The 57,671-nt window shown below is 62.8% G+C and carries 48 protein-coding genes, 1 tRNA gene and 1 pseudogene (2 of these 50 cut by a window edge); 22 read left to right on the top strand and 28 right to left on the bottom strand.

The annotated features are described in order from the left end of the window. The 3 genes from AC4FS3_RS14080 to AC4FS3_RS14070 form a co-directional block, all read right to left on the bottom strand. A protein-coding gene (locus AC4FS3_RS14080; protein ID WP_491021090.1) for an MFS transporter crosses the window boundary here: on the bottom strand, positions 1-503 show its beginning. Its footprint begins 889 nt before the window's first position; only the first 503 of its 1,392 coding nucleotides appear in the window; its start codon is at positions 501-503; its stop codon lies off the left edge, out of view. Between the two features lie 65 nt (positions 504-568). Next, positions 569-1,606, bottom strand: coding sequence for a tRNA preQ1(34) S-adenosylmethionine ribosyltransferase-isomerase QueA (queA, locus tag AC4FS3_RS14075; protein WP_491021089.1), 1,038 nt, complete (start codon positions 1,604-1,606; stop codon positions 569-571). A 12-nt stretch (positions 1,607-1,618) separates the two neighbouring features. Next, positions 1,619-5,377 (bottom strand): YhdP family protein, encoded by a 3,759-nt coding sequence (locus tag AC4FS3_RS14070; protein ID WP_491021088.1) that lies wholly within the window; start codon positions 5,375-5,377, stop codon positions 1,619-1,621. Between the two features lie 336 nt (positions 5,378-5,713). On the opposite strand from AC4FS3_RS14070, the gene bcp reads away from it, so the two are divergent. The 5 genes from bcp (at position 5,714) to AC4FS3_RS14045 (ending at position 10,459) form a co-directional block, all read left to right on the top strand. Further along, positions 5,714-6,190 carry a thioredoxin-dependent thiol peroxidase gene (bcp, locus tag AC4FS3_RS14065; RefSeq protein WP_491021087.1) on the top strand — a complete coding sequence of 159 codons (477 nt, stop codon included), beginning with the start codon at positions 5,714-5,716 and terminating at the stop codon, positions 6,188-6,190. A 7-nt stretch (positions 6,191-6,197) separates the two neighbouring features. After that, entirely contained in the window at positions 6,198-7,037 is an 840-nt protein-coding gene (locus tag AC4FS3_RS14060; protein WP_491021086.1) for a ferritin-like domain-containing protein, read from the top strand. A 430-nt stretch (positions 7,038-7,467) separates the two neighbouring features. Then, positions 7,468-8,808: a M23 family metallopeptidase gene (locus AC4FS3_RS14055; protein WP_283177852.1), complete on the top strand. Its 1,341-nt coding sequence runs from the start codon at positions 7,468-7,470 to the stop codon at positions 8,806-8,808. Further along, entirely contained in the window at positions 8,798-9,313 is a 516-nt protein-coding gene (locus tag AC4FS3_RS14050; RefSeq protein ID WP_491021085.1) for a bactofilin family protein, read from the top strand. The genes AC4FS3_RS14055 and AC4FS3_RS14050 overlap by 11 nt, the downstream gene beginning before the upstream one ends. 183 nt (positions 9,314-9,496) lie before the next feature. After that, positions 9,497-10,459 (top strand): OmpA family protein, encoded by a 963-nt coding sequence (locus tag AC4FS3_RS14045; RefSeq protein WP_491021084.1) that lies wholly within the window; start codon positions 9,497-9,499, stop codon positions 10,457-10,459. A gap of 51 nt (positions 10,460-10,510) precedes the next feature. Here AC4FS3_RS14045 and AC4FS3_RS14040 read toward each other — a convergent pair whose 3' ends face one another. The 7 genes from AC4FS3_RS14040 to AC4FS3_RS14010 form a co-directional block, all read right to left on the bottom strand. After that, on the bottom strand, positions 10,511-11,881 hold the full coding sequence (locus tag AC4FS3_RS14040) for a class II 3-deoxy-7-phosphoheptulonate synthase (RefSeq protein WP_491021083.1): 1,371 nt from the start codon (positions 11,879-11,881) through the stop codon (positions 10,511-10,513). 188 nt (positions 11,882-12,069) lie between these two features. Further along, the gene (locus tag AC4FS3_RS14035; protein WP_491021082.1) at positions 12,070-13,695 is read right to left on the bottom strand and encodes an alpha-D-glucose phosphate-specific phosphoglucomutase; all 1,626 of its coding nucleotides are present in this window, start codon (positions 13,693-13,695) and stop codon (positions 12,070-12,072) included. Between the two features lie 30 nt (positions 13,696-13,725). Beyond that, a complete protein-coding gene (glgX, locus tag AC4FS3_RS14030; RefSeq protein WP_491021081.1) occupies positions 13,726-15,789 on the bottom strand; it encodes a glycogen debranching protein GlgX in 2,064 nt (687 codons plus the stop codon). Continuing rightward, positions 15,786-17,237, bottom strand: a complete 1,452-nt coding sequence (glgA, locus tag AC4FS3_RS14025; RefSeq protein WP_491021080.1) for a glycogen synthase GlgA — start codon at positions 17,235-17,237, stop codon at positions 15,786-15,788. Before glgA ends, glgX begins: the two co-directional genes overlap by 4 nt. Before the next feature lie 73 nt (positions 17,238-17,310). Then, positions 17,311-18,579, bottom strand: a complete 1,269-nt coding sequence (gene glgC, locus AC4FS3_RS14020) for a glucose-1-phosphate adenylyltransferase (protein WP_491021079.1) — start codon at positions 18,577-18,579, stop codon at positions 17,311-17,313. Between the two features lie 40 nt (positions 18,580-18,619). Then, positions 18,620-20,803 carry a 1,4-alpha-glucan branching protein GlgB gene (gene glgB, locus AC4FS3_RS14015; protein ID WP_491021078.1) on the bottom strand — a complete coding sequence of 728 codons (2,184 nt, stop codon included), beginning with the start codon at positions 20,801-20,803 and terminating at the stop codon, positions 18,620-18,622. A gap of 24 nt (positions 20,804-20,827) precedes the next feature. Next, positions 20,828-23,233, bottom strand: a complete 2,406-nt coding sequence (locus tag AC4FS3_RS14010; RefSeq protein WP_491021077.1) for a glycogen/starch/alpha-glucan phosphorylase — start codon at positions 23,231-23,233, stop codon at positions 20,828-20,830. Between the two features lie 207 nt (positions 23,234-23,440). Between AC4FS3_RS14010 and AC4FS3_RS14005 the strand changes: the two genes are divergently transcribed. Continuing rightward, the gene (locus AC4FS3_RS14005; protein WP_491021076.1) at positions 23,441-23,875 is read left to right on the top strand and encodes an RrF2 family transcriptional regulator; all 435 of its coding nucleotides are present in this window, start codon (positions 23,441-23,443) and stop codon (positions 23,873-23,875) included. A 36-nt stretch (positions 23,876-23,911) separates the two neighbouring features. On the opposite strand, the gene AC4FS3_RS14000 is transcribed toward AC4FS3_RS14005, so the two are convergent. The 3 genes from AC4FS3_RS14000 to AC4FS3_RS13990 all read right to left on the bottom strand — a co-directional run bounded on the left by AC4FS3_RS14000 (position 23,912) and on the right by AC4FS3_RS13990 (position 25,037). Beyond that, positions 23,912-24,298 carry a TfoX/Sxy family protein gene (locus AC4FS3_RS14000; protein ID WP_491021075.1) on the bottom strand — a complete coding sequence of 129 codons (387 nt, stop codon included), beginning with the start codon at positions 24,296-24,298 and terminating at the stop codon, positions 23,912-23,914. A gap of 207 nt (positions 24,299-24,505) precedes the next feature. Continuing rightward, positions 24,506-24,631 carry a hypothetical protein gene (locus tag AC4FS3_RS13995; RefSeq protein WP_491021074.1) on the bottom strand — a complete coding sequence of 42 codons (126 nt, stop codon included), beginning with the start codon at positions 24,629-24,631 and terminating at the stop codon, positions 24,506-24,508. Between the two features lie 214 nt (positions 24,632-24,845). Continuing rightward, complete coding sequence (locus AC4FS3_RS13990) at positions 24,846-25,037, bottom strand: heavy-metal-associated domain-containing protein (RefSeq protein ID WP_491021073.1); 192 nt, start codon at positions 25,035-25,037, stop codon at positions 24,846-24,848. A gap of 169 nt (positions 25,038-25,206) precedes the next feature. Here AC4FS3_RS13990 and AC4FS3_RS13985 point away from each other — a divergent pair, with 169 nt between their 5' ends. Both AC4FS3_RS13985 and cueR read left to right on the top strand, forming a co-directional pair. Beyond that, positions 25,207-27,618 carry a heavy metal translocating P-type ATPase gene (locus AC4FS3_RS13985; RefSeq protein ID WP_491021072.1) on the top strand — a complete coding sequence of 804 codons (2,412 nt, stop codon included), beginning with the start codon at positions 25,207-25,209 and terminating at the stop codon, positions 27,616-27,618. Further along, positions 27,615-28,028 carry a Cu(I)-responsive transcriptional regulator gene (gene cueR, locus AC4FS3_RS13980; protein ID WP_491021071.1) on the top strand — a complete coding sequence of 138 codons (414 nt, stop codon included), beginning with the start codon at positions 27,615-27,617 and terminating at the stop codon, positions 28,026-28,028. Before AC4FS3_RS13985 ends, cueR begins: the two co-directional genes overlap by 4 nt. A 102-nt stretch (positions 28,029-28,130) precedes the next feature. Here the strand turns inward: cueR and ndk are convergent, their stop codons facing one another. The 3 genes from ndk to AC4FS3_RS13965 all read right to left on the bottom strand — a co-directional run bounded on the left by ndk (position 28,131) and on the right by AC4FS3_RS13965 (position 31,790). Beyond that, a complete protein-coding gene (gene ndk, locus AC4FS3_RS13975) occupies positions 28,131-28,553 on the bottom strand; it encodes a nucleoside-diphosphate kinase (protein WP_112309394.1) in 423 nt (140 codons plus the stop codon). A gap of 655 nt (positions 28,554-29,208) precedes the next feature. Further along, positions 29,209-29,670 (bottom strand): cytochrome c-type biogenesis protein, encoded by a 462-nt coding sequence (locus AC4FS3_RS13970; protein WP_491021070.1) that lies wholly within the window; start codon positions 29,668-29,670, stop codon positions 29,209-29,211. Next, a complete protein-coding gene (locus tag AC4FS3_RS13965; RefSeq protein WP_491021069.1) occupies positions 29,667-31,790 on the bottom strand; it encodes a heme lyase CcmF/NrfE family subunit in 2,124 nt (707 codons plus the stop codon). The genes AC4FS3_RS13970 and AC4FS3_RS13965 overlap by 4 nt, the downstream gene beginning before the upstream one ends. 149 nt (positions 31,791-31,939) lie before the next feature. Between AC4FS3_RS13965 and rocF the strand changes: the two genes are divergently transcribed. The 4 genes and pseudogenes from rocF (at position 31,940) to AC4FS3_RS13945 (ending at position 34,800) form a co-directional block, all read left to right on the top strand. Beyond that, on the top strand, positions 31,940-32,863 hold the full coding sequence (rocF, locus tag AC4FS3_RS13960) for an arginase (RefSeq protein ID WP_491021068.1): 924 nt from the start codon (positions 31,940-31,942) through the stop codon (positions 32,861-32,863). 468 nt (positions 32,864-33,331) lie between these two features. Continuing rightward, positions 33,332-33,903 (top strand): annotated as a pseudogene (locus tag AC4FS3_RS13955) (transposase family protein); the annotation flags it as partial. 226 nt (positions 33,904-34,129) lie between these two features. Continuing rightward, the gene (locus AC4FS3_RS13950) at positions 34,130-34,558 is read left to right on the top strand and encodes a DNA cytosine methyltransferase (RefSeq protein ID WP_491021067.1); all 429 of its coding nucleotides are present in this window, start codon (positions 34,130-34,132) and stop codon (positions 34,556-34,558) included. Then, positions 34,555-34,800, top strand: a complete 246-nt coding sequence (locus AC4FS3_RS13945) for a helix-turn-helix domain-containing protein (protein ID WP_491021066.1) — start codon at positions 34,555-34,557, stop codon at positions 34,798-34,800. The genes AC4FS3_RS13950 and AC4FS3_RS13945 overlap by 4 nt, the downstream gene beginning before the upstream one ends. On the opposite strand, the gene tcmP is transcribed toward AC4FS3_RS13945, so the two are convergent. The 4 genes from tcmP to AC4FS3_RS13925 form a co-directional block, all read right to left on the bottom strand. Then, on the bottom strand, positions 34,787-35,719 hold the full coding sequence (tcmP, locus tag AC4FS3_RS13940) for a three-Cys-motif partner protein TcmP (RefSeq protein WP_491021065.1): 933 nt from the start codon (positions 35,717-35,719) through the stop codon (positions 34,787-34,789). The genes AC4FS3_RS13945 and tcmP overlap by 14 nt on opposite strands. Further along, a complete protein-coding gene (locus tag AC4FS3_RS13935; protein ID WP_491021064.1) occupies positions 35,700-36,470 on the bottom strand; it encodes a DUF5131 family protein in 771 nt (256 codons plus the stop codon). Before AC4FS3_RS13935 ends, tcmP begins: the two co-directional genes overlap by 20 nt. Before the next feature lie 74 nt (positions 36,471-36,544). Beyond that, positions 36,545-37,513 carry a tyrosine-type recombinase/integrase gene (locus AC4FS3_RS13930; RefSeq protein ID WP_491021063.1) on the bottom strand — a complete coding sequence of 323 codons (969 nt, stop codon included), beginning with the start codon at positions 37,511-37,513 and terminating at the stop codon, positions 36,545-36,547. A 136-nt stretch (positions 37,514-37,649) separates the two neighbouring features. Beyond that, positions 37,650-37,736: transfer RNA gene (locus tag AC4FS3_RS13925), tRNA-Leu, on the bottom strand. A gap of 324 nt (positions 37,737-38,060) precedes the next feature. On the opposite strand from AC4FS3_RS13925, the gene lipB reads away from it, so the two are divergent. Next, entirely contained in the window at positions 38,061-38,738 is a 678-nt protein-coding gene (lipB, locus tag AC4FS3_RS13920) for a lipoyl(octanoyl) transferase LipB (protein WP_491021062.1), read from the top strand. Between the two features lie 276 nt (positions 38,739-39,014). On the opposite strand, the gene AC4FS3_RS13915 is transcribed toward lipB, so the two are convergent. Together AC4FS3_RS13915 and AC4FS3_RS13910 are read right to left on the bottom strand one after the other, a co-directional pair. Further along, a complete protein-coding gene (locus tag AC4FS3_RS13915) occupies positions 39,015-40,520 on the bottom strand; it encodes an NAD(P)(+) transhydrogenase (Re/Si-specific) subunit beta (RefSeq protein WP_491021061.1) in 1,506 nt (501 codons plus the stop codon). 15 nt (positions 40,521-40,535) lie between these two features. Next, entirely contained in the window at positions 40,536-42,110 is a 1,575-nt protein-coding gene (locus tag AC4FS3_RS13910; protein ID WP_491021060.1) for a Re/Si-specific NAD(P)(+) transhydrogenase subunit alpha, read from the bottom strand. A 365-nt stretch (positions 42,111-42,475) separates the two neighbouring features. Between AC4FS3_RS13910 and kynU the strand changes: the two genes are divergently transcribed. Both kynU and AC4FS3_RS13900 read left to right on the top strand, forming a co-directional pair. After that, the gene (gene kynU, locus AC4FS3_RS13905; RefSeq protein ID WP_491021059.1) at positions 42,476-43,672 is read left to right on the top strand and encodes a kynureninase; all 1,197 of its coding nucleotides are present in this window, start codon (positions 42,476-42,478) and stop codon (positions 43,670-43,672) included. A gap of 208 nt (positions 43,673-43,880) precedes the next feature. Then, a complete protein-coding gene (locus AC4FS3_RS13900; protein ID WP_491021058.1) occupies positions 43,881-44,960 on the top strand; it encodes a L,D-transpeptidase in 1,080 nt (359 codons plus the stop codon). A gap of 111 nt (positions 44,961-45,071) precedes the next feature. Here the strand turns inward: AC4FS3_RS13900 and AC4FS3_RS13895 are convergent, their stop codons facing one another. Together AC4FS3_RS13895 and AC4FS3_RS13890 are read right to left on the bottom strand one after the other, a co-directional pair. Continuing rightward, positions 45,072-45,758, bottom strand: coding sequence for a D-lyxose/D-mannose family sugar isomerase (locus AC4FS3_RS13895; RefSeq protein WP_491021057.1), 687 nt, complete (start codon positions 45,756-45,758; stop codon positions 45,072-45,074). A 164-nt stretch (positions 45,759-45,922) separates the two neighbouring features. Continuing rightward, positions 45,923-46,744 (bottom strand): gamma-glutamyl-gamma-aminobutyrate hydrolase family protein, encoded by an 822-nt coding sequence (locus tag AC4FS3_RS13890; protein WP_491021056.1) that lies wholly within the window; start codon positions 46,742-46,744, stop codon positions 45,923-45,925. A gap of 257 nt (positions 46,745-47,001) precedes the next feature. Here AC4FS3_RS13890 and copM point away from each other — a divergent pair, with 257 nt between their 5' ends. From copM to AC4FS3_RS13865, 5 genes are all read left to right on the top strand, one after another. After that, complete coding sequence (gene copM, locus AC4FS3_RS13885) at positions 47,002-47,394, top strand: CopM family metallochaperone (RefSeq protein ID WP_491021055.1); 393 nt, start codon at positions 47,002-47,004, stop codon at positions 47,392-47,394. 378 nt (positions 47,395-47,772) lie between these two features. Further along, positions 47,773-48,351, top strand: coding sequence for an exopolysaccharide biosynthesis protein (locus AC4FS3_RS13880; RefSeq protein WP_491021054.1), 579 nt, complete (start codon positions 47,773-47,775; stop codon positions 48,349-48,351). Positions 48,352-48,533: 182 nt separating this feature from the next. Continuing rightward, complete coding sequence (locus AC4FS3_RS13875; protein ID WP_491021107.1) at positions 48,534-50,288, top strand: ABC transporter ATP-binding protein; 1,755 nt, start codon at positions 48,534-48,536, stop codon at positions 50,286-50,288. A gap of 78 nt (positions 50,289-50,366) precedes the next feature. Beyond that, positions 50,367-51,194 (top strand): CAF17-like 4Fe-4S cluster assembly/insertion protein YgfZ, encoded by an 828-nt coding sequence (ygfZ, locus tag AC4FS3_RS13870; RefSeq protein WP_491021053.1) that lies wholly within the window; start codon positions 50,367-50,369, stop codon positions 51,192-51,194. Between the two features lie 399 nt (positions 51,195-51,593). Beyond that, the gene (locus AC4FS3_RS13865) at positions 51,594-51,920 is read left to right on the top strand and encodes a DUF6280 family protein (protein WP_112310018.1); all 327 of its coding nucleotides are present in this window, start codon (positions 51,594-51,596) and stop codon (positions 51,918-51,920) included. 139 nt (positions 51,921-52,059) lie between these two features. Here AC4FS3_RS13865 and AC4FS3_RS13860 read toward each other — a convergent pair whose 3' ends face one another. The 4 genes from AC4FS3_RS13860 to AC4FS3_RS13845 form a co-directional block, all read right to left on the bottom strand. Then, positions 52,060-52,986, bottom strand: coding sequence for a hypothetical protein (locus AC4FS3_RS13860; protein ID WP_491021052.1), 927 nt, complete (start codon positions 52,984-52,986; stop codon positions 52,060-52,062). A 207-nt stretch (positions 52,987-53,193) separates the two neighbouring features. Next, the gene (locus tag AC4FS3_RS13855) at positions 53,194-54,630 is read right to left on the bottom strand and encodes a TolC family outer membrane protein (RefSeq protein ID WP_491021051.1); all 1,437 of its coding nucleotides are present in this window, start codon (positions 54,628-54,630) and stop codon (positions 53,194-53,196) included. 97 nt (positions 54,631-54,727) lie between these two features. Then, positions 54,728-55,381 carry a protein-L-isoaspartate O-methyltransferase family protein gene (locus tag AC4FS3_RS13850; protein ID WP_283177822.1) on the bottom strand — a complete coding sequence of 218 codons (654 nt, stop codon included), beginning with the start codon at positions 55,379-55,381 and terminating at the stop codon, positions 54,728-54,730. 238 nt (positions 55,382-55,619) lie between these two features. After that, positions 55,620-56,261 (bottom strand): lytic transglycosylase domain-containing protein, encoded by a 642-nt coding sequence (locus AC4FS3_RS13845; protein ID WP_283177821.1) that lies wholly within the window; start codon positions 56,259-56,261, stop codon positions 55,620-55,622. Between the two features lie 338 nt (positions 56,262-56,599). Here AC4FS3_RS13845 and ssb point away from each other — a divergent pair, with 338 nt between their 5' ends. Together ssb and AC4FS3_RS13835 are read left to right on the top strand one after the other, a co-directional pair. Further along, positions 56,600-57,187: a single-stranded DNA-binding protein gene (gene ssb, locus AC4FS3_RS13840; RefSeq protein ID WP_283177820.1), complete on the top strand. Its 588-nt coding sequence runs from the start codon at positions 56,600-56,602 to the stop codon at positions 57,185-57,187. 385 nt (positions 57,188-57,572) lie between these two features. Next, positions 57,573-57,671 carry the 5' end (the start) of an SUF system Fe-S cluster assembly protein gene (locus tag AC4FS3_RS13835; RefSeq protein ID WP_198836416.1) on the top strand. Its footprint extends 273 nt past the window's final position, so 99 of the gene's 372 nt are visible here — the first part of the coding sequence; it begins with the start codon at positions 57,573-57,575; the stop codon falls past the right edge of the window.

The raw sequence follows: 57,671 nt of genomic DNA, 5'->3' as shown, positions 1-57,671 counted from the left end.
ACCAGCACCGAGGGGATCAGGAAGAGATCGTAGCCAAAGGGATCGCCAAAGGCCAAAAGCCCCTGTGCCGAGATGATGCCGGCCATCTGCACAATCATATAGGCCGACAGCGCCTGGCCGCGCGTCTCATTGGTTGCGGTGTCATTCAGCCAGCTTTCCGCCGTGATATAGACGCCGGCAAAGCCAAAGCCGATGATCACCCGCATCAGCGCCCAGGCCTGCCAGTGGATCACCATCGGATAGAGCACCAGCACCGCCGAGATCAGCGAGCCAAGCGCCGCAAACACCCGGATATGGCCGACATGCTGCAACATTCCCGGCACATAGCGCGAGCCCAGCAGGAAGCCGAGGAAATAGGCCGACATCACGAAAGACAGCTGGAAGGTGGTAAAGGCCTCCATCGTGCCCCGGATGCCCAGAAGCGAGCCCTGAACCCCATTCCCCACCATCAGCAGCAGCACACCCAGAAGCAAAGGCCAGGTGGTGTAAAGGACTCTCAGCATCACATGCTCCGGTCAGGCATTGGCTTGTGCACCACCGGATGGACCGGAGGGGCTGGCGGGCGGTGTTATGGAACCAGCAGCGACGAGTCGCCGTAAGAGAAAAAGCGATATCGGTTCACGATGGCATGATCGTAGATTTCGCGCATCCTGTCCTGTCCCATAAGCGCCGAAACAAGCATCAGAAGCGTCGATTTCGGCAAATGGAAATTGGTCATCAGCGCATCCGACACGCGGAAGGTAAAACCCGGGTAAATGAAAATATCCGTCCAGCCCGACCAGGGCGCGATTTCGCCGCTCTCGCGGGCCGCACTCTCGATCAGCCGGAGCGCCGTGGTGCCGACCGGGATCACCCGGCCGCCTGCGGCCTTTGTTGCCGCGATTTCGGCTGCGGCTGCGGGTGAGACCTCGCCCCATTCGGAATGCATCTTATGGGTTTTGACGTCTTCGACCTTGACCGGCAGGAAGGTGCCCGCGCCGACATGCAGCGTCACTTCGGTGAAAGTCACACCTTTGTCGCGCAGCGCCGCCAGCAACGGTTCGTCGAAATGCAGGCTCGCGGTCGGGGCCGCCACCGCGCCGGCATGGCGGGCAAAGACGGTCTGGTAATCGTCATGATCGGCGGCATCTGGCGCGCGTTTTGCGGCAATATAGGGCGGCAGCGGCATCGTGCCCGCCGCAAGCAGCGCCGCATCGAAATCGGCGCCGGTCAGCGAAAACTCCAGCCGCAGATCGGTCTCGCCCTTTTCCGCCACCACAGCTGAAAGCTGGTCGGAAAAGCGGATCACCTCGCCCGGGTTCACCTTGCGCAGGGGTTTGGCAAGCGCGCGCCAGCCTCCGGTGGCCGAGGGCTCCATCAGCGTGATCTCGATCTTCGCCACCGCGTCACCGCGCGCGCGGGTGCCGGTCAGCCGCGCCGGGATGACTTTGGTATTGTTCAGAACCAGCCGGTCGCCGGGGCGGAAAACATCGACCAGGTCGCGCACATGCAGATCACGGATCCCGCCGCCCTCGGCCAGCAAAAGCCGCGCCGATGACCGCGGCCGCGCGGGCCGGGTCGCAATCAGCTCTTCTGGCAGGTGAAAATCGAAATCTGACAGCTGCATCTGCCTCGCCCCTCAGCCGGCGCCCTTCAGCACCGGCGCGGGCCGGCGGAAGATATCGCGAAACATTCCCGGCGTCAGAATCGACAGCGGATTGACGCTGATCTGCGGATTTTTCGCGGCGCCCGCAAGCCGGTAGTTGAAGCCGAACAGCCCCTCGCCTTTGCGGCTGAAGATCTGGCCGATGCCGTTCAGCAGATAGATCGGAGAGATCGTGCCCTGGATGTCGATAGAATTGCTGGCGGAATGGTAAAAGCCCGCGAAGGAAATCCCCATCGAGGCGCCAACCGCCGCGCCCTGGGCGATCTGAACGCCTTCAGGCAGGATGAGAAACGACACATCGCCTTCGGAAAACTGGATGCCGCCGCCCTGAAGCTGCTCCAGCAGGCCCACGACCGAAGCCGCCGAAAGCAGCTCGGCCAGGACCGGGGCATTCTGGATCGAAAAGCTGCTGACGCTTGCCACGCCGCTATACTGGCCCGGTATATCCCTTGGCTGGATGGTCATATCAAGCGAGCCGCCGCGCCCCATATCGAAAAGCCCGGCCGCCGCCATCACCCTGCCCGCGTCCTCCGAGGTGACCCGCACCGCCGTGCCGCCCTTATAGGGCATGGTCGCGCCGGAAATCCGGCTTTTGCCATTGACCGAAGCCACGAACCCGCCATCCAGCCCGCCCTGGCGCATGGTAAACCTGCCCGAGAGCCCGGTCAGGGATATTCCGCCCGTGACCACAAGCCTGTCGAGATTGACTTCTATCGCCCCAGACCCGGCATCCGCGCCACCCGCACCTGAACCCGGCTTGCTTTTGGGCAATTCGCGCAGATCCAGCGTACCGCCCGTCAGTTTGACCGCCACATCGGCGCCCTTGCCGCGCCCGGTAAGCTCGACCGCAGCATCCAGCCAGCCGCCCACTTTCAGCTCCTGGAAACTGGCGCGGTCGAGCCCGGCATTCGCCTTTGTCGTCAGCCGCCCCTTTGCGCTGAGGCCCGGCCCGTTCAGTTCCAGCCTGGTGACTTCCGGGGCCTGACCCAGCACCGCCTCGACCAGCAGCCGCCCGGTGCTGTCGCGCGCTTTGCTCCAGCCGACCGGCGGCAGCGAAAGGCCAAGCCCCTTGAGATCGCTTTTCAGAACCAGCCTTGCGGGCTCCCCCTTTGGCAGCGCGAGGTCAATCGCGGCCCGCGTCTCGCCCGAAATCCAGCCTTTCGGAAGCTGCACCCCCAGCCGGCGCAGCCCGTCATCGCTGAGCCGCGCCGTGCCGGATACACTCGCCTTGCCCGCCGCGTCCTTGCCAAACGGCTGCGTATAGCGCGCAACGACCGGGACGCCGGCAAGGGTACCCTCACCCGAAACCGCCATCCCTGCCGCCGTGACCTTTACCGCCAGATCGGAGCTGCGGATCTCTTTGCCCGCGACCAGCCGGTCAGAACGGAAATCGAGGATGCGTCCGGTGACATCATAGGCAATGTCCTCGGTCAACAGCTTTGGCTTCAGCGGAAAGCGCAGCTCGGCCACCAGAAGCGCCCTGCCTTCGCCCAGATCGACCTGGCGCCCGGCTTTTGAAATAAAGCGGAACGGCTCCTGATCCAGAAGCGAGAGCGTCGCGGTCAGCCCGGCATCGACAATCAGCCGCACCTCGGCATCGGCGGGCTTTTTGCGGATATCGGGCACCCGGAACATCGAGCCATCGACATGGATCCGCGCACCATCGGCGCCGGCCTCGGGCGCGGTGATCTCGCCCTCTTCGATCACCAGGGTATAGCTGTTGTCCTGGATCGCCGCGCGGCCACTGCCATTCCGGATCGGGGGCAGCGATTTCACCACCCGCACTTCGGCGCCGGAAAATTCGTAATCCAGCGCGAAACGCGGCTCTTCGCCGCTGCGAAACCGCAAAGCGGCAGCCACATCGGTCAATTCGCCCTGGCCGACATTCTCGGCAAGCCAGGACCGCGTGCGCGGCACCGCCATCAGTGGCCAGAGCCGGATCAGCCGCTCGGTCGAGATCCGGTTCAGCGCCACATCGACTGCCCCCGCCCAGGTGCCATCCGTATTGGCGCGGGCATGGCCAGAAAGCACCAGCCGGTCCTCTCCCTCGCTTAAAACCACCTCGCCGATCTCGACCGCAAAGGGGTCAAGCCGCAGCCGCCAGACCGCCGAGCCCGAGGAAAACCGCGCCGGAGCCTCGAACAGCCCGTCGGGATCGACCTTCATCTCGCCAATGCGCAGCTGCGTCACCACCGCTTTCGGCAAGGCCCCCGCCGCGACGGGCTGACCCAGATCATCCATCAGATCCGAGGTTCCGCTGGCCGTGACCCGCAGCGAGGGGCTCTGGACATTGACTTCGTCCAGAAACACGCGCTGCAGTCCGGCATCATAGCGCAGCTCGACCACGGCGCTTTCGAATTCAAACGGGCGCGGCGGCGCCGGCGGAGCATTACCTTCTGAGCCATCTGCCTGTGCCGGTTGATCATTGCCTTCTCCCGCCGCCTGTGCAGGCCGGGCGCCCTCTGCGCCGGCCGGACGCAAGACGCCTGGATCCAGCGCCCCTGGCCCGAGGGCAAGCCGCCCCTCCAGCACGCCAGGCTTGCCTTGCGAATCCAGCGTGCCGCTCAGCCGCCCGGAAATCGGCGCATCCAGCACCGCAAAAGCCGCAAGCGGTGCCGCCTGAACCGCAAGATCGCGCGCGGCCACATGGTCCACGGTCGCGGAAAACCGCGCCGAGCTGTCAGCTTTCGAGGTTTCGACCGTCAGCATCGCCCGCGCGGGATCTGTTCCGGTCAAAAGCGTCAGGGACAATTCCCCCGAAAGGCTTTCCGCCTTATTGGCAATCACCAGCCTGCCATCACCGAGTTCCCATTTCCGCCGCGCCCGCGCATCATCCAGCGTGAGCGCCAGCCCGTCGATCTCGACCAGCGCCAGATCGCTCAGCGTGCCGGTCGAGAACATGCGGTCCAGGGCATCCAGCACCTCGGCGGGCGTTCCCATTTCAGGGCTGCCCGAAAGCCCGGCGAAGCTGAGCGCGATCCGGCCATCGGCATCGCGGGCCACCGCAATCTGTGCCCCGGTCATCCGCACAAGGCTGGGCCGGATCTGGCCCGTCAGCAGCGGCGCCGGTGCCAGTTCGATCCTGAGTTCCGGCAGCGTCAGCACGGATGCGCCCTTGCTGTCGATCAGCCGCAGATCGTGCAGGAAAAAGCTTGGCGACAGGTCGCGGGCGACCATTACCGTAACCTCTCCCAGCGAGATCGCGCTGCCTTCGGGCAGATGGCTCTGGCCCAGTTGTTCGTTCAGCCGCTGTTCGATCGAGGCCACGGCCCAGACCGGCAGCGTCAGACTGCGCCCGAGCAGAACAAACCCCGCAAGCCCGACAAAGGCGACCAGCCCGAGAAGGACGATGACAAGGCGCAGTCCGATCCTGGCGCGGCTTTTCTCAACCCGTGCCCTCCTTGCCTCAGCTCTGCGGGCCAGAAAGCCCTTTCGGCCTGGGGCTTCAGGCACAGGCCCGGCCATGGGTTCGGGCTGCAAGATTTGCTCTGGCCGCCCGCCAGTCATTGCTGTGGCAAGCCGCCCCGCAACCAGCGGCTGTGCCGGCGGCACCACTGCCTGGCCGTCTTCCTCCCACAGTGTCGGATCGGGGGGCCAGGCGCCGGGATCAGCCAAAAGGGGCGACGTATCGCCCGGGCGCTCGCTGGCCTCAGTTGCTTCTGACGTGTGAGAAATCGCCGAAAGGGCGCCAGCCCCGGCCTCATCCCCGGTCTCATCGGGAGCGACCGGCACAGCAGTCTCAGAGACTTGGTCCGGGGATGCCCGGTTCGCAGCACTTTCTCCGGTGCTGTCCCGCTCCGCCCTGCTTTCCACGGTCACCGACTCTTCGCCCTTCATTCCTGCGGCTTCTTCCAGAGGCCCGGGCCTTCCCCGGCACCTCACCGCCTGCAGCCTGGTTACCCCTCTGGAACCGGCAGCCGCTTAGCCCTATCCTGGCGCGAAGCCCGGGGAAACACAAAGCCTTGTGAGTCCACGGGCCTCCGCCCGCGCGGGGAGTTGCCTGGTCATAATGGCTGGTCGCGCGCCGGGCCTGACATCAGAGCCGGGCAGATGCCGGAAAGGACCGAAATGACCACGACCCTGACTGAAGGCGACAAGGCCCCGGATTTCACCCTGCCCCGCGATGGCGGCGCCACGGTTACGCTGTCGCAATTCGCACCGGGCAAAGTGGTGCTATATTTCTACCCGAAGGATGACACGCCCGGCTGCACGCTTGAAGCGCAGGATTTCACCCGCTTTGCCGCCGAATTCGCAGCCGCTGGCACCACGGTGATCGGGATCTCGAAAGACAGCGTCGCCGCGCATGACAAATTCTGCCGCAAACACGGGCTGGGGATCATCCTGGCCTCGGATGCAGAGGGTCACACCTGCGAAGATTATGGCACCTGGGGGGAGAAGAAGAATTACGGCAAAACCTATATGGGCATCACCCGCACGACCTTTCTGATCGGCGCCGATGGCCGGATCGCCAGGGTCTGGCCGAAAGTCTCGGTCAAGGGCCATGCCGAAGAGGTGCTGGCCGCCGCCCGCGCCCTGCAGGGCTGAGCCCGCGATGGCGCTGACGCTGTCAGAGATGGCAGTCGAGGTTCTGACCACGGCAGAGGGGCGTGCGAAAGCGGCGATCAGCCGTCGCCATGCCGCGACCTGGTTCGCCGCGCGCGCGGCGGGCCAGGCGCCGGATATTGGCCGGGCCGAGCCGCCTTTGCGACCGGCCCGGCCGGAAAAGCCCGATCTGCTGGCCCCGCGCGATGTGCCGCGCCGCCGCACGGGCAGCCCCGAAGGCCGCGCTGCGCTGCTTCACGCGCTGGCCCATATCGAGCTGAACGCGGTCGATCTGCACTGGGATATCATCGCCCGCTTTGCCGCACATCCGATGCCGCCCGGCTTCTATGACGACTGGGTGAAAGCCGCAGATGAGGAAGCGAAACATTTCACGCTTTTGTCTGATGTGCTTGAGGAAATGGGCAGCTTTTACGGCGCCATGGCCGCACATGCCGGCATGTGGCGTGCCGCCGAAGACACCGCGGATGACTTTCTCGGGCGTCTCGCCGTGGTGCCGATGGTGCTGGAGGCGCGGGGTCTGGATGTGACACCCGGCATGATCGCGGTGTTTCAGCGCGCCCGGGATCAGGGCGAGAAAACTGGCGCGCTGGAAGCGCTCGAGGTGATCTATGCCGAAGAGGTCGGCCATGTCGCCTATGGATCGAAATGGTTCAACTGGCTCTGCGGTCGCGACGGGGCCGATCCGAAAGACGTGTTCCACGCTCTGGTGCGGCGTTATTTCCACGGCCAGCTGAAGCCACCTTTCAACGAGGAAAAACGGGCCGAAGCCGGGCTGCCGCCCGATTTCTACTGGCCGCTGACGGAGGATGATCCGGCCGACATGGACTGAGGCGGCGGGCAGCCAACCCGGTAACCCTGTGAACCCGCTTCCACACGCCCTGGAAACCCCTTTGGTTTTCCGGTTCTGATCGGCAAGTTTCCGCCGGGAACAGGCGAGGCTCAGCCGCTGCGGCGCGGACACATGGCGGAAATATTGCGAGCCGGCCCTTGCGCCGCTAATCACGTCTGACCCGAGGCGCTGTGGTGCGACTCACGCGCCAATGTGCCCGGATGTTTTTTTTCGGATGGTGTTGTTTTTCCCGGATCGTCCGCCTCTGCCCCAGGGCGGAGCGGAGCTTCCGATCCGCATGACCACACCTCGCCCGTCTTTCGCGCCAGTAACGCGGAAACCGGGTCAGACTGACACCAGCCCCTCCGGGTCCCGCTTTTTGAAGCCGGGATAAAAGGCGGAACGGGCGCTCTTAAAGATGGAATGCCGCGTGCTCGCAAGACTGGCCATCCGGATCAATACGGCGCTTGAATCGGTTTTTCCCGAACAGCGGCTCTATCTGAAATCCGATCACGGCACGCATTATCTGCGGCTCAGGCCGGCGACCCAGGCCTTTGTGGTGGTCTTCGGCGCCCTCGCCATTGCCTGGACCATCGTCGCGACCTCGATTTTCATGATGCAATCCATCGGCGCCGGTTCTTCGCGCGAACAAAGCCAGCGCCAGGGGATGATCTTCGAGGAACGGCTTGCCATCCTCTCGGCAGACCGCGATCTGCGGGTGACCGATGCCGCCCAGGCGCAGGAGCGGTTCAACTCGGCCCTGGAGCAGGTTTCCAGGATGCAGGAGATGCTTCTGGCCTCGGAAGATCGCCGCCGCGAGCTGGAGACCGGCATTGATGTCGTGCAAAACAGCCTGCGCGGCGTGATCCGCGAACGCGACGAAGCACGGGCCGAGGTTTTGAAACTGACCGGGATGCTCGGGGAACAAGGTGGCGCCACCACCGAGATCGGCCGCATCCGCGACACCGGCGAGACGCTGGATTTCCTGACCACGAAGCTGGAGGCCACCGCCCGCGAACGCGATACCCGCCTGGCCGAGGCCGATACCGCGCGCGAAGAGCTTGCGCTGGCCCTGGAAGACCGCCGCGCGCTTGAGCTGCGCCATGACGCGATCTTTACCAAACTGGAAGATGCGGTGACGGTCTCGGTCGAGCCGCTGGAAAAGATGTTCCGGGCCGCAGGCATGAACCCCGATGACATGATCGCCACGGTCAGGAAAGGCTATTCCGGCCAGGGCGGACCGCTCTCGCCGATCAGCGCCTCAACCATGGGCGGGCCGCTGAGCGATGGTGAGAAACGCGCCAATGCGATCCTGAAAGATATGGAAGAGATGGATCTCTACCGTCTCGCGGCCTGGAAGGCGCCCTTTGCCACCCCGATCACCTCGGGCAATGTCCGCTGGACCTCGAGCTTTGGCCGCCGCGAAGACCCGTTCGGGCGCGGCGGGCGGATGCACGAAGGCACCGATATCGCCGGCCCCTATGGCACTCCCATTTATGCCACTGCCGAAGGCACCGTCATTCATGCCGGCTGGCAGAACGGTTACGGGCGCCTGATCAAGATCCGGCATGCCTTTGGCATCGAAACCCGCTACGCCCATTTATCACAGATCCGTGTGCAGGTTGGACAAAAGGTGTCGCGCGGCGACCAGATCGGTGATATGGGCAATTCAGGCCGGTCCACCGGCACTCATCTTCACTACGAAGTCCGCATAGGGGGCACTGCCGTGAACCCGATGACCTTCATAAGGGCAGCGAGAAATGTTTTCTAAGAGCCGCATCAACGAAACGGGCGCGAAGCCCGAAGCTGACAAACCCAAGGCGCCGGAGGCCCCCGTGTCGAAACCTTCCATGGATTTCACCCCCTCGGCGCCCAAGGGCAAGGCTGTGGCCTCGGTCCTCTCGTCGGACCTTACCGTTGTGGGCAACCTGCGCACCTCGGGTGACATCCAGGTCGAAGGCACCGTTGAAGGCGATATCCGCGCCCATCTGCTGACGGTCGGCGAAAGCGCCACCATCCGCGGCGAAATCGTGGCGGACGATATCGTGGTGAATGGCCGCGTGATCGGTCGCGTGCGCGGCCTCAAGGTCCGCCTGACCTCGACCGCCCGTGTCGAAGGCGACATCATCCACAAGACCATCGCTATCGAATCGGGAGCCCATTTCGAGGGCTCGGTTCAGCGCCAGGAAGATCCGCTCTCGACCGGTCGCGCCGCTGCAGCCCCGGCTTCTGCGGCCCCGCTCACCGCACCGGCTGCTGCTGTCGAAGCGCCCTGAGACACGCCCGGCCCACCGCCGCGCTTTTCGAATCGCAACGGCCACCCGCCATCGGGTGGCCGTTTTGCATTTTCCAAAGCGCAGCCACATCTTGACGGCTGTCTCGCCCCGGTTTTAGCCTAAACGCAGCAATGACTGCCGTTTTCACGCCGATTTTGCAGGCCTCTGCCGGGAGTAACCGCTTTGAATTGTCTCCGATCCCTCATTGCCGGGCTGATCTTCGCGCCCCTCTTTGCCCTCGCTGCCCTGGCGCAGGACGCCGATGCGCCCGGATCCTCTGATTTCCCGCTGATCCCGCGCTATGAAGGCGCGGTGATCAAATTCTGGGAAACCAGCGCCTTTGACGCCTATACGCTGCTGCTGGGCCCGGTGGGTCTTGCAACGGATGGCGAGCCAGAGCCGGAAAAGACCCTGGAGCTGGAAGGGAGGTTCACCGAGATCCTCTACCGTGGCCCCGAAAAACGCTCGTCGCTTGAGGTGTTTCGCAATTATGAGGCGGCGCTGACCAAAGCCGGCTTCGAGACCCTGTTCACCTGCAGCAAGAAAGACTGTGGCCCCAGGTTCCGGCAGCTGATCAATCCCGGCGCACGGTTTGACGGGCTGCTTTACGATAACGAGCGGCACTATATTGCCGCCAAAATCAGCCGCCCCGAAGGAGACGCCTATCTCGCGCTCTATGTCACCAGCTTCGAGCCGGAGAACCGGCCCTTTGTCTATATGGCCATAACGGAGCTGGCCCCGATGGAAGATAAGATGGTGGTGGTAGAGGCCTCTGAAATCCAGGAGACCATGGCGCGCGATGGCAAGATTGCGATCTACGGCATCCTGTTCGACTTTGATCAGGCCAGTATCCTGCCGGAATCGAAAGCGCAGATCGATCAGCTTGCCGCCATGCTCGCGGCAGAACCTGCGCTCTCGGTGCTGATCGTCGGTCATACCGATGGCCAGGGGGCGTTTGACTACAACCTCTCGCTGTCGCAAAGCCGGGCGCAGTCGGTGGTTGATGCCCTCGCCGCCCTTGGCATCGCCAGCGAGCGCATGACGCCGGCAGGTGCCGGAATGGTGGCCCCGGTCGCCACCAATCGCACCGATGAGGGGCGTGCGCGAAACCGCCGGGTTGAAATCGTCGAACTGGTCCGTAACTGACCCGCAAAAGCAAAAGGCCCGCCGGAGTGGCGGGCCTTTTCAGTCCTGGGCTCAGAGCGCGATCCGCCGGGTCTCTTCCCGCTGCCGCGTCAGCTCTTCAGCGACGAGGAAGGCCAGCTCCAGCGATTGCGAGGCATTGAGACGCGGGTCGCAGGCCGTGTGATAGCGATCCGCCAGGTTCTCATCCGAGACCGCGCGCAGGCCGCCGGTGCATTCGGTGACATCCTGGCCGGTCATCTCGAAATGGACGCCCGCCGGGACCGTGCCCTCGGCCTTGTGGATCGCGAAGAACTCACGCACCTCGCGCAGGACCGAGTCAAAGGGCCGGGTCTTGTAGCCCGACGCTGCTTTGATCGTATTGCCGTGCATCGGGTCGCAGGACCAGACGACATTGGCGCCTTCCCCCTGCACGGCTTTGATCAGACGCGGCAGGTGGTCGCCGACTTTGCCGGCGCCAAAGCGCGCGATGAGGGTCAGGCGGCCCGGCTCGTTTTCCGGGTTCAGCTTTGCCATCAGCACTTTGAGATCTTCTGCCGTGGTAGAAGGCCCGCATTTCAGCCCGATCGGATTCAGCACTCCACGGCAGAATTCGACATGCGCGCCATCCGGCTGCCGGGTGCGATCGCCGATCCAGATCATATGGCCCGACCCCGCCACCGGCTGGCCCGAGATGGAATCGATGCGGCAAAGCGCCTCTTCATATTCCAGCAGCAGCGCCTCATGGCTGGTGTAGAAATCCACCGCCGAGAGCTGATGCGCGGTTTCCGAATTGACGCCGGCGGCATTCATGAAATCAAGCGCGTCGGAGATGCGAGCAGCCATGGCGCGATATTGCTCGGCCTTGTCATGTTCGGCAAAACCCAAAGTCCAGGAATGCACGCGGTGGATATCGGCAAAGCCGCCGGTCGAGAAGGCACGAAGCAGGTTCAGAGACGCCGCCGCCTGGGTATAGGCCTGCAACATCCGGTTCGGATCCGGCGTCCTCGCGTCAAGGGTCGCATCAAAGCCGTTGATGATATCGCCCTTATAGGATGGCAGCTCGACCCCGTTGATCACCTCGGTCGGCGCCGAACGCGGCTTGGCGAATTGCCCCGCCATCCGGCCAACCTTGATCACCGGCACTTTCGCGCCCCAGGTCAGCACCACCGCCATTTGCAGCATGACGCGGAAGGTGTCACGGATGTTATCGGCGCTGAATTCCGCAAAGCTCTCTGCGCAGTCGCCGCCTTGCAGCAGGAACGCCTTGCCCTCGGCTGCCAGCGCGAGTTGCTTTTTCAGCCGCCGCGCCTCGCCCGCGAAGACCAGCGGCGGGTATTTCGACAGCTGCGCCTCGGCGGCGTTCAGCGCGGTCTGATCCGGGTAATCGGGCATCTGGATCCTGGGCAAAGCGCGCCAGTCGGTTTTCGTCCAGCTTCCCTGCATCTTCCTCGCCTCGCCCATAACATTCCTCCGAACGGCTCAACCCGTGCTGACAGCGGTAACAAGGATCGCATATAGGCCCTCCGTGCGCCGGATGCAAAGCCCGCACCATAGTTGGCCGGATCAGGCCATCCGCGACATCGTCCGGCAACAAGGCCCGCCCGGGCAGAACTGCCGGGCGGGGATCGCCATCAGGTGATCACATCAGGCGAGGTTCGCCCGGTAAAGCCCTGAATATTGGCGATTTCATGTGCGGCGCGGATCACGTTTTCCAGCGCCTCCTGCGGATCCTTGTCAAGCCCTTCGGGCCCGCATTCAAAGGCTTCAAGGTAAAGCCGCAGCGTTGCCCCCTCGGTTCCGGTGCCGGAAAGCCGGTAGACTGCCCTGGTGCCATCGCCGAACTGCACCCGGATGCCCTGCTTTTGCGACAGCGAGCCATCAACCGGATCATGATAGGCAAAATCATCTGCCGCAGTTACAGAAAGACCTGCAAATACCTGACCAGGAAGAGTTTTCAGCTTTTCACGCAGCGTCAGGAACATCTGGTCGGCACGGGTGGAATCCACGGCCTCGAAGTCATGGCGGGAATAGTAGTTGCGGCCGAACTGCGCGAAATGCGCCTCCAGAATCCCGGCCACGCTTTCCTTGCGGACGGCCAGGATATTCAGCCACATGAGCACCGCCCAAAGCCCGTCCTTCTCGCGCACATGGTCGGATCCGGTCCCGAAACTCTCCTCGCCGCAGAGTGTCACACGGCCCGCATCCAGAAGATTTCCAAAGAATTTCCAGCCTGTGGGGGTCTCATAGGCTTCTATGCCCAGATGTTTCGCGACGCGGTCCACCGCGCCCGAGGTCGGCATCGAGCGCGCTACGCCCTTCAGGCCCGCCTTATAACCCTTTGCCAGATGCGCATTGGCCGCCAGCACCGCCAGACTGTCCGAAGGCGAGACATAGATCCCGCGCCCGACCACCATATTGCGATCGCCATCGCCATCCGAGGCCGCACCGAAATCGGGCGCCTCCACGCCCATCATCTCGTCCATCAGATCCGAGGCCCAGGTCGGGTTCGGGTCAGGATGCATGCCGCCAAAATCCGGCAAAGGCATCGCATTGACCACGGTTCCGGCTGCGGCACCAAGCCGTTTCTCAAGGATCTCAACGGCATAGGGGCCGGTGATCGCACACATGGAATCCATCCGCATCCTGAAACCCGCGCCGAACAGCGCCCGGATCGCGTCGAAATCAAACAGCGCCTCCATCAGATCGGCATAATCGGCGACCGGATCGACCACTTCGACGATCATCTCGCCAAGCTGCCGCACCCCGGGCGATGACAGGTCGACATCGGTTGCCTCGAAAATATGATAGGCACCGAGGGCACCGCTGCGCGCGAACATGGCTTCAGTCACGGATTCCGGCGCGGGACCACCATTGGGCATATTGAACTTAACGCCGAAATCCTCATCGGGGCCACCAGGATTATGGCTGGCGGACATAATGATGCCGCCATCTGTTTTGTACAGCCGGATCAAATGGCTGGCGGCCGGAGTTGACAAGAGTGCACCCTGCCCGACGATCACTTTGGCCGCGCCATTCGCCGCAGCCATCCGCAAGATGACCTGAGCCGCACGGTCGTTGAAATAGCGCCCGTCGCCGCCAAGCACAAAGGTCTTGCCCTCGGCACCGACCACGTCGAACAGCGCCTGAATGAAATTCTCCAGGTAATGCGGGCCCATGAAAACACGGGTCTTTTTGCGCAACCCGCTGGTGCCGGGCTTCTGGCCCGCAATGGGCGTGGTCGCAACGGTCAGTTTCATCCGTTCTCTCCTCGGGGAATACGGGCGCTTTCAGACGGAAGAGCCTGGAATCATTACCAGAACCGCATTCGCCGGCACCGTATCCGGTGCCGCACCAGCTGTAAGATCAGGGCGCGTGGTGTCAAGCACCAGCTGCCAGCCCTGCTGCGTTTCGGGCAATCTCAGCGGCAAGGTCCCGCCCGGGTTGAAGACCAGAAAAAGCGGCCCGGAACCCGGCTCTCCACCCTCCGCTGTCATGCGCAACTCAAGGCAAAGACAGAGAAATTCGGGATCCTGCCAATCCCCGGCGGACGGCTCCTGCCCATCGGCACGGCGCCAGATCACGTCGCGAAACCCATCGGCGCGGATCTTGCCATGGAGGAAGCGATGCTGGCGCAGTTCGGGATGCGCGCGGCGCAGTGCGGCGAGGCGACCGACAAAGGCGGTCAGCGCCTGATCCGCCTTGCTCCAGTCTGCCCAGGTGATGGCATTGTCCTGGGCATAGGCATTGTTATTGCCGCCCTGGCTATGACCGATCTCATCGCCCATCAGCCACATCGGCACGCCTTGCGACAGGAACAACGTCGCGAGCAGGTTGCGTTTGCGCAAATCCCGCGCGGCCCGGATCACCGGGTCATCACTCGGCCCCTCGACACCCATATTGTCGGAATGGTTGTCGGAATGGCCGTCGCGATTGCCCTCGCCATTGGCCTCATTGTGTTTTTCACTATAACTGACAAGGTCTTGCAGCGTGAAGCCATCATGGCTTGTGAGGAAATTGACCGAAGCCGTTGCCTGCCTTGCTGAATGATCGAACACCCCCGCCGATCCCAGCAGCGCACCGGCTAGGTCGGCGGCCCGCCCAGGCTCGCCGCGCCAGAAGCGGCGCACCCCGTCGCGGTAGCGGTCATTCCATTCGCTGAAGGGCGGCGGAAAGCCCCCCAGCTGATAGCCTCCGGGCCCGATATCCCATGGCTCTGCGATCAGCCGAACCTTTGCCAAAACCGGATCCTGGCGCAGCGCATCCAGAAATCCCGCACCCGGATCAAAGCCCCCCGGCTCGCGCGCCAGCACGGTTGCAAGGTCAAAGCGGAACCCGTCGACCAGCCCGGTCTCGACCCAGTAGCGCAAGCTGTCCATCACCAGCCGCAACACCATCGGATGCGTCAGATCGAGCGTGTTCCCGGTCCCTGCGTCATTGGCATAATGGCGTCCGCCCGCGAGCCGGTAAAAGCTCGCATTGTCGAGACCGCGCAGCGACAGATGCGGGCCATGCTCGTCGCTTTCCGCCGAATGGTTATAGACGACATCGAGGATCACCCCGATCCCGGCACGGTGCAGATGGGTGACCATCTCGCGCCAGGCCACCATCCCCCCCGGGCCGGTATAACGCGGCTCGGGCACGAACCAGTTCAGCGTGTTATAGCCCCAGTAATTCCTCAGCCCTTTCGCGACCAGGAACCGCTCATCGGCGATGGCATGGACGGGCAGGAATTCGACATCTGTCACACCCGCGCGGCACAGATGGCCGATCACCATGTCAGAGGCGAACCCCCCGCAGGTGCCGCGCAGCGCCTCGTCCACACCCGGATGCAGCATGGTCGCGCCACGCAGATGCGCCTCGCAGATGACGCTGTCGGCCAGGCTGTGACCGGGCCGGGGATGATCCGCCACCGGCAGCGGCGCGGTCACCACCGATTTCGGGATGAACGCCGCGCTGTCGCGGGTGTCAAAACTGAGATCCCCCGCCGGATCGCCGGTCACATAGCCGAACACCGCATCATCCCATTGGAAACGGCCATGCAGCCCCCGCGCCCAAGGGTCGATCAGCAGTTTATTGGGGTTAAAGCGATGCCCTTCCTCCGGCGCCCAGGGACCATGGACGCGAAAGCCATAAAGCGCACCCTCGCCCAGCCCCTCGATATGGAGATGCCAGATATCGCCATTGCGTTCGACGAAAGGCAGCCGCGCGATTTCGCGGCTGCTGTCGGGCGCAAACAAACACAGCTCAATCGCCGTCGCATTGGCGGAAAAAGTCGCGAAATTGACCCCGGTTGAGGTCAGGCTTGCCCCCATCGGAAAGGGCTGCCCGGCGCCGGTGACGAAGTCCGTCACCGCAGCATCCCCTCATAAAGCGCGGCATAGGCGCTCGCAGATCCGGCCCAGCCGTTTTCCTGGCCCATCGCGTTGCGGCGCAGCCGGGCCCAGGTTTTCTGATCCGCATATAGCGCGTTCAGCCGCCGGAGGGCCTGGGTCAGCGCCAGAACATCCGTCGGCCAGAAGGTGATGCCGGTCGCCACACCCGCATTCAGCGCCGCGGGCGAGGCAGGGATCACGGTATCGGCCAGCCCGCCCACCGCGGCCACGACCGGGATCGTGCCATAGCGCAGCCCATACATCTGCGTCAGCCCGCATGGCTCGAACCGGGAGGGCACAAGAACTGCGTCGCCGCCCTGAAACATCCGGTGCGACAGGGTCTCATCATAACCGATCCTGACCGACACCCGGCCCGGCCAGCGCGCCGCAAGCGAGAGCATCTGCGCCTCCGCTTCGGCATCGCCCGAGCCAAGCACCGCAAGACCGCCGCCGCCTTCGATGAAATCCGGCAAGGCGGCCGGCAGCAGGTCGACCCCCTTCTGATCGGTCAGCCGCGAGACCAGCACCGCAAGCGGCCCCGGCACCGAGAGCCCGAATTCGGACTGCAAAGCCGCCCGCGCTTTTGCCTTGCCGGACAGGGATGTCGCCGAATAGGCGTTCACGACTTCGGCCTCCGGCGACCAGATTTCGGTATCGATCCCGTTTAAGATCCCCGAGACCACGGCGCTGCGGGCCGCCAGCACGCCTTGCAATCCCAGCCCGAATTCCGGCCGCATCAGCTCTGCTGCGTAATTTGGCGAGACCGTCGTGATCCGGTCTGCCGTGATCAGCCCCGCCTTCAGCAAAGACAGGCCGCCGTAATATTCCAGCGCATCGGCATGGAACTCCGCCGCCGGCAGCCGCAATTCGCCCAGAAGACGCGCCGGTGCATGGCCCTGAAAGGCGATATTATGCACCGTGATCACCGAGGTGCAGCCGCCCGATCCGTGATAGGCCAGATAGGCCGGCGCAAGCCCCGCCTGCCAGTCATGGGCGTGCAGGACATCCGGCTTCCAGGCCTTGCCACGGGCCAGATGAACCCCCTCGCGCGCCACCCGCGCCGCCATAAAAGACAAAGTCGCAAAGCGTTGCGGATTATCGCCCCAGTCACCGCCCGGGCCATGGTAAGGCCCGCCTTCGCGGTCAAAAAGATGCGGCGCATCCAGTAAGAACAGCGAAAGCCCGCCCGCCTCACCGGCAAAAACCCGGGCCTCGCCGCCAAAAAGCGCCTCTTCGCGCATCACCTCGCGAAAGCCGTTGCCTTTGGCCAAAAGCCCGCGCAACGCCCGATAGGCCGGCAACATCACCCGCATGTCCCAGCCCGCAGGAGCAAGCGCCTCCGGCAGCGCCCCCACCACATCGGCAAGCCCGCCGGTTTTGACCAGAGGCACCGCCTCCGACGCCACTGACAAAACCCGACCGCCCATCTGTGCTTTCCTTTTCATCTGTCCTTAAATATCCCACGGGGGTCCGGGGGTGTGAAACCCCCGGCTCCACCGCTCACATCCCCCGCGCGCGCCGGTCAAGCATCTCTTGCGTCACCAGGACCACACCGCCTTCACTGCGGCGGAACCAGCGCGCGTCCTCCTCGGGATCATGCCCCACGATCAACCCCTCCGGGATCATCACCCCGGAATCAATCACGCAATTTCTGAGTTCCGCCTTCCTGCCGATATCCACCCTCGGAAGTGCAACCACATGTTCCAGCACCGAAAAACTATGCGCCCGGCAGCCGGTGAACAGCAGAGAATTCCTGACCTCAGACCCCGAGACGATGCAATCCCCTGAAACCAGCGACGAGATTGCCTGACCGCGCCGCCCATCCTCGTCATGGATGAATTTCGCCGGCGGCACGATCTCGGCATAGGTCCAGATCGGCCAGTCCCGGTCATAAAGATCCAGCTTGGGCACGAATTCGGTCAGGTCGATATTGGCCTGCCAATAGGCATCCAGCGTGCCGACATCGCGCCAGTACGGCTCATCTTCGATGCCGGTCGTCACACAGCTGTCGGCAAAGCGATGCGCGATGGCTTTGCCGCCCCTGACAATCGCCGGGATCAGATCATTGCCGAAATCATGGCTGGAATTACTGTCGACCACATCGCGCATCAAAAGATCGCGCAGGAAGGTCCAGTCGAAAACATAGATCCCCATCGAGGCAAGCGCGTGTGCCTCATCCCCGGGGATCCCCGGCGAATCGGCGGGCTTTTCCAGAAAATCGGTGATCCGCATCTGACCATCAACCGCCATCACGCCAAAGGCCGAGGCCTCTTCGCGCGGCACGGTCAGACAGCCAATCGTCACATCGGCACCGGTATCGACATGCTGTTGCAGCATGATCTCGTAATCCATTTTGTAGATGTGATCCCCGGCAAGGATCACCACATACTGCACATTATAGCTGTCGATGATGTCGATATTCTGCGCCACCGCATCGGCGGTGCCGCGATACCAGTTCACCTCATCCATCCGCTGGCTGGCAGGAAGAACGTCAAGATATTCATTGCGCTCGGCGCGGAAAAAACTCCAGCCGCGCTGGACATGCCGGATCAGGCTATGGGCCTTGTATTGTGTGGCGATCGCCATTTTTCGGATGCCGGAATTCAGCGCATTCGACAGCGCGAAATCGATAATCCGCTGCTTGCCGCCAAAATAGACCGCCGGTTTCGCCCGCCGGTCGGTCAGCTCTTTCAGCCGCGATCCCCGCCCCCCTGCAAGCACGAAAGCCATGGCCTGGGCCGACAGTCTCTTGTTCACTCTTGGCTTCATATTCCCCTCCCCGGAAATCGCGGTTTGTCAGACCGGGCCGTTACGCGATCACTCGTTCCAAAAACACAGATGACAGTGGCGGCAGGGTCACCATGGCCGAAACCGGTTCGCCCTGAGCCGGGATTTCCTCAGTGACCACACCGCCGAGATTGCCGCGATCCTGGCCGCCATAGGCCGCCGCATCACTGTTGAGCCTTTCGCGCCAGAAGCCATCGCCGGGCAGGCCCAGCCTGATCTGGCGCCCGACCGGGGTCATGTTACAGACGATCACGACCGGCGCGTCCCCGACATCGCCAAAGCGGGCCCAGGCAAAGACCGATGCCTCCGCCTCATCGGCCAGGAGCCAGCGAAACCCCTCGGGCCGCGTGTCATGGCGGTAAAGCGCCGGCGTGTCGCGATAGAGGAGGTTCAGGTCGCGCAACCAGAGCTGCACGCCGCGATGGGCCGGGATCGCCTCCTGATCCCAGTCAAGACCACGATCATGGTTCCATTCGCGGCCTTGCGCAAAATCCTGGCCCATGAACAACAGTTTTTTGCCCGGATGCCCCCACATGAAGCCGTAAAATGCCCGCAGATTGGCGAATTGTTGTTCACCTTCCCCCGGCATCTTGCCGATCATCGAACCTTTGCCATGCACCACCTCGTCATGGCTGATCGGCAGCACGAAATTTTCGCTGTAAGCATAGCTTGAGGCAAAGGTCATCTTATTGTGGTCATATTTCCGGTAAACCGGGTCGAGCTGCATATAATCCAGGCTGTCATTCATCCAGCCCATGTTCCATTTGAACCCGAAACCGAGGCCGCCCTGATCCACAGCCCGCGAGACGCCGGGGAAACTGGTCGATTCCTCGGCAGCCGTCATCGCCCAGGGGCAATGGGCATAGACGGCGGAGTTCATGGCGCGCAGCATGGCGATGGCCTCGTAATTCTCGCGCCCGCCATCCTTGTTCGGGACCCACTGCCCGGCCTCGCGCGAATAGTCGCGATAGAGCATCGAGGCCACGGCATCGACCCGCAGCCCGTCGGCGCCGTAGACCTCCAGCCAGTAAAGCGCGTTCGAGATCAGGTAGTTAGAGACCTCGGCCCTTCCGTAATTATAGATCAGCGTGTTCCAGTCCTGGTGAAAGCCTTCCTTCGGATCCTGGTGTTCATAAAGTGCGGTGCCGTCGAAATGGCCCAGCCCATGCGGATCGGTCGGGAAATGGCCGGGCACCCAGTCGAGGATCACCCCAATGCCGCGCTTATGCGCGGCGGCGATGAAGGCGCGGAATTCGTCGGGTGTGCCATGGCGCACGGTTGGGGCGAAAAGCCCGATCGGCTGATAGCCCCAGGATCCGTCGAACGGATATTCGGAAACCGGTAAAAGCTCGATATGGGTATAGCCCATCCATTCGACATAACCGAGCAACTGTTCGGAAAGTTCGGCCCAGGACAGGAACCGACCGCCCTCTGCCCGTCGCCAGGACGCGGTATGAACCTCATAGATCGAGATCGGCGCATCGACGGAATTCCGCTTTGCCCGGATCTCAGGCCAGGCGCCCTCTTCATGCGCGCCCGGCAGGCGCCGCAAGACGCTGGCATTCGCCGGCGGATGTTCAGACCCAAACCCTACCGGGTCGGATTTCAGCGGCAGGATCTGGCCGCCCTGGCCCCGGATCTCGTATTTATAGCTTTCGCACTCCTTCAGGCCGGGGATAAAAATCTCCCAGATTCCGGTCTGGCCACGCTGCCGCATCACATGCCGGCGGCCATCCCAGGTGTTGAAAGCGCCCACAACCGAGACCCGCTCGGCCGAGGGCGCCCAGACCGCAAAATGCGCGCCCTCAACGCCCTCATGGGGGATCAGATGGCCGCCAAGCGCCTGCCAGAGCCGCTGATGGCTGCCTTCGCCCAGGAGATATTCGTCAATCTCGCCCAGAACCGGCCCGAAGGCATAGGGGTCGTCATATTCCCAGAACCAGCCCGCTCCCTCGGCCCGCAGGCGATAACCCGACCAGCCCGGCAAGTCGCAGGTGAAGACCCCTGGAACGCCAGGCCAGGCTTTGGCCCGATACTCGCCCCCGGGTGTCACCACGATCAGACGCGCGGCATCGGGCATGAACGCGGTGAGGACCCAGCGGCCCGCATAATCATGCAGCCCGAGAACGGAAAAAGGATCACCGTGACGGCCCTCGGCTATCGCACGGGCATCCACATCATCGGGCAATCCGGCCTCTGTTCCCATCGCTGGGCCTTCCCTTCAACCGGCTTACAATGCCGAAGTCACATTCCACAGATCTTTCATGTAGCCACGGATTGTCCGGTCTGACGAGAAAAATCCACTGCGTGCCGTATTTAAGGCAGCCATGCGGGTCCAGCGCTCCGGGTCAGCAAAGGCCGCATCCACGCGGGATTGCGCCGCGTGATAAGAGGCGAAATCCGACGAGACGAGGAAATAGTCATGGTGCCAGACGCCATGGACGATGCCGTGATAGCGGTCGGGCTGATCGGGCGAGAAACGCCCCTCTGCGATCATCTGCAGCGCGTCCTGCAATTCCTGGCTTGCCTCGATGGCGCGGCGTTCATGGTCCGCCTCTTTGCGCCGTTCGATCACCTCTTCGGCGGTCAGGCCGAAGAGGAAGAAGTTCTCAGCGCCCACCTCCTGCAATATCTCGACATTGGCGCCGTCCAGCGTGCCGATGGTCGGCGCGCCGTTCATCATGAATTTCATATTACCGGTGCCAGAGGCCTCTTTGCCGGCGGTCGAGATCTGTTCCGACAGATCAGCCGCGGGTACCAGCCATTCCGCCATCGAGACATTGTAATTCGGCGGATAGACCACTTTCAGAAGATCACCGGTTTTTGGATCATTATTAATGACTTCTGCGGCGTCATTGATAAGCCGGATGATCTCTTTCGCCACCGCATAGCCTGGGGCGGCCTTGCCGCCGAAGATCTTGACCCGCGGCACGGGATTGGCGATCTGCCCGGTCCGGAGCTTGTTCCAATGCGCGATGGTTTCCAGGATGTTCAGCAGTTGTCGCTTATATTCATGGATCCGCTTCACCTGGACATCGAACATCGCATCCGGCGAGACTTTGATACCGTAAGCCTCGCCGATCCGGTTCGAGACGCGGATCTTGTTCTCACGCTTCGCGGCATGGAAAGCCTCGCGGAACCCGGCGTCTTCGACATGCGGCTCAAGGCCTTTCAGCCGGTCGAGATCATCCTCCCAGCCCTCGCCGATGGTGTCGGTGATCAGGCCGGCCAGCGGGCGGTTGCACATCTTCAGCCAACGGCGCGGCGTTACACCATTGGTTTCATTGATGATCCGCCCCGGATGCAACATGTTCAGCTCGGGGAAGAGGTTTTTTTTCACCAGTTCCGAATGCAGCGCCGATACCCCGTTCACCTTATGCGAGGTGATGAAAGCCAGCTCTCCCATCCGGACTTCGTGGTGCTTCACAATGCCAATATAATGCGGCGGATTATAGGTCTCGCGGTGCCAGGTATCGATACGTTCGACAATCTGCATATGGCGCGGCAGCACATTTCCGAAGGTGAAGGTCGCCCAGCGTTCCAGCGCTTCGGGGAGCAGCGTGTGGTTTGTATAGCCAAGGCAGCCCTGCGCCGTTTCCAGCGCATCGGCGAACTCCATCCCGTGCTCGTCGGTCAAAAGCCGGATCAGCTCTGGCCCCGCAATCGCGGGATGGGTGTCATTCATCTGGATCGCCACATGTTTCGGCAGATCGCGCAGATTGCTGTTTGCAGTAAGGAAGCGGCGGATGATGTCCTGCAGCGCGGCAGAGGTCAGCAGGAATTCCTGCTTCAGCCTGAGTTCCTTGCCCTGATAGGTGGTGTCATCGGGGTAAAGCACGCGCGAAAGCGTGCGCGCCAGGGCCTCGGGCTCGGCGGCGGCGGCGTAGTCGCCGCGGTTGAATCGTTCCAGGTCAAATTGCGTGGTCGGTTTCGCCGCCCAAAGGCGCAGCGTATTGGCCCATTTGCCCTTCCAGCCGATCACCGGCGTATCATGCGCCTCGGCCAGAACCGTCTCACCGGGGATCCAGACCTGTTTGCCGTCTTTCCTGGTGATCTCGCCCTTGAATCCGATCAGATAGGCGCTTTCGGGGCGCGGGAATTCCCAGGGATGGGCCTGGCTCAGCCAGTCTTCCGGCGTCTCGACCTGGCGCCCCCCCTCGAACAGCTGGCGGAAAAGACCGTGTTCATAGCGGATGCCATAGCCGTAAGCCGGGCAGCCCACTGTCGCCATCGATTCAATGAAACATGCCGCAAGCCGCCCGAGCCCGCCATTCCCAAGCGCCGCATCCGGCTCGTTCCCGATCAGCGCGCGCAGATCCATCCCCACCGCCGCCATCGCCTGATCGGCCTTGTCATAAAGCCCGAGATTGGTGATCGCATCTTCCAGCAGCCGCCCGATCAGAAACTCCATCGACAGGTAGCAGACACGCTTATGCCCTGTGGCCCAGGTCTTGCGGGTCGATCTGAACCAGGGCTCAACGATCCGGTCCCTGACCGCATAGGACAGCGCCATCCGCCAGTCATAAAGGCTCGCATTGGCCCCATCTTTGCCCAGGGTGAATGTCAGATGCCGCAAAATGTCGGACGAGAGGTCGCCGGGCAGAAGCTCGCTGAAAGAATGGCTGGAGTCGGTCACCTGGGAACACCTGTCTCGCTAACGGTTACGGCCCATATGAACAGACGGCGCAGTTCAAGCGCAATGCTGCATCTGCATATTGAGCCAGTTCCCTCCGGCTCCGGCGCGGAAAAATGCCTCTGAAAAAGGCATATCTGATCTATGTCATGGCGCGACCCGGGCCCGGGCCCGGAAAACATGGGTATTCGTCATCCAGGAGACCCGGGAATGCATGTGACCACGCGTACGAGCCTCGCTATGAAGACCCTTATGTTTTGTGCCGTGAACCCCGGCCGGATTGTCCGGCGAACCGAAATCGCCCAGGCCTGCAATGCCTCGGAGAACCATCTCGCCCAGGTCATTTATCTGCTGGCGCAACAAGGGTTCCTGAAAACCATTCGGGGGCGTTCGGGCGGTCTGACCCTGGCGCGCCCGCCCGAAGAGGTCACGGTCGGCGACGTGTTTCGCAAATTCGAACGCGTTCTGGCCTTCAGCGATTGCATCGGTCCGCAAAAGGGCGACTGCCCGCTGGCCGGAACCTGCCGGCTGACCTGTGTGCTCAACGGGGCGCTGGATGCGTTTTACGCAAAGCTCGATGCCACGCGGCTCAGTGATCTTGTGGATGGCAATGACGCCCTCGCCCGCCAGTTGCGCGTCGCCTGAAGCAGCACGGCCCAAGCACGGCGCAAGGGGCTTCGCTCAGCCCGCTTTGGCGACCACGCCGATATCGCGCAGCGCCTGATCCAGCGCAAGATTCCGACCGCTGTCGGAATTGCGCGTCTCTTTGCAGACCGCATCAAACCGTTTGCGCAGGGCCTTTTTCTCATCGCCCTTGCAATCATTCCAGGGCCGCCCCTGCAGGCCCATCACGATAACATAATAGCCGATGAAATGCGGTTTGCTGCCTGAAAGCAGCAGGCGGCGATAGCCTTCATCAGCCCCAAGCGTCCGCAATTCGCTGGCGCTGTGAATCCCGGCGCGCGCGAAAGCGGCCTCGGTCGCCGGCCCAAGATTTGGAATCGACGAGACGGCGTCCCCGACGGCGCCCTGTTCAGGACCGGACTGTTCAGGCTCTGGCTGTGTCATGGTGCAAGTTTCGCAGCCCCGACGGCGGGCTGCAAGCCCCGCCTCTGATCCCGGCCAGGCTCAAACCGCTCTGCCCGAACCGCGCGCCCGGAATACACACGGTGGCAACGCATTTGTGAAACGCAAAAAGGCCGGCCCCCGGGGCCGACCCTGAACTCTGTTCCGGCGTTGCGACCAAAGGTCATCCCACCGATCATCCGGATGGGGTCAGATCGAGGCCCAGTCCGTGAATATCGTTTTCCCGCCCTGCTGCTGCGGGCTGCTGCCCTGCTGCTGCTGCTGGGGTGCGGGGGATTGGCTTCCACCCTGCTGAGGTTGTTGTTTCGTCGCCATTCTTCTGCTCCACGAGGTACAAAGCAGCGAGGCTGCTCTGATGCCTCATTTGCGCTTTCGCGAAACACGATACAAGTGGGTGATTCGGCACCAATCCCTCGTAAATGTTCACATGTGCGGCATTCGCAACAGTCAGCGCGCCGAAAGCGGGCGAAATGCCGCGAATGCTCGCGGCTGGTACATCCTTAATGGCGCCAACCGGGTCAGACCGGCCTCAGGCGAGCACTGTCGCCGGAAAGCCCGCCTCATCCAGCGCCGCCACCGCCGCACCGGCATCCGCGCCCGCAACCGTCACCTCGCGCAGGGCCAGATCAACCACAACGCTTTGCGCAATCGGCTTCAGCGCAGCCTCCACCGAGGCTTTGCAATGGCCGCAATTCATATCGGGAACCGAAAGTCTGATCATGGGGATCTCCTGTCTTTCACGGTGATATGCGCCTTCCGGCAGGGGTAAGGTCAAGCCCCGGGATGGCACAAACCGGCCATGCAAAAGCCGCATGACATTTTCCTGGCCAGGGGCCTTGACCTTCCCGTGACAGGAAGCCTCATATGTCTTACCCGAAAGGGATCAATCCATGACCAGTACTCTGACACCCCCGCGCCATACCGAAGCCGACGCGACCCGTCTCGCGCGCCTGCAGCTGGAGGGCATGACCTGCGCCTCCTGTACAGGCCGGGTCGAGCGCGCGCTGAAAGCCGTGCCTGGCGTCGAAGAGGCCAGCGCCAATTTCGCCACCGGCGAGGCGCAGGTGCGCTATCACGCCCCGGCCGATCCCGAAGCCCTTGCCGCCAGCGTCGCGAAAATCGGCTATCCGGTCAAACCTGTGACGGTCGAGCTTTCGGTCGAGGGCATGACCTGCGCCTCCTGCACCGGCCGTGTAGAGCGGGTGCTGAAGGCGCAGCCTGGCGTGATCTCGGCCACAGCCAATCTGGCGACACGGCGCGCGACGGTCGCGCTTTGGCAGGCAACCGACCCGGCCGCCCTTGCGCGCGCAGTCACGAAATCGGGCTATAAAACGGTGCCACTGGAAACGGCGGCCCCGGCGGATCCGGGACGGGACGAACGGATCCTGTGGCGCGATACGCTGATTGCGGTGGGACTCACCCTGCCCGTCTTTGTGACCGAGATGGGCGGCCATCTGATTCCATCCTTCCACCATTGGCTGCAAATAGCCTTTGGCACGACCTCGATCTGGCTGATGCAATTCGTGCTGGCGAGCCTTGTGCTGGCCTTCCCCGGCAGACGGTTTTTCGTCAAAGGCATCCCGGCGCTGTTGCGGGCGGCCCCCGATATGAACAGCCTCGTGGCGCTTGGCACCCTGGCGGCCTGGTCCTATTCGGTGCTGGTTCTGGCCCTGCCCGGGCTGTTTCCCGAAAGCGCCCGCGCCGTCTATTTTGAGGCCGCCGCCGTGATCGTGGCGCTGATCCTTGCCGGACGCGCGATGGAGGCGCGGGCACGTGGTCGTGCCGGTGCCGCGATTGCCGGCCTGATCGGCCTGCAACCAAAGACGGCGCGGCTTGAAGACGGAACCGATATTGCGGTCGCGGATCTCACCCCCGGGATGCGGGTTGCGCTGCGCGCTGGCGAACGGGTGCCGGTTGACGGGCGGGTGATCTCGGGCATGTCTGCGGTGGATGAAAGCATGCTCACCGGCGAGCCGCTGCCGGTGGCCAAAATGGCAGACGACCGTGTGACCGGCGGCACCGTCAACGGCAATGGTGCGCTGGTGATCGAGGTCTCAGCGGTGGGGGCAGATACGGTGCTGGCCCGTATCACCGCCATGGTCGAGGAAGCCCAGGGTTCGAAACTGCCGGTCGAGGCGCTGATCGACCGCGTGACCATGTGGTTCGTGCCGGCGGTGCTGGTGGTGGCGGCGATGACGGTTGGTCTTTGGCTTGCGCTGACCGGCGATGTGGCCCGGGCGCTGGTGGCGGGTGTTTCGGTCCTTATCATCGCCTGCCCCTGTGCGATGGGCCTCGCAACCCCGGTTTCGATCCTGGTCGGCACGGGTCGTGCGGCGCAGATGGGCGTGTTGTTCCGGCGTGGCGAGGCGCTGCAACGGCTTTCCGATCAAAGCCGGATCAGCTTTGACAAGACCGGGACGCTGACCGAAGGCCGCCCGCGTGTCGTCGGGATCGAGGGCGACGCGACCCTCCTGCCCCTCGCGGCGGCGGTCGAGCGCGGCTCGGAACATCCCCTGGCCAGTGCGATCCTCGCCGCCGCCGGCGCCGCCACTCCGGAAGCGCGCGACTTCTCCACCCGCCCCGGCTACGGCGCCGAGGCGCTTGTCGGGGACAGCCGCATCGCCGTCGGTGCCGCACGGATGTTCGACCATATCCCCGAGGCGCTGTTGGCCAGTGCCGACGCGGCCGCCGCACGCGGCGAAAGCCTGGTCTTTGTCGCAAAAGACGGCGCGGTGGCCGGTCTGATCCGGGTGGCGGATCAGCTGAAACCCAGCTCGGCCCGCGCCATCGCAGCGCTGAAAGAGATGGGCGTGACGCCTGCGATGATCTCGGGCGATACCGAAGCGGCCGCGCGCCATGTCGCCGTCCGGCTCGGCATCGAAGAGGTCCATGCCGGCGTATTGCCGGAAGGCAAGCAAGAGATCGTCAGCCGGATCGGCGGCGCTTTTGTCGGCGACGGCATCAATGACGCGCCGGCGCTGGCGGCGGCCGGGGTCGGGATCTCGATGGGATCGGGCAGCGATGTGGCGATCGAGGCGGGCGATGTCGTGCTGATGCGGGGCGATCCGCTGGCGGTGGCCTCGGCGCTAAGGCTCAGCCGCGCGGTGATGAAGAATATCCGCGAGAACCTGATCTGGGCTTTCGGGTACAATACCGCGCTGATCCCGGTGGCGGCGGGGGTGCTGGTGCCCTTCGGCGGCCCGCAGCTTTCGCCGATGCTCGCGGCGGGGGCAATGGCTCTGTCGTCGGTCTTTGTTTTGACCAATGCGCTGCGGCTGCGCTTTGTGAGGGCTGTGGAATGAACATCAAAGACGTGGCCGCGCGCGCCGGCCTGCCCGCAAAAACCATCCGCTATTACGAGGAAATTGGCCTGATCCGCCCCTTGCGCGCCGCCAATGGCTATCGTGCGTTTCGCGAAAGCGACCTGCACAAGCTCGCCTTTTTGGGCCGCGCCCGCTCGCTTGGTTTCACGATCGGGGAATGCCGGGCGCTGATGGCGCTTTATGAGGATCAGTCGAGGGCGAGCGCCGATGTAAAAGCGCTGGCGCAAAGCCATCTCACCCAGATCGCCGCCAAGATCGAAGAACTGAAGGCGATGCAGGCAACGCTTACAGACCTTGTCAGCGCCTGCGCCGGCGATCACCGGCCCGATTGTCCGATCCTCGCAGGCCTCGCCTCAGACAGGTCATCCGGCAAAGACTGTGGCGCCTGAGCAAAAAAGGCGCGCCCCTGAACCAGAGGCGCGCTCAAATTCCTGAGCAGGAATTTGTGCCGAAATCTTAATTAAGATTTCGGCTCCTGTTCCACCGGCGGCTCAGCCGACCAGTTCAAGACCCGAGAAGAAGAAGGCGATCTCACGGGCAGCCGATTCCGGGCTGTCCGAGCCGTGAACCGAATTCTCGCCTTTCGACAGCGCGAATTCCTTGCGGATGGTGCCGTCAGCCGCAGCGGCCGGATCGGTTGCGCCCATGACTTCGCGGTTCTTCGCAATCGCGCCTTCGCCTTCCAGCACCTGCAGAACCACCGGCTCCGAGATCATGAAGGAGACGAGTTCGCCATAGAAGGGGCGCTCACGGTGCTCGCCGTAAAATTCGCCAGCCTGGGCGGCGGTCAGCTGCACGCGTTTCGACGCCACGACGCGCAGGCCGGCCTCTTCGAATTTCGCGACGATCTTGCCGGTGAGGTTGCGTTTGGTGGCATCGGGTTTGATGATCGAGAAGGTGCGCTCAAGGGCCATGGGGCTCTCCAAATTCTGGGGGGCCATAGATGCGGCCCGTGTGTGGGCGCGCTGCTAGCATGGGAATGTATCAAAGGAAAGTGGCGCTCATGCTCCGGTAAAGCGCGCCGGGCGTTTTTCCTGAAACACCGCCACCCCGTCGCGGACATCCGCGCTCTGGCCCGGATTGCCCTGCAGCCGCGTCTTGTCCTCCGGCACCGCCGAAAGATCAGTCAGGAAACTAGCCCGGAGCGCCTGTTTCGCGGCATGGCAGGCCCAGGTCAGGCGGTTGGCGAGATGTGCCGCCTGCGCCGCCGCATAGCCGTGAAACTGACATCCGGCACCGCCTCCCCGATCATGCCCCGGTCACCCGACTGGCGCGCGGTGATCCTTTCGGGGCACAGCGCCGCTCCCATCGCAGGGGCAGGCCCGATCTGCCCCGGCAGCCTATGGGTGGCACTTGCAAAGGCGCGTCGATGGTTCTGCGCAGAAGCGGCGCGATGACACGGGCCTCTTGCGCCTCATCTTCGATGAAAGAAGTCACCCTGGGTAGATTGAGCATGAGTGTCGCTCACCGCTTCAGATGCTGCGACCGGTCGAAGGAGCACCTTTGCGGCAATCTGCGAGACGCGCAAGCCGAAGTCAGGGCCAGGCAAAAAATGAACGGGACTCAGCGTCAGTCCTTCAAAATCTCGGCCAGGCGCGCCTCCTCTTCGGCGCTCAGCGGCACTGGCGGACCGGGCGGCGCAGCCTGGCGGTGGCGGCGCGTCAGCCAGATCCCGCCCCCCGCAGCCAGCAGCGCCACCGGCCCCGACAGCCACAGAACCCAGTTCCAGCCTGAGGCGCGCGGCTTGAACAGCACGAATTCGCCATAGCGCTCCACCACGAAGTCGATGACCTCGTCATTGCTGTCGCCCGCCAGCAGGCGTTCGCGGATGATCAGCCGCAGATCGCGGCTGATCGGCGCCGTGGAATCGTCAATGGTCTCGCCCTGGCAGACCGGGCAGCGGATCTCGCGGCTGATCATGCGGGCCCGGGTTTCAAGCCCCGGATCCTGGAGGATCTCATCGGGCTGTACTGCCAGAACCGGCCCTGCCAGGAGCAGCAGCACCGCGATGAAAAACGCCCGAAGCCTCATTCCGCTGGCACCTTTGCGGCTTTGGGCGCGGTCTTCGCCCCGCTCGCGGCCACCCGGTAACGCCGGTCGGTCAGGCTGATCAGACCGCCAAATGCCATCATCAGGCACCCGCCCCAAAGCCAGTTGGCAAAGGGCTCGATATAGGCGCGGACTGCCCAGCCGCCACTCTCCTGCGGGTCGCCGATCACCAGGTAGATGTCGCGCAACCAGCCATAATCTATCCCGGCTTCGGTCGTCGGCATCCCCTGCACCGGATAGGCCCGTTTTTCCGGGTAAAGCACCACAACCCGCGCGCCACCCCGCGTCACCACCATCTCGGCCATGGTCGAGATGTAATTCGGGCCGCGCACCTCGCGCACATCTGCCAGCTGCACATCATAAGGGCCAAGGCGGAAGCTCTCGCCTTCTTTGACGACGCTGATCTCCTCGACCTTCCAGGCCAGCATGGCCGAGACGGCGAAAATCGTGACCCCCATTCCGGCATGGGCCACTACCTTGCCCCATTCGGCGCGCGGAAGCCGCAGCAGGCGGCCAAGCCGGTCACCGCCACGCCCGCTGCGCCCCCAAAGATCGGTCAGCGCGCCAAAGACCACCCAGGAACCAAGCATCACGCCCAGAGGCCCGAGCGCCGAGCGCCCGGTCTGCACCGCCCAGACGAGCCCCAGCACCGCCAGCGCCAGCATCAGAAGCGGGAGCCGCGCCCGAAACCGCGCGGGGATCTGTTTCCAGACAGTGGCAAGCCCCGCGCCCGCCCCCACCAGCGCCACAGCCGCGATCATCCCCTGGCCCGCCAGCAGGGCAAGCGAGAGCACCGCGACCCCGGCCGCCGCCAGCGCCGCCGGCCCAAGATCGGCCATGACCCGGCCGGGATCGCCACGCTTCCAGGCCAGCATGGCGCCAAAGGGCAGGATCAGCGCCAGTGCCACAAAGAACGGCGTGAATGCGGCATTGAAGAACGGCTCGCCCACCGACATCACGCGGCCCAGCACCAGTTCGGCGAATAGCGGCCACATGGTGCCGACAAAGACCACGAAAGCCGCCACCGCGAGCAGGATATTATTCGCCACCAGCGCGCTTTCGCGCGAGACGAGACCGAATATCCCCTTCGCCTCCATCGTGCCCGCGCGCGCGGCGAACAGCACCAGGCCGCCGCCGGTGAAAAAGCCAAGAATCGCAAGGATGAACACGCCGCGCTCGGGGTCCGAGGCAAAGCTGTGCACACTGGTGATCACACCGGAGCGCACGATGAAAGTGCCGATCAGCGAGAAGCCGAAGGCGAGGATCGCCAGAAGAATGGTCCAGGCTTTCAGGCTCTCGCGTTTTTCGACCACGATGGCGGAATGCAACAGCGCGGCGGCGAGGAGCCAGGGCATGAAACTGGCATTCTCGACCGGATCCCAGAACCAGAACCCGCCCCAGCCCAGCTCGTAATAGGCCCACCAGGACCCAAGCGCGATGCCGATGGTCAGGAAGATCCAGGCGGCCAGCGTCCAGGGCCGGACCCACCGCGCCCAGGCCGCATCGACCCTGCCCCCGATCAGCGCCGCAATGGCAAAGCTGAAAGACATCGAAAGCCCGACATAGCCGAGATACAGAAACGGCGGATGGAAGGCGAGGCCGGGATCCTGGAGCAACGGGTTCAGATCGCGCCCGTCCATCGGCGCCTCGACCATCCTGAGAAACGGGTTCGAGGTCAGGATCATGAAGGCAAGAAACGCCACCCCGATCGAGCCCTGGACCCCGATGACACGGGCACGCAGCCGCTCGGGCAGTCCGGCGCCAAACCAGGCCGCAGAGGCCCCGAACAGCGCGAGGATCAGTGTCCACAAAAGCAGCGAGCCCTCATGATTCCCCCAGGTGCCCGAGACCTTGTAAAGCATCGGCTTCAGCGAATGCGAATTCGACACCACCAGCGCCACCGAGAAATCCGAGGTGACAAAGGCGTGGATCAGCACCGCAAAGGCAAAGCCGACCAGGGCGAATTGCACCACCGCCGCAGGCCCGGCCAGCGCCATGAGCATATGATTGCCCCGATGCGCCCCCCAAAGCGGCAGAATGGTCTGTATCAGCGCCACCATCAGCGCCAGGATCAGGGCAAAATGCCCCAGCTCGATCAACATCTGGCTGTCTCCCTATCACGGGTATCTTAGCTGTCCCTGCGCGCGTCTCCAATGCCTGGTTGTACCACCTTACTGCGCTTATCGGTCGCGCCCCGGCTGGAATGAGGCCGCAGGAGGTGCCAGGATGGCGCAAACTCACCGGAGGCCACATGACCCGCATCATTCTTATCGGAGCCCCGGTCGATTCGGGCCAACGCCGGCCGGGTTGCCTGATGGGCCCGCCGGCTTACCGTGTGGCGGGGCTTGCGCGCGCGATTGCCTCAGAGGGTCATGAGGTCGAAGATCGCGGCGATGTCACGGCCACCCCTCTGGCTGCGGTGCCCTGTGCCAATCCTGCCGTGGATCAGATGACCGAGACCGTCGGCTGGACCATGGCGCTCAAGGTCGCCGTGGAAGACGCGCTGAAGGATGGCGGCCTTCCGGTGATCATGGGGGGCGATCATTCCCTGGCGCTTGGCTCGGTCGCCGGAGCGGCCGCCTGGGCCGCAGCGCAGGCGCGGCCGCTCTTTCTCCTCTGGCTGGATGCACATTCGGATTTCCACACGCCGCTGACCACAACCAGCGGCAATCTGCATGGCACACCGCTGGCCTATATCAACGGGCGCGATGGCTTTGATGGCTTTCCGCCCTTCCCCGCGCCAGTGCCCGCCGAGCGGATCTGCATGTTCGGCATCCGCTCGGTCGATCAGGCGGAACATGCGGCGATGCAGGAGCGCGCCATTCAGATCAACGATATGCGGGTGATCGACGAGCGCGGCATCGTGGCGCCCCTGCGGGAATTTCTCGACCATGTGCGCGCTGTGAACGGAATGCTGCATGTCAGCCTTGATGTCGACTTCCTCGACCCCGCCATCGCGCCGGCTGTCGGCACGACCGTGCCCGGCGGCACAACCTTCCGCGAGGCGCATCTGGTGATGGAGCTGTTGCATGAATCGGCGCTGGTGACCTCGCTTGATCTCGTGGAACTGAACCCTTTCCTCGATGATCGTGGCATGACCACGCGGCTGATGGTAGATCTGGTCGGCTCGCTGATGGGCAGGAAAGTGTTCGACAGACCTACGCGCAACAAGTGAGCTGAGCCGCAATGGGGGCCTGCCCCAGTCCTCGCTTTGCGAGGACTCCGCCGGGATATTTAACGACAGAAAATGGGAAAATCTTACTTTGTGTCGATAAATATTCCCGAAAGAGAGAGCAGAAGATTGCACGTAATGATTTGAGATAACTTGACTATTATCCAGGAACACTACTTGCTCAGCTGCAGGTTTATGCGTCAGCTGAAACACAAGAATTCAGAGACGAACAAGCGGGTGTTGCAAGGTTCACTGCGGTGCGATCTTGATAACCCCCTGTTTCGTCGACGCCATCTTCTCTGATATCAGGCAAGCAAGCCATGACGGGCACACGCATTTGCACTGTCGGGTTCAGGCATGAAGCGATCACTCAGATTACCCAGTCGAGAGTTGGCTGCGGAAATTTGAACAGCCGGGATAAGTGGGTTTTCCGAGCAACAGCGGCATGATGCTGCGAGCGAGGAGAAGATCATGGGCAGACCACCGCGCCGGAACCACAGCCCGGCATTCAAGGCGAAAGTGGCAGTTGTCGCGATCCCGGGCGAGAAAACTTTGATCGCGTCGGCGCAGGATTTCAATGTGCACCCGAACCATATCAAGCAGTGGCGTGACCAGTTGCATGAGGGCGCGACCGCGGAGTTCGGAGAGGCTCGGAAGGACGAGCCGGAGCCGACCATCGATGTGAAGACCCTGCTTGCCAAGATCGGGGAGTTGACGCTGGAGAACGATTTTTTGTCCGGCGCGTTCGGCAATGCGGGTCTGTTGCCGAGCACAAAAAGATGATCGATCCCACCGCCAAGCTGGGCGTCAGCCGCCAGACCATTGTGCTGGGGATCAGCCGGAGCAGCATCTGTTACCAGCCCCGCCCAGCCTCGGATGCCGATCTGAAGCTGAGGCAGCGGATCGACAAGCTGAACATGGAATTCCCGTTCGCGGGGAGCCGGATGTTGCAGGGAGTGCTGGTCAAGGAAGGGTTCAAGGTTGGACCGCTGCACGTTGCCACGCTGATGAAGCGCATGGGGATCAGCAGAAAGCTTCGGCGGCACAGCTGCACGGACCGGGCGCGGCTACGGCGGATGCCGGGGCCGGAGTCGCGGCGAAAAGCGGCGATGCTCTTAAGGTCGGGAGCGAGCCGGGGTGTCAACCACGTCAAATCAACGTTGCGGCTGGCCGCGCCAGCAGCCTCTTTCGTGACGATGTAATTGCTGCCGCGCAGCACCTGTTTCGCGTTGCCGACCGACCACGTCATGATCGGCTGACGGCGCGCGCATGGATGAGCCAGCGCACACGATCACGGTCAAGGACCGGCTTGCGCATATGCAGGCCGATCTCGCAGCGCCGCCGTTCGGCCCGGAGCACGAGCCGAAGGCCCGCAAGGTCGCCGAACTGCTGCGCGAATATGGCCTCTGGGATGATCGGGAATTCGTGACGCTCTCGATCGACGGAGCGGAATTCGTGATCGTCGACGTCGGCATGCGGATGCTGACCCCGCGCGAGCTGTTCCGCGCGCAGGGCTTCCCCGACGACTACGTGATTGAGGGTGTCTGGGAAGGGCTGGAGACCGAAGAGCTGTCCTTCCGACCCTTCGCAAAGGACGTGCAGGTCAGCTGCTGCGGCAACAGCGTTTGCCCGCCGCTGGCCGAGGCCCTGGTCAGGGCGAACTGCGCCCATCTGAAGGTGAGGGAGGAAGCGGCATGAGCAGCCAGCCTAGCATGATGATAGCCGTGGATCAGGCAGTGATGCAAAAGCTGCTGGATGAAATGGCAGCCCTGCGTCGCGCTGTCGAACGGGTTAACATGACCCCTAAGTCAGAGTGGATCACGGTCAGAGAATGCGCCGAGCTATTGGGCAGAAAACCCAAGACCATCCGGGAATGGGTGCGCGATGGGAAAATTGAAAGCCGCAGGCAGGGCACTGTCTTGATGGTTAAATCAAATTAGGTGAAACTCCATTGTTAACCATCGCTTTTTTGGATAACTTATTGCGATTTCCTAAGATGTAATTTGCGCCCGTCACGGCCCGCTCATTGTGACCGGCCCAAATCAAATAGTATAGTGGATGACCTCTGGTATTCTTGATGAGCGCAGGACCCTCAACAAATCGAAAAACTTGCCTCAGCTTTTCCAAATATATGTCTTTAAGAATTTCCGGGGTGTTTTGCGCTTTATAGATATCGCCACCAAAGAATCCCTCCCTGCGCAGATATACCTTTGATATCCAGTCATCACCTCCAATAACCTTGCTAACCGCCGACTCCCAGTCCGGCCTTCTCTCATTAGGATTGACGGATATCATCCTGTTCAACGCCATATGAGACGGGAAATTGATGATTACTTCAAATGTTCCCAAACCAGCAATACCAGATACTGTCTTCCAGTCGAGTTGGGGGCCGTAAGGATCCAGAAACGCCACGCCTCGGATATTCTTCTTGCCCTGCATCTTCTTCACTGCATCGGCAATTATAGAATTAGCGTCACCCATCCGAACGTCGATGTGTTTATTTGGATAGCTCTTTTTCAGATCCTCGAGAAGCTCAACACGCCTATCGTCTAGGTCAAAAAAATAATGATAGTCGAAGCCATTCTCGATCTTGAGCGCCCGGTGCGGTGACCCCAGAACTATACGCTGCAGATCGCCAGCATCCTCGGGTGCCATATCCAGCTCTGGCCAAGAAATTGAGGTTGACGCTTGGCCGGATCGAATTTTGGCCGTCGGCGCCCCCGCAAAGGCATCTATGAAAACCCGTTTGAAACTCTGACGGCGAAGTGCCATGCAATAAAATTCAAGATAGTCAGATAGGTGCGTCAGCTTCTCCTCAGCCCACGGGCCGACTGTGTTCTCATTGTGGTCTTTTTTCATGTGTTGCCGCTAGAATTTCCTTGGGGACTATGGCCCAAGGAAAACCATTCCATTCGACACCGTCAAGGATTCTCCCGCCGGACTTGGGACGAGCTCCGCCCCACTGCTTGAAGAAGAACGCCACCGCGTCCCTGGCACATACATCTCGGATCTCAACAGCCCATTCTTTCTCCATGGGTCTCGCACCTGGGCCGCTCTCTCCTCCAACTATAGCCCACGCAATTCCAGAGAGGTCGACATTTCCAACTCCTGCCAGCAGTGGCTCAAATGAGATAAATCTGGCGTCGGAATTTATTTCTTTCAGATGCTTAATTCTATTTGAATGTGCCGCATCCTCCACTGAAACCCCTAGCCAAATGTGACTTGGCACCTTACCCCCATCATATCTTTCTTTGATGTACTTCCGCATCAACGAGCTACGTTTCGTTAGAACTTGGTAAACATGCCAGTTAGCGGCCTCCATCACATCAAATACTTTATCGACGTACTCCTTCGGAATTTCCTTATGGAAAAGATCACTCATGGAATTAACGAATATCATTCGAGGCTTTTTCCAGAGGGCTGGCTGTTTGAGCCTTCCAGGCCATAAAGCCAGATCAAACCCCTGCCCATATGGATGATCAGGTATACCGCGCCACCGCTCAGCAAATCGTTCAGCATAGCAGTTGTCACAACCCGGACCTATTTTTGTGCAACCCGTAACCGGATTCCACGTTGCATCGGTCCATTCGATCTGAGTTTTCTGCGCCATGAATTGAGCCCTCAATTTTCTCGCCGATGCTAACACAATTCAGCACATCAATCCCGAGAAAAATCATCATAAGTCTAGTCGAGACGCTTCGCGAGCTCTTCCGCCGTTTCGTTATAGTAGACCTGCAACATCCGCAGATCTGAGTGCCCGACCATACGGGCCAGCGCCAGCACATCGAGCTTCTTCGATAGACGTGTAATCGCCGTGTGCCGGCTATCGTGGAAGGTAAGCCCTTCAGCCTTTGCGCGGTCCCGTATCTTTCTCCATAACGCATCAAGTTGTGTGCCATCGAGCCCAAACACCGGAGCCATCTTCGGCAACGCTCCTAGGAGCCGCACAGCTTCGGAAGAGAGAGGCACATCGCGAGCTCGGCCATTCTTCGTGTGCGTGAGCCTTGCGACCTTGCGATCGATATCAACCCTGTCCCAGGTCAAGCCGACAATCTCGCCAGCTCGCATGCCAGTCTCGAGTGCGAAGCGGAAGGCGTGGTATGCCCTCGCCGTAGCAAGCGTCAGGTCTTGCCCTGCCGCATGAAGAAGGCGGACCTCCTCATTCGCGGTCACCAGCCTGTCGCGCGGCTGAGGCTTTGGCGGCTTCCTTACATCCGAAAGCGGGTTGCTGGAGATTGTGCCCCACTCCTTCCGCGCAACATTCAGAGCCGACGACATCAGTTGCATTTCGCGAATAACAGATCCAGGCGCCACCTGTTTCAACCGGCGTTCGCGCCACTCCGCAAAGTCAGAGGCTTTGAGAACAGCCAAGCGCACCTTGGCCAGGTCATCTTTGCGAAGCGCAGCGATGCGGATCGTCTCCCATCTCTCGCCACGCTTCTTGATTGACACTTCTTCTGCGTAGCGCTTCAGGAGGTCCCCGAAATCCCCATGATCTGCCGGGGCTTCCGCCTCATGCAAAATCATATACTCTTCGCGCGCCGCCCACTCTTTGGCAGCTGTCTTTGTTGGAAAAACCTTGGACAAACGGCGCCCCTGGCGGGCAACCTCGGCACGGTAGTTACCTGATGGGAGTTTTCTGAAGCTGGCCATTTACGCACGTGCGGTTTCAATGCGTAAGAGCATTGGGAAAACCCGGCAATATGGCAACCGATCACCAAACTCTGAAACGAAAAAACCCCCGGATTTCCCATAAACGGCGGGAAACCGGGGGTTCATCAAACTGATCTGGTGCGGATGAAAAGACTCGAACTTTCACTCCGGTTAAGGAACAGCGACCTCAACGCTGCGCGTCTACCAATTCCGCCACATCCGCACTTTCAGATCAGCTGGCGGGTATTTAGCTTTACTATCGGACGAAGGAAAGGGGTAATTTCAACTTTCTCAGGCCTGAGATGAACTTTCTTCGCGCCGATACTTTTTCAGCCTTTCCGAAGGGTTATCTCGGGATCATGCCCCGGCCCGACGCCTTGCCCCTGTCTTTGCAAGAACTGACGTCTGCGCCGCCAGCCGCTTGTTGCCTGCGCCACGTGGTTCATGGCAAAAGAGAGGTGTTGGGGCAGGCTGACTCCTGGCGTGCGCCCTGCCCGCCCGATGCGCGCCAACTGTCCCGTTTCTCACCCGCCAGAAGGCCCCTGTCGTGACCGAATGGACCCATATTCCCGGCCTTGCGCCCTATACCGAGACGCTTGCCCTAATGGAGGCGCGTGCCGGCGCCATTGCCGCCGGCGCAGCGGATGAGGCGGTCTGGCTGCTGGAACATCCGCCGCTCTATACTGCCGGCACTTCGGCGCGTCCGGCGGACCTGGTGCAACCCGACCGTTTTCCGGTCTTTGCGGCCGGGCGTGGCGGGCAATATACTTATCACGGGCCCGGGCAGCGGGTGATCTATACCATGCTCGATCTTAAGAAACGCGGCGGCCCGAATGGCGGCGATGTCCGCTGTTTCGTGCGCGCGCTGGAGCGTTGGGTGATTGACACGCTCGCGGAGTTTGGGGTGAAGGGCGAGATCCGCCCCGGCCGCGTCGGCGTCTGGGTCACGCGCCCCGACCGCCCGCCTGGCCCCGATGGCAGCCCGGCAGAGGATAAGATCGCGGCCATCGGCATCAAGATCCGGAGGGGTGTCAGCTTTCACGGCATCTCGATCAATGTCGAGCCGGATCTGTCGCATTTCACCGGCATCGTGCCCTGCGGCATCCAGGATCACGGGGTGACGAGCCTCGTCGATCTGGGACTGCCGGTCAGCCTGAACGACCTCGACGCGGCGCTGATGCGCCATTTCGAACCCGCCTTCGCCTTTGCCTGTGCCACCGCCTGACCAGAGCCCGGATAGGCCTCGCGTTCTGCAAGGCGGCATGATGCGCGCTTAACCCATGCCAGCGTTTCGCCCCCTGGCCGGGAACAATCATCACCGGGTTATCAACTGCAATTCCGATGGCTGCCCGCGGCAACCGGTCCCCCAGGTATTGCGGGTGCCGGTGCTCCGGCAAGGGATCGCGGCCGGATTTCCCGATATCGCCCCTGCCCCGGGCAGACACCAGAAGGGCCGCCCCGAAGGGCGGCCCTTTCATTTCGATCGCTTCACGCCGTCCGCTCAGTCGAGCATCGGCAGCAACTGGTCGATCGACTTTTTCGCATCGCCATAGAACATCCGCGTATTCTCTTTGTAGAACAGCGGATTTTCGATGCCGGAATAGCCGGTTCCCTGGCCGCGTTTCGACACAAACACCTGCCGCGCCTTCCAGACTTCCAGCACCGGCATGCCGGCGATGGGAGAATTCGGATCTTCCTGCGCCGCCGGGTTCACGATGTCATTCGAGCCAATCACGATCACCACGTCGGTCTCGGGGAAGTCCTCATTGATCTCGTCCATTTCGAGGACGATGTCATAAGGCACCTTCGCCTCGGCCAGCAGCACATTCATATGCCCCGGCAGACGGCCCGCGACCGGGTGAATGGCGAAACGCACATTCTTGCCACGGGCACGCAGCTTGCGGGTCAGCTCTGACACCGATTGCTGCGCCTGGGCCACCGCCATCCCGTAACCCGGCACGATGATCACCGAATCCGCGTCGTTCAGCGCGGAAGCCACTCCGTCGGCATCAATCGCCACCTGCTCACCAGAGATCTCCATCGCCGGCCCGGTGGTGCCACCGAAGCCGCCAAGGATCACCGAGATGAACGAGCGGTTCATCGCCTTACACATGATATAGCTCAGGATTGCCCCCGAAGAGCCGACCAGCGCGCCGACCACGATCAGCAGATCGTTCGACAGCGAGAAGCCGATCGCCGCCGCCGCCCAGCCGGAATAGCTGTTCAGCATCGAGACCACGACCGGCATATCCGCGCCGCCGATCCCCATGATCAGGTGGTATCCGATGAACAAAGCCGCCAGCGTCATCACCGCAAGCGCCCAGAACGAGCCCGTTTGCAGATAGACCACCAGCATCACCAGTGAGATCAGCGCGGCTGATGCGTTCAGAACATGGCCACCCGGCAGCTTCTTCGCCTTGCCATCGACGCGGCCCGCGAGCTTGCCAAAGGCAATCACCGATCCGGTAAAGGTCACCGCACCGATGAAGACGCCAAGGAAGGTCTCGACCCGCAGGATAGAGATCTCAGCCGCAGATTTACCGATCAGGGTCGCCACGAAACCCGAAGGAGGGGTCGCCGCCAGATCCTGCAAGGATTGCAGACCTGCCTCAGAGCCGAGGGCAAGATTCAGCAACGCCTCCGGATCCTGGGCGGCCCCAAGGAGCGCGCCAAGGCTCGCCATCTCGATATGGGTGTTGAAGCCGATAAACACCGCCGCAAGACCGACAAGGCTGTGCATCGCTGCCACAAGCTGCGGCATTTCGGTCATCTGGACGCGGGTCGCGACCACATAGCCCGCCGCACCGCCAGCCGCGATCAGCAGCGCCGACAGCCACCAGAGACCGGCGCCGGGCCCGGCCAGCGTGGCGATAACCGCCAGCGCCATACCGGCGATCCCGTACCAGACGGCGCGTTTCGCGCTTTCCTGGTTCGAGAGCCCGCCAAGCGAGAGGATGAAAAGAACAGCCGCGACAACATAGGCGGCGGTGGTGAAACCAAGATGCATCTGTTTCCCCCTCCCTTACGACTTCTGGAACATGGCGAGCATGCGCCGTGTGACGAGGAAACCGCCGAAGATATTCACCCCGGCCATCAGGACAGACAGCGCCCCCAGAACAATCACCAGCCAGTTGCCCGAGCCGATCTGCAACAAAGCGCCAAGGATGATGATCGACGAGATCGCATTGGTGATCGCCATCAGGGGCGTGTGCAGCGAATGCGCCACATTCCAGATCACCTGGAACCCGATGAAGCACGAAAGCACAAAGACGATAAAATGCGACATGAAGCTTGCGGGCGCATAAAGCCCTGCCAGCAGCAGAAGCCCGCCGCCCACGGCAAGAAGCGTGAACTGGTTGCGGGTTTGTGCTTTGAACGCAGCCACTTCTGCGGCGCGCTTCTCTTCCGCTGTGAGCTCTTTCGCAGCTTCTTTCGGCTTTTGCACCGCGATGGCCGCAATTTTCGGCGGCGGCGGCGGGAAGGTGATCTCGCCTGCCTTTGCAACGGTCGCGCCACGGATCACGTCATCTTCCATATTATGGTTGATGACCCCATCCTTGCCCGGCGTAAGGTCGGCCAGCATGTGACGGATATTGTTGGAATAAAGGTTCGATGCCTGGGTCGCCATACGCGATGGGAAATCGGTATAGCCCACAATCGTCACGCCATTGGCGGTGACGATCTTCTGGTCGGTAACCGTCAGATCGCAATTGCCACCACGTTCCGCTGCAAGGTCGATGATGACCGAGCCGCGCTTCATCAGCCCGACCATGTCTTCGGTCCAGAGCTTCGGCGCCGGACGGCCCGGGATCAGCGCGGTGGTGATGACAATGTCGATCTCCGGTGCGAGTTCGCGGAATTTCTTCAGCTGCGCGTCGCGGAATTCCGGCGAAGACGGCGCCGCATAGCCCCCGGTCGCAGCCCCATCGGTCTGCGCTTCGGTGAAATCAAGATAGACGAATTCGGCGCCCATCGAATTGATCTGCTCTGCCACTTCCGGGCGCACGTCGAACGCATAGGTGATCGCGCCGAGCGAGACCGAGGCCCCAATCGCGGCGAGGCCGGCCACGCCCGCTCCAACCACCAGCACTTTCGCCGGCGGCACCTTGCCCGCCGCCGTCACCTGGCCGGTGAAGAAGCGCGGGAAGTTGTTCGCAGCCTCGATCACCGCGCGGTAGCCGGCGATATTGGCCATGGAAGACAGCGCATCCATCTTCTGGGCGCGGCTGATCCGGGGAACCATATCCATCGCGACGGCAGTGACGCCCTTCGCTTTGGCCTGTTCCAGCAGCTCGGGATTCTGTGCCGGCCAGAAGAACGAGATCACCGTCTCGCCCTCATGCAGCAGGTCAAGTTCGGCCGGTTCCGGCCCGCGCACTTTGACGACCACATCCGACGCATCCGCCACCGCTTGCGCCGAAGGCAGCACGGCGACACCTGCGGCCTCATAGGCCTCATCGGTGAACCCCGCATTGGTCCCGGCACCAGTCTCAATCAGACAGTCGTGACCCAGCTTCTGCAGCTGCAACGCGGAATCCGGGGTCATCGCGACCCGGTTCTCTCCCGCGAAAATCTCTTTCAAGGCACCAATTTTCAAAGTGCGTTCTCCCCCTTCTTCTGAGCAGGCGCAGTCCCAATAGCATCCGGCAATAAAATTACAATCCATACTTTTGACTTGCAATTTTGTTGCGCGACATTGTGACGCAGGATCACGAAAGCGTAATCTGAGGCGGACTTTTCCCTTACCCGGCGGAAAGTGCAAGCGCTTTACGACGCTTTGGGAGGGAAAAACGCCCCATCCGTTCGGGCAGGTTTCGCCGCTAGCGCTAACAGGTGCCGAATGGCCCCATCGGGTCCCGCCACCCCAGCCTGATCCCGGATTTCAGCCCCTGTCCTCTGCGGGTCACTGGCATATTTGCCCCCGACATGCGAGACCGGAACAGGCAGATGGGAGAAACGCCGGTGCGCACTGATTTCAAAGCAACCAGGGCCATGTTCGACCTTCCCGAGGGGGTGGTCTATCTGGATGGCAATTCGCTCGGGCCGCTGCCGAAAGCGGTCGCGGCGCGGGTGGCTGAAACGGTAACTGCCGAATGGGGCCAGATGCTGATCCGCGCCTGGAATGAGGCGAAATGGATGGAGATGCCATCACGCATCGGCGATCGCGTCGGGCGCCTGATTGGCGCCGAGCCGGGCTCGGTTGTGATGGGTGATACGCTGTCGATCAAGGTCTGGCAGGCGCTGGCCGCAGGCTTGGATATGGTGCCTGACCGGCGGGTGATCCTGTCGGATACCGGCAATTTCCCCTCTGATCTCTATATTGCCCAGGGACTGACCGGGATGCTCGGGCCGGAATACAGCCTGAAGACGGTTGCGCCCGAGCAGGTCGCAGGTGCCATCGATGAGACGATTGCGGTCGTGATGATCACCGAGACCGATTACCGCACCGGGCGGCGCCATAACATGGCCGAGCTTGCGCGGATCGCGCATGAAAAGGGCGCGCTGCTGGTCTGGGATCTGGCACATTCCGCCGGCGCTTTCCCGGTGGAACTCGCCCGGGATGGCGCCGATTTCGCGGTCGGCTGCACCTATAAATACCTCAATTCCGGCCCTGGCGGCCCGGCCTTTATCTATGTTGCCCCCCGCCATCAGGCGCGCGCCCGCCCGGGGCTTTCGGGCTGGATGGGTCACGAATCGCCTTTCGCCTTTGACCTCGATTACCGCCCCGGCCAGGGGATCGAGCGGATGCGCGTCGGCACGCCGCCGATCCTCCAGCTTGCCGCGCTGGATGCGGCGCTGGATGTCTGGGAGGGGGTCGATCCTGAGGACCTGCGCCGGGTCTCGCTGGAATTGCAGGACCAGTTCATTGCGGGTGTCGAGGCCGCCTGCCCCGAGCTGAGCCTCGCCACGCCCCGCGATCACGCGATGCGCAGCAGCCAGGTCAGTTTCCGCCATGCCGAGGGCTATGCGATCATGCAGGCGCTGATCGCCGAAGGGGTGATCGGCGATTTTCGCGCCCCTGACATCCTGCGATTCGGCTTCACGCCGCTCTACATCGACCAGAATGACGTGGCGCGGGCGATTGAAATCCTTGCCCGCATCATGGCAGAGCGCCGCTGGGACCGTCCGGAATTCCGCATTCGCGCCAAGGTGACCTGAGGTCATCTGCACCCGGATCCGGCGCTGCCGGGCGTAAAAGAATACCAGACGCAGGAAATTTGGCCGGGAACCCGGCTTTTTCTCACGTTTCCGTGTTCACATCAGAGTGTCCCGCCCATCAGGGGACTTGACCTGCGGGCCTTGCTCCCCCACTGAAAAGCGAAGGAAATCAGTCGGCCCCTAAGTCGGGTCCGGATGAAAGATCCGTGTGAAAATTTATTGCGAGATCCAGATGCGAATGACCGGTTTCGTCGCCCCGCTGCGCGGTATCGCGACCAGCCCCGCCAAAGCCGTGCTGCTTGCGGCCATGCTGCTTTCGGCCTGTGTCGATACGATGACCAGCACCGACGCCAAAGACCAGCCCGCAGCCCAGCTTATTGAGCAACCCGAGATCAGCACGGATCCCACGATCTATGCCGCGCGCTCTGACGGGACCTTCACCGTTCCGGGCCTGCCGGTCGAGCAGATCCCCGCGGCCTATCGCCGCCAGGTCGTCGATTACCCGACCGATCTCGCGCCGGGTACGATCGTGATCGACCCGACGCCGCGCTTCCTTTACTATGTGCTCGGCAAGAACAAGGCGCTGCGCTATGGCATCGCCGTGGGCGCCGAGGGCTTTGGCTGGTCGGGCGAATCCATCGTCGCGAACAAGCGGCAATGGCCGACCTGGACGCCGCCGGCCGAGATGATCGCCCGCAAACCCTCGCTTGAGAAATGGCGCAATGGCCAGCCGGGCGGTCCGACCAACCCGCTGGGCTCGCGCGCGATCTACCTGACCTCGGGCGGCCGCGATTATGGCTACCGCATCCATGGCACCCCGGAATGGAAATCGATCGGCCGCAATGCCTCTTCGGGCTGTTTCCGCATGATCAACCAGGATGTGATGGACCTTTATGAGCGTGTCAAAGGCGGCGAGCGGGTGATCACCCTGACCTCGACCGGCGCGATGCCGACCGGTCTGAACATCCCCAAACCGGTGGCCCCGAAAAAACCGGCTGAGCCAAAGAAGCCGGCGGCAACGCCTGCCGTGCTGCCGATGATCGGCCCGGCATTTCCCGGCGCAGCTGCGCCGGCGGCACCAGATGCTGCAACGCCTGCGGCCGCGACCGCTCCGGTGGTGCCCGCGGATACCTTCACCGTGACCGAGCCCGCTGCACCTGCCGCTCCGGCAGCGCCGCAGCCGGCGGCCAGCGAGGCGCCAGCCGCTTCGGCTCCGGCGGTTGTGACGCCTGCGCCCGCTACACCGGCGGCTCCGGCCTGTACCGGCACCGATTGCCCGGCTAACTGAGACAAGGTTACATGGTCTGGCCACGCGCCAGACCTCATCAGACGCAAAAGGCCGCCTCTCGGGGCGGCCTTTTTCATATGTGGCAGCCGGCAGGTTCTGCCGGGCCCGGTTTTACCTGAGCCAGGTCTCGTAATCGCTGACCAGCAGATGCGTCGGTGCGACATCTTCCTCGATCTCGGCAAACCGGCCAATCGGCTCGCGGAAGATATTGTCGGTGAGATCGTCATTCACCGTCGAGACCTCGCCGATCAGCACATCGCCGCCCTCGCCCCAGAACGAATGCCAGTCGCCCGGCATCAGCGTGACCGATTCTCCTGGCGCAAGCCGCAGTTTATCGCCGGGATTATAGGGCCGTTCTACCCCGTCACAGCGCACAACCCCGCCACGATCCGCAGCATAGGCGCCGGTGTCATCGCTGCCAAACAGCTCGACCACCAGCGTAGCACCGCCCCGGTTGATGATATCTTCGGCCTTGATGACATGGGTATGCATCGGCGAGATCTGATCCTGGCGCGAGATCAGCAGCTTTTCCGCATAGCACATGCCGCCACCGCGCTGCAGATCTGCGAGCTCGCCATTGCGCAGCGTGAAGAGGAAAAGCCCGAGCTCGTCAAACCGACCCTCGCCGTAATCGGTGATATCCCAGCCGCAGCGCCCGGCAATGAGCCGCGAGGCATTGTCCTTGCGGGCGCGGAACTCATCCGGGCTCCAGCGGGCGAAGGGCGGCAGGACAAAGCCGTAATGGCGGATCATTTCATCCGCTGCCGCCATGATCTCATTGATACGCGAACGCTTCATCTTCCCTCCGCTCTCGCCCTGATGCGGCGCGGTCGGCGCAAAACCGGCGCCAGCCGCTCCGTTTGCGCTAACCTAGCGGTGGAAGCTCTGGCGGAAAAGCGGCATTGTGCAAGCCGCATTCCAAACCGTCAGCGCCGTAACCGCGATCAGCCCGGGCAACCGGCTCAGGCGGCCCCGGCTGCCAACGGGCGCCGCCCCGAGGCCCAGGCGCGCGCGGCCTGGCCAAATGCCTCGAACAGGGGCCGCGATACAGGGTCTTCGCCCGCCTGCCATTCGGGATGCCATTGCACCGAAAGCGTGAAGCCCTGCGCGCCCTCGACATAGAGGGCTTCGGGTGTGCCATCCGGCGCGTGACCGTCGATCACGATGCGCTTGCCGGCGCGGTTGATGCCCTGGCCATGCAATGAATTGGTCATCACCTCTGACGCCCCGAGCACCCGATGGAACACGCCGCCTTCGGTAAAGCGCACCGGGTGACGCAGGGCGAATTTCTCCTCCAGCGTGCCTTCAGGCGGCATACGGTGGTTCATCCGCCCCGGCAGGTCGCGGATCTCGGGGAAAAGGCTGCCGCCCATCGCGACATTGACCTCCTGAAAACCACGGCAGATGCCGAAGACCGGCTGGCCACGTTCGACGCAGGCCCGGATCAGCGGCAGGGTGATCGCATCGCGCGCGCGGTCGAAATCACCATGCGCCGGGGTCTCGTCCTCGCCATATTCAGACGGGTGCACATTCGGGCGGCCGCCGGTCAGCAAAAAGCCATCGCATTGTTCCAGCAGATCCTCGACCCGCGCAAGACGCGGATCGGTCGGCACGATCAGCGGCAGCACACCTGACACCTGGGCCAGCGCCTCTGTATTGATCACGCCACTGCCATGGACCTCATATCGCCCGTCGACGTGATGCGAATTGGCGATCACGCCAATCAGGGGCCGGCGGCCTGTGGCGCGGGAACCGGGGTCGGGAACGGGCTGCAGGCGGGACATGACTCAATCCAATAGGACGCTATGGGAGGCAAGATAGCGACACGGCGCGGCGGATTGAACCTCTCTCAGCTGCACAATGAACCGGCCTGCCCTGCACAGTGCCGGAATTCCGGACCCATGCCCGGAAATCCGGCAGCGGGGCCGAAGCCTGTGTCAGGTCGTCCCGCCGCTCACCCGAGCGTGACTTGCCTTCCCCCTGCTGGAAGGCCGCATGACCTCCCTGTCACACCGCAATTTTGTCCACAGGAGAACGCCAGATGTTCAAACTTCCCGCCCTTGCCGCGCTGTCGATGGTGCTTGTGGCCTCGCTTGCAGCCCCTGCCGGGGCCGAAGAGCTGCCGGCGATGGACCATTCCGCCCATAGTGCCGCGCCCGCCGCTTCGGAGGTTCCCGCCTCCACCGCAGCCTATGAGGCGGCGGCAACGAAAATGCATGGCGATATGACCATAGACTACAGCGGCAATGCGGATGTGGATTTCGTGCGCGGCATGATCCCACATCACGAGGGCGCGGTCGAGATGGCGCGGGTGGTGCTGGAATATGGCTCCGACCCCGAACTGCGCAAACTGGCCGAAGAGATCATCGCGGCCCAGGAAAGCGAGATCGCCTGGATGCAGGCCTGGCTGGAAAAGAACGCGCCCGCCGAATAAGGGCGCATCCCTGCCCCCCGCCAGGGCGTGGCGGGCCTGAACCGCCCCCCCCCTCTTGCCGTGAAACGCTGGCGGTAAAATAGCCGCGCGCCACTGCCATGCTGCCGCCCCGATCCGGTCGCGGATCGGGGCCTGAGGGCGTTCCCGCCACGCGGGGATATGCCGATCCGGCTTGTTCCTTCCGTCTTCCCCCTTGCGGCGCGGCCCGGCAAGGACAAGATCCGGGTCTGACCCAATCCCAGGCGCATCCTCCTGCCACAGCGCCCCAGCCCCGAGAGTGCCGCCGGCGTGGACAACGAATGTAGCCCTGCACGACCCGCGGTAATTTCCCCGCCGGATACGGCATCCCAAAGCGCAAGGCCGGCCGGGCTGAGCGCCATGCTCACCGCGCTCGCCGAAGACCACAGCCGCGAGCGGGTGGCGATTGGTGACATGCTCGACCTGATGCGCGCCCGGGCCTTTGGCGCGCTGCTGCTGATCTTTGCCTTTCCCAATATCCTGCCATCCCCGCCAGGCCTAGCCGGCGTGCTGGGATTACCGCTGATCTTTCTGGCGGCGCAGATGATGCTGGGCCAGGCACCCTGGCTGCCGCAATTCATCGCAAAGCGCTCGATGTCGCGCGAGGTCTTTGCCACGATGGTGACGAAGATCCTGCCCTGGATCAGACGCGCCGAATCCCTCATGCATCCCCGGTTTGAGGCCATGGCCGGCGCCCGCGCGCAGCGGGTGCTTGGCCTGATCTGCCTGATCCTTGCCATCGCACTGGCACTGCCGGTGCCCTTTGCCAACCTGGCACCGGCTGCCGCCATTTCGGTCATCGGCCTTGGCATTTTGCAGCGTGACGGGCTCTGGATCGGGATAGGCCTTGTCGGCGCGGCTGGCGCGCTGGCCTGGGTCGCAGGGCTTGGCTATGCGCTGCTGCGCTCGCTGATCTTTGTGGTCGACAATGCCTTCTGACCGCGCCGCCTGGACCAGCGAGGCTTGAGCGGCCCCGCCCTCTGGGCTAAACCTCCAGGACGGATGCGCGCTGCCAGACGCCGCAAACGGCAATTGAGAGGCACCGCCCCATGACCCCCGTTCCAGAGCAGATCGCCCCCGGGCAGGTCGTCCCCGCCGCTGCCCATAGCCTTGACGTTCCGATGCCGGCGGTGGTGCCGCCGGAACAGCGCGACCAGCTCTTTCGCCGCTTCTGGCGCGATTTCCTGAAACGCCGCGCCGGGCTGATGCTGCTGGCCCTGCTGGTCTCGGCGCTGGAAGGCTCGACGCTCGGCCTGCTTTCGGCGACGCTTGAGCCGCTGTTTGACGATGTTTTCGCCTCGCGTTCCGAAACGGCGCTGATCTGGGTCGGGCTGGGCATCCTTGCGCTCTTCCTCTTCCGGGCGCTGACCTCGATCCTCGGGCGCTGGCTGCTGGCTCTGGTGAATTTCACCAATGCGACCGAGATGCAGGTCGCGCTTGTGCGCCATTTGCTGACGCTGGACGGCAATTTCTACCAGAAAAACCCGCCCGGATCGCTGATCGAGCGTGTTCAGGGCGACACAATCGCAGCCCAGACCACGACGCAGCTGGTGATCGCCGGGATCGGGCGCGACCTCGTCTCGCTGATCGGGCTTTTTGTTGTGGCGCTGATGATCGATGTGCAATGGACGCTGGTCGCTTTGATCGGCACACCGCTTTTGCTGCTGCCCGCCATGGCGCTGCAACGCTATGTCCGGCGCAAGACACGTCAGATGCGGGTCGAATCCGGGCTGCGCGCCACGCGGCTCGACGAAATCTTCCACGGCATCCAGCAGGTCAAGCTGAACCGGATGGAAGATTACCAGACCAGCCGTTTTTCGGGCATCGTCAACCGGATCCGCCGCGCCGAGATCAAATCGACGCTGGGGCGGTCCACCATGCCGGCGCTGGTCGATATCGTCACCGGGATCGGCTTTTTCGCAGTGCTGATCTTTGGCGGGACGCAAGTGGTCGAGGGCACCCGCACCACTGGCGAATTCATGGCCTTTTTCACCGCGATGGCCCTGACCTTCCAGCCGATCCGCAAACTTTCGGAGATCGCGGGGCAGCGCCAGATCGCGCTGGCCTCTCTGGAACGGATCTACGGGCTTTTCGACACCGAGCCGAATACCAGCCGCCCCACGGTCAGCCGCGCCCTGCCCGAGGCCCTGCCGCCCGAGATCCGGCTGGAAAATGTTAGCTTCGGCTATGAAGAGACACCGGTCCTGAACGGGCTGAGCTTTACCGCCAAAGCCGGCCGCGTCACCGCGCTGGTCGGCGCGTCGGGGGCGGGAAAATCGACCATCTTCCACCTTCTGACCGCACTGGCCGACCCGCAGCAGGGCCGCATCCTGATCGGCGGCGCCGATGCCAGTGGCATGAGCCTGACCGATCAGCGCAGTCTCATTGCCGCCGTCAGCCAGGAGGCCGCGCTCTTTGACGAGACGCTGCGCGAGAACCTGATCCTTGGCCGCAACGGCATCTCCGAGACCCGGCTTGACCATGTGCTTGATGACGCCAGGGTAAGCGAATTCCTCGCCCGGCTGCCCGATGGGCTCGACAGCCTCGCCGGCCCGCGCGGCTCGGCGCTCTCGGGCGGACAACGCCAGCGGGTCGCGATAGCGCGCGCGCTGCTCGCGGATGCACCGATCCTGCTGCTGGATGAGGCAACCTCGGCGCTGGACACCGCATCCGAGCGCGCGGTGACCGGGGCGCTCGCGCGGGCCCAGGCCGGGCGCACGACGCTGGTGATCGCGCATCGCCTCGCCACGGTGCGCGAGGCCGATCATATCGTGGTGCTCGACCAGGGTCGCGTGATCGAGGAAGGCACCCATGACGCGCTGATCGCCGCCGGCGGCCAATATGCGCGGCTCTATGCGCTGCAATTTCGCGACTGACCGGCGCCCGCGCCCTTTCCGCGCCAGCCCGCAAGCCCCATATTGACCCCAGAGCGACCAGAGAAACCGGAACAGATCATGACCGAGACCGCCGTTGCACAGCGCCCCCGCAAAATCCTGCGGATTGAGGGTAAGGACGCGGTTCCCTTCCTCCAGGGTCTGGTGACCAACGATGTCTTGCCATTGCAGAAAGGGCCGGGCCTCGTCTGGGCCGCGCTGCTGACGCCGCAGGGAAAATATATCGCCGATTTCTTTCTGGTTCGCCGCAAAGAAGACCCCGAAGGGCTGATCTTCCTCGATATCGACGCAGAGCTGGCACCGCAGGTGCAGCGGCTGCTGACGCTTTACAAACTGCGTGCGGTGGTGACGATCGGCGAAAGCGATCTGGCCCTGTCGCGGGGAACCGGCACCGCGCCGGAAGCTGCGCTGGCAGATCCGCGCCACGCGGCGCTTGGCTGGCGGCTTTACAGCGACGCCGCCCTGTCACAGGCGCCGACCACGCCGGAAGCTGAGGCCCCGGCCCCTGCTACCCCGGACCTGACAGACTGGAACGCGATCCGCCTTGCGCATCTCATTCCGGAATATCCCAATGAGCTGCGCCCGAATGAGACCTTCATTCTGGAACAGGCCTTTGAGCGGCTGCATGGCGTCGATTTCCGCAAGGGCTGCTATGTTGGCCAGGAGGTCACCGCGCGGATGAAACACAAGACCGAGCTGCGCAAGGGCCTCGTGCGGCTCCAGGTCGAGGGCGAGGCCGCCCCCGGCACACCGATCACGCTTCCTGACGGGCGCGAGGCCGGCCAGATTGGCACTTCGGCGGAAGGCAAGGCCCTGGCCTATATGCGGTTCGACCGGATGGCAGGCGAGCTGAGCGCCGGGTCTGCAAAGCTGCGCGCCGAAAGCTGAGCCGTAAGGCGTCAGGCTGAAAACCGGCGCTTCAGATGATTTTACGCGCGGATGGTCAGCCGGCCCCACCGCCGGTTTCGGCCTGTGATTGCAGAATCGACCAGTTTTCGCGCAGACCTCTGCCCGGAAATCGGGCGGAGACATTTTTTTCTGTCAACGGCAAGCCGATATTCCGCTGAAACCTGCGGGGTGATTGCGGCCTGCGCTTGAAAAATTTCTCCCAAAGCCCATATTTCGGCGGTGCCCCCCCTGCCTGACACCCAGATTATGTGGCCATTGTTCTTAGCTATGCGTATTTCGCATGACGGGCATTCCAAACAGGGCTGCCCGAATCGTAATCAAGGCGTTACAAGCGGCAGGCGGCCAGGCAAGATCAAAAAACGACCAAGGATGTGCGTGATGCTCGATTCAATCGATAGTACGGCTTTCAATTTCGAGCAGGGTCAGCGCGCTCGTAAGCTTTTTGCCGCTGTTGTTCTTGCGGCTCTGGATGATGCCATTGCCGATGACAAGAAATATGGCAATGGCCCGGAACAGATCGCCCGCTGGGCGCGGTCGCGTGACGGACGTGAAGTGCTGTCCTGTGCGGGTATCGACCCGAATGAACGCGTCGTCAAAGGGCTGATGGAATTCGTCGCCAAAGGGATCCGCACCTCGGTCGCGCTCAGCCGCGAAGAATCCGAACGCCGTGCGGCCCTCGAAGCGGATCAGGCCGAAGCGGCCTGATCAAGGCGTCTCTGCCCCGGAACAATCCCGTAAAGACAGACCTGAAACAAAAAGCGCCCTTGCGGGGCGCTTTTTGTTTTCAACCATCTGTGGTCGCTGCGGCGGATTGGTCCGCGCCCCTGAGCGGATTCAGAGCGTGTTATTCAAAATCCCGGGTCGACAGCGCGCGGTTGACTTCCAGCCGCACCAATTTGCGCACATTGCGGGTGATCCGCTCTCCAAGCGTGCCGGCGAGTTCCTTGCGGATGATGTCCGTGACGAGGTCGCGCAGCGTCTCTTCGTCAATCCAGGCTTCATCTGCGTCACTGTCGTCATCCTGCGTCAGGTCATCTGACGAGACCGCAACGACAGGGGGCCGGGCCTCTGCCGCAGCCGCAAATCGCGGGGCTGCTTCGGGCTGGGTAAGCTCTTCTCTGATCCGGGCCTCGGCGCGGTCTGCCCAGGCCCTGGCCAACGGCTCGTCCGAGGTTTCGCGGCGCGGCTGTGGCGCGGGCGACCGGGCCGCCGGCGCCTGTGATCCATCCCAGGCGTCGCTGCCCTGGCCCCAATCCACTTCGGGAATGGTGGCGACCCTGGCCGGGATCGGCTGCTCAAGCCTCAGCACGCCGTCTGCCGCGGTTGGTTCGGGATCATCCGTCAGCGCCGGACGGCTGTCGAGCACCACCCTCAACCCCGTGCCGCCCTCAGACAGGCCGGCATCATCATAGTCCTCACCGCCATAGGATCGCCCGAGCGGCGCCGCCTCGCCAAAGAAAACGAGGATCTCTTCATCGCCAACCACCGCCATCGGCGCCTCGCTGTCGTCAGCGTCAGGGTCGGGTATTGCCGCGACCTCCTGGCTGGCTGTCACCGGCTCCGAGGCTGCGACTGGCGCGGCTGAGAGGGCCTTCGCAACGACCGGTGTCACCTGGGCCTCGACAATACGCAACGAGGGGGTCAGCAAGAGCTTTTCAGCCGGGCCAGTACTTTCAGGCGCCTTCACTGCCGGTCGCAGATCTGCGGATACCAGACGACGAATCGAGGACAGAACATCCTCGATCTCATGCGATGTAAGTGGTTCCGACATGTTGCCCTGCCCGTCACTGACTTTTCTTGGCGATCAGTCTACTGCCAGTTTGGCCCGCAGACAAGGAAGGCCGCGAGATCGCAACCCGGAGCGGCGGATAAGCAAAAGGCCGGAACGCCTTGCGCATTCCGGCCCGCAGCAGTTCAGCTGAACGTCCCCTGACTGTTCCCGGCAGCCCTTCGGGCGCCGTGGCTCAGTTGCGGTGGCTCAGTTATTGCCGCGCTTCAGGATCCGGTCGAGCTTCTTGCCCTGAACCGAGGTGGTCGGCGCATTTCTCACCGCGTTGTAATAGGCCGCCGGGTCATAGGTCGGGATCCCGAGATTGAGATGTTCGACTGTCAGAAGCCCCATGCCCGCAAGGATCTGATAGACCGCGTAATACCGGTTCGCCTCGGATTCGAGCCGCGAGGCACGGGCGTTCAGCAGATCCTGCTCGGCATCCAGCACATCAAGCGTGGTCCGCGCGCCCAGAGCCGCCTCTTCGCGCACCCCGTCAAACGCCGCCTGAGCCGCCACGATCTGCTGGCGCGAGGCCTCGATCGAGGCATTATAGACCTCAAACATCGCCCAGAGCGTGCCGACATTCTGCTCGATGATCACCACCGTCTGGTGCAGGCCGGCGCGCGCGCCTTCCTTCTGGGCGACCGCCTTGCGATAGCGCGCCGAATACTCGCCGCCGGCATAGATTGTCTGGCTCAGATTGAGACCAACGCTGCCGCCGAGAGTATCGGAATCGCGCAGCAGCCCATCGGCTTCGGTGCGGCTGCCGGTGATCCCGGCCGAAAGGCCAAGCACCGGTTTCATCGCGGCTTCTGCCAGAGAGACGTTCAGATCCGACGCCTTGACCGTGTGCTGCGACTGGCGGATCGTCGGATGGGTGCTGACGGCGACGCGGCGCGCTTCCTCCATCGACTTGCCGATCGCGGGGCTTTTCGGCAGCGGCGCAAGCGTGCCCGGATAGGCGCCGGTCGCGGCCTTGTAAGTCTCGCGGGCGACTTTCAGATCGCCCTCGGCTGCCGCCAGATTGGCGCGCGAGGCCGCCAATGCGGCTTCGGCAATCGAGACATCGGTGCGGGTGATCTCGCCCACTTCGAACCGGTCCTGGGCTGCACGGAGTTCCTGGGTGATCAGCCGCAGATTCGACTGGCGCAGCGCCACGATCTCAAGCTGGAGCCGCACCTGCACATAGGCCCGGACCGCCGCCAGCAGCACATCCTGTTCAACGGAAACCAGCGCCTGGCGAGTCGCCATCACGTTTTCACGCGCGATTTCCAGCGCGATGGCGCGGCGGCCGAAATCCATCAGCGTCAGCGAGACGCTGAGTTCAAAGGTCGCGTTGAAATTCTTCGACCAGCTTGACGTGGGAATAACCGGTCCCGTGCCCAGAAAGCCGCTGGCGCCAAAGCCATCCGTATGGGAATAGCTTGACCCGGCGCGCACGGCATAGGCCACAACCGGACGCAGCGCAGACATGGCAATCGCGGCATCCTCATCGGCGGCGCGCAGCACCGCCTGGTTTTGCTGCATAAGGTTAGAATTGCGATAGGCCGCGATCAGCGCATCGGCCAGGGTCTCGGCCCTTGCCGGCAGCGCAACCACTGCTGCCGCCATGCTGATCGTCATCACCTTGAGCCAGTTGCGCATCTTGTTCTGTCCTGTCTGCTCGCAAGTCCCGGGCCAGGGCCCAGGGCACTATTCCGTTCAACCTGTCAGAGGGTGCCCGTCTGTCGGTGGCGGCCCGTCAAAGCGTGAAAGTCTTTTCTTTGGCAAATCCCGGCAGGACCGGTGCGGAGGCGTTGAAGGCATAGCGCCAGTCGATGCGGCCATCGGTCTTGAGCCCGTATTTCACGGTTCCAAGCGCGCCGGTCATCACCACGGCAACGATGCGGCCACCTTCTTTCAGCTGAGAGGCAATCGCCTCGGGCAGCTCTTCAATGCCGCCCCCGACCACGATCGCATCATAGGGTGCGTATTTCGCCGCGCCGCCGGTCAAGCTGCCCTTGACCACAACGGCATTATCGACGCCATCGGCGGCCAGAATGCGCCCGGCCTCCTCGGCCATGGCCTCGTCTTCCTCAAGCGCCACGACCGTCTGCGCCAGCCGTGCCAGCAGCGCCGTCGAATAGCCAAATCCCGCCCCGATATCGAGCACAAGATCCGAAGGCAGGATATCCAGCGTCTCGATCATTTTGGCGAAGGTGCGCGGATCGAGCAAAGCGCGACCGCTGCCGAGATCGAGATTGGCGCCGATATAGGCGGCATCCCGTTTCGACGGCGGCACATAATTCTCACGCGGAACATGCAGCATCGCATCAATAATGGGGAACCTGGTGACGTCGGAAGGCCGGATCTGGGTGTCCACCATCGTCATGCGGAGGGATGCGAAGTCGCTCATTCTGAACCCTGCGGTTTAGTTCTGTATCTGAATGCCTGCAACGCCACCCGAAAGCAACGCCGGCTCTGCAGTCTTTTGCCCTGGAAAGCGCAATTTTGCCAGTGTTTAAAAGCCTGTTGTGTAAACGCCGCAGGCGAAATTTTCCGTCGTGACAAGGAGGAGACAATGGCAGTCCCTGTGCCGCAGAGACCGCCTCTGCGCTGCGGCAACCGCGCCTGCGTCCTGAGCATTGCCGGGATCAGCCGAGAATCGCCTTCACATAGGCTTTGGTTTCGGCAAAGGGCGGCACGCCGCCATGCTTTTCAACCGCCGCCGGGCCGGCATTATAGGCGGCAAGCGCCAGCTTCCATGAGCCGAATTTCGCGTGCATCATCTTGAGATAGCGCGCGCCGCCCTCGAGATTTTGTTTCGGGTCGTCAATATCGACACCAAGCAGCTTTGCCGTTCCCGGCATCAGCTGCGCAAGGCCGGTGGCGCCCTTATGGCTGACCGCGCGGGCATTCCAGCCGCTTTCCTGCTGCACGAGCCGCAGGAACAGATCCTCCGGCACACCATGTTTGCGGGCCACGGTCTTCGCATGTTCGAGATGCTCGCCCTTGTAGCGGCCACTATAGCGCGGGACTGCCTCGGCCGAGGCGACCTCGCCATCCTTACCCGCCTTATGGTTCGGCGTGAGTTTGACCGAGCCCGAATATTGCTTCGCGAGCTTGCCATCCAGCAATGCGGTCTGCGATTCGAACACCGCATTGCGCGACTTGCTGGAGCCATGGAGTTTCAGCGGTTCCGCGGCGACAGTGCCGGTAAACCCACCCGTTGCGATCGCAAAAGAAACACTCAGCACCAGCGCTGTCCGGAACCGGAAACTCAGCCGAAGGGTCATCTGAAAGCCGTCCACAGTCACCAAATCCGGCGCGACTATAGCCGCGACGGGCCGATCCGGCCAGCGGGGAATCCCCGCCCCCGCTGGGCAAACCGGCAAATCCCCGCCGATCCGGGGCAGAACTGCTGCGATTCGCCCGGGATCCAGGCCAAAAATCAGGATCAGGGCCGCAAGCCCTGCCGGGGCAACCGCCGCCTTGGCCCTGCTTCCGGAGCCAGCGGCGCCATTGCGCGGTTGCGAGGCCGCGCGGCTGTCTTTAGATACGGGCGTCAACACAATAGTAACCCTGATCCCGCATCAGGTTCAGGGGTCACTCAGCCAGCAAAGCGGAGGCGCATATGGCCGGATCGGTCAACAAGGTCATCATCATCGGCAATCTCGGCCGCGACCCCGAGGTGCGCAGCTTCCCCAATGGCGGCAAGGTCTGCAACCTGCGGATCGCAACCTCCGAGACCTGGCGCGACCGCAACACGGGCGAGCGCAAGGAACGCACCGAATGGCATTCGGTCGCGATCTTCTCGGAACCGCTTGCAAAGATCGCCGAACAATATCTGCGCAAGGGCTCGACCGTCTATATCGAGGGCGCGCTGGAGACCCGCAAATGGCAGGATCAGTCCGGACAGGACCGCTATTCGACCGAGGTTGTGCTGCGGCCCTTCTCGGGCAATCTGACGCTGCTGGGCGGTCGCGGTGACAGCCAGGGCGGCGGCGCGGGTGGCGGCGGCGGCGCGCAGGGCGGCTATGGCGATGATTACGGCGGCCAGGGCGGCGGCTATGGCGGCGGTGGCGGTGGCTATGGCGGTGGCGCCCAGGGCGGCGGTGGCCAGGGTGGTGGTGGCCAGGGCGGCAGTTCCGGCGGTGGCCGGGGCGGCTATGGCGGCCCTTCGGGTGGCAATTCCGATATGGATGACGAAATCCCGTTCTGATCCGTGCGACTAAGACGCGAAGACACGGAACCGGACATACGGAACTCCGGAGCCACATAGCTCTTTCCTGGCGACGGAGCGCCACCGTCAGTTTCCCCGCCCTGAACAGGTGTTGAAAGCAGCGGCTGCTTCCTTGCGGTGGCGGCCGCATTTTTTTTCAGCACGGCCCGCAATGGTGCGAGGCCTGTTCCTTTAGGGACAATATCCGGGGTGCCGCACTGCGCGCGGTATATCTTTGAAGCGGGCACCCCATTAGCGCGAAGAAGGGTGCGCGCCTCGCCGCGCGGCCACCCGGAGAGGAAACGGCCCACCGGATCTGGACCTTGGGCACGCAATCCCTATATTGATGGCAGAAGTTTTCCGGACCGGGACCACGCAGATGGACATGACCACCTCGACCGCCGATCAGACCGCCGCCGAAGGCGCCCCACTGATTGCGCCTTCTTCTGTCGATCACCCGCTCTATGACGCTGTCGCCGATGCC

The organism is Pseudogemmobacter sp. TB195 (genome assembly GCF_058313095.1).
The sequence above is the reverse complement of the archived record's forward strand: the minus strand, read 5'-3'. Positions and strand labels throughout refer to the sequence as shown.

Bases quoted from the DNA above. Each gene is read 5' to 3' on its own strand.
- queA (WP_491021089.1), bottom strand. From the start codon at position 1,606: ATGCAGCTGTCAGATTTCGATTTTCACCTGCCAGAAGAGCTGATTGCG.
- bcp (WP_491021087.1), top strand. From the start codon at position 5,714: ATGACCACGACCCTGACTGAAGGCGACAAGGCCCCGGATTTCACCCTG.
- AC4FS3_RS14060 (WP_491021086.1), top strand. From the start codon at position 6,198: ATGGCGCTGACGCTGTCAGAGATGGCAGTCGAGGTTCTGACCACGGCA.
- AC4FS3_RS14050 (WP_491021085.1), top strand. From the start codon at position 8,798: ATGTTTTCTAAGAGCCGCATCAACGAAACGGGCGCGAAGCCCGAAGCT.
- AC4FS3_RS14040 (WP_491021083.1), bottom strand. From the start codon at position 11,881: ATGCAGGGAAGCTGGACGAAAACCGACTGGCGCGCTTTGCCCAGGATC.
- AC4FS3_RS14035 (WP_491021082.1), bottom strand. From the start codon at position 13,695: ATGAAACTGACCGTTGCGACCACGCCCATTGCGGGCCAGAAGCCCGGC.
- glgA (WP_491021080.1), bottom strand. From the start codon at position 17,237: ATGGGCGGTCGGGTTTTGTCAGTGGCGTCGGAGGCGGTGCCTCTGGTC.
- glgC (WP_491021079.1), bottom strand. From the start codon at position 18,579: ATGAAGCCAAGAGTGAACAAGAGACTGTCGGCCCAGGCCATGGCTTTC.
- glgB (WP_491021078.1), bottom strand. From the start codon at position 20,803: ATGGGAACAGAGGCCGGATTGCCCGATGATGTGGATGCCCGTGCGATA.
- AC4FS3_RS14005 (WP_491021076.1), top strand. From the start codon at position 23,441: ATGCATGTGACCACGCGTACGAGCCTCGCTATGAAGACCCTTATGTTT.
- AC4FS3_RS14000 (WP_491021075.1), bottom strand. From the start codon at position 24,298: ATGACACAGCCAGAGCCTGAACAGTCCGGTCCTGAACAGGGCGCCGTC.
- AC4FS3_RS13995 (WP_491021074.1), bottom strand. From the start codon at position 24,631: ATGGCGACGAAACAACAACCTCAGCAGGGTGGAAGCCAATCCCCCGCA.
- AC4FS3_RS13990 (WP_491021073.1), bottom strand. From the start codon at position 25,037: ATGATCAGACTTTCGGTTCCCGATATGAATTGCGGCCATTGCAAAGCC.
- AC4FS3_RS13985 (WP_491021072.1), top strand. From the start codon at position 25,207: ATGACCAGTACTCTGACACCCCCGCGCCATACCGAAGCCGACGCGACC.
- cueR (WP_491021071.1), top strand. From the start codon at position 27,615: ATGAACATCAAAGACGTGGCCGCGCGCGCCGGCCTGCCCGCAAAAACC.
- ndk (WP_112309394.1), bottom strand. From the start codon at position 28,553: ATGGCCCTTGAGCGCACCTTCTCGATCATCAAACCCGATGCCACCAAA.
- AC4FS3_RS13970 (WP_491021070.1), bottom strand. From the start codon at position 29,670: ATGAGGCTTCGGGCGTTTTTCATCGCGGTGCTGCTGCTCCTGGCAGGG.
- AC4FS3_RS13965 (WP_491021069.1), bottom strand. From the start codon at position 31,790: ATGTTGATCGAGCTGGGGCATTTTGCCCTGATCCTGGCGCTGATGGTG.
- rocF (WP_491021068.1), top strand. From the start codon at position 31,940: ATGACCCGCATCATTCTTATCGGAGCCCCGGTCGATTCGGGCCAACGC.
- AC4FS3_RS13950 (WP_491021067.1), top strand. From the start codon at position 34,130: ATGGATGAGCCAGCGCACACGATCACGGTCAAGGACCGGCTTGCGCAT.
- AC4FS3_RS13945 (WP_491021066.1), top strand. From the start codon at position 34,555: ATGAGCAGCCAGCCTAGCATGATGATAGCCGTGGATCAGGCAGTGATG.
- tcmP (WP_491021065.1), bottom strand. From the start codon at position 35,719: ATGAAAAAAGACCACAATGAGAACACAGTCGGCCCGTGGGCTGAGGAG.
- AC4FS3_RS13935 (WP_491021064.1), bottom strand. From the start codon at position 36,470: ATGGCGCAGAAAACTCAGATCGAATGGACCGATGCAACGTGGAATCCG.
- AC4FS3_RS13930 (WP_491021063.1), bottom strand. From the start codon at position 37,513: ATGGCCAGCTTCAGAAAACTCCCATCAGGTAACTACCGTGCCGAGGTT.
- AC4FS3_RS13915 (WP_491021061.1), bottom strand. From the start codon at position 40,520: ATGCATCTTGGTTTCACCACCGCCGCCTATGTTGTCGCGGCTGTTCTT.
- AC4FS3_RS13895 (WP_491021057.1), bottom strand. From the start codon at position 45,758: ATGAAGCGTTCGCGTATCAATGAGATCATGGCGGCAGCGGATGAAATG.
- AC4FS3_RS13890 (WP_491021056.1), bottom strand. From the start codon at position 46,744: ATGTCCCGCCTGCAGCCCGTTCCCGACCCCGGTTCCCGCGCCACAGGC.
- copM (WP_491021055.1), top strand. From the start codon at position 47,002: ATGTTCAAACTTCCCGCCCTTGCCGCGCTGTCGATGGTGCTTGTGGCC.
- AC4FS3_RS13880 (WP_491021054.1), top strand. From the start codon at position 47,773: ATGCTCACCGCGCTCGCCGAAGACCACAGCCGCGAGCGGGTGGCGATT.
- AC4FS3_RS13875 (WP_491021107.1), top strand. From the start codon at position 48,534: ATGCCGGCGGTGGTGCCGCCGGAACAGCGCGACCAGCTCTTTCGCCGC.
- ygfZ (WP_491021053.1), top strand. From the start codon at position 50,367: ATGACCGAGACCGCCGTTGCACAGCGCCCCCGCAAAATCCTGCGGATT.
- AC4FS3_RS13865 (WP_112310018.1), top strand. From the start codon at position 51,594: ATGCTCGATTCAATCGATAGTACGGCTTTCAATTTCGAGCAGGGTCAG.
- AC4FS3_RS13860 (WP_491021052.1), bottom strand. From the start codon at position 52,986: ATGTCGGAACCACTTACATCGCATGAGATCGAGGATGTTCTGTCCTCG.
- AC4FS3_RS13855 (WP_491021051.1), bottom strand. From the start codon at position 54,630: ATGCGCAACTGGCTCAAGGTGATGACGATCAGCATGGCGGCAGCAGTG.
- AC4FS3_RS13850 (WP_283177822.1), bottom strand. From the start codon at position 55,381: ATGAGCGACTTCGCATCCCTCCGCATGACGATGGTGGACACCCAGATC.
- AC4FS3_RS13845 (WP_283177821.1), bottom strand. From the start codon at position 56,261: ATGACCCTTCGGCTGAGTTTCCGGTTCCGGACAGCGCTGGTGCTGAGT.
- ssb (WP_283177820.1), top strand. From the start codon at position 56,600: ATGGCCGGATCGGTCAACAAGGTCATCATCATCGGCAATCTCGGCCGC.